Origin of the sequence: Castellaniella daejeonensis, from assembly GCF_039523555.1 — a bacterium.
In the GTDB taxonomy this organism is placed as follows: domain Bacteria; phylum Pseudomonadota; class Gammaproteobacteria; order Burkholderiales; family Burkholderiaceae_B; genus Castellaniella; species Castellaniella daejeonensis.
Map to the genome: position 1 here is coordinate 471865 of NZ_BAAAFN010000015.1, position 57671 is coordinate 529535.

Annotated in this window: 44 protein-coding genes and 2 pseudogenes (1 of these 46 running past the window's edge); 23 read left to right on the forward strand and 23 right to left on the reverse strand. The window is 65.6% G+C overall.

From position 1 onward, the window contains the following. The first annotated feature begins 304 nt into the window (after positions 1-304). A complete protein-coding gene (locus tag ABD022_RS11900; RefSeq protein ID WP_414647417.1) occupies positions 305-1765 on the forward strand; it encodes an NAD-dependent succinate-semialdehyde dehydrogenase in 1461 nt (486 codons plus the stop codon). Positions 1766-1831: 66 nt separating this feature from the next. Here the strand turns inward: ABD022_RS11900 and ABD022_RS11905 are convergent, their stop codons facing one another. The 3 genes from ABD022_RS11905 to ABD022_RS11915 all read right to left on the reverse strand — a co-directional run bounded on the left by ABD022_RS11905 (position 1832) and on the right by ABD022_RS11915 (position 5804). Next, entirely contained in the window at positions 1832-2062 is a 231-nt protein-coding gene (locus tag ABD022_RS11905; RefSeq protein WP_325124574.1) for a glutaredoxin domain-containing protein, read from the reverse strand. Between the two features lie 64 nt (positions 2063-2126). Next, positions 2127-3245, reverse strand: coding sequence for a ribonucleotide-diphosphate reductase subunit beta (locus tag ABD022_RS11910; RefSeq protein ID WP_325124575.1), 1119 nt, complete (start codon positions 3243-3245; stop codon positions 2127-2129). A gap of 93 nt (positions 3246-3338) precedes the next feature. Beyond that, on the reverse strand, positions 3339-5804 hold the full coding sequence (locus tag ABD022_RS11915; RefSeq protein WP_325124576.1) for a ribonucleoside-diphosphate reductase subunit alpha: 2466 nt from the start codon (positions 5802-5804) through the stop codon (positions 3339-3341). Between the two features lie 248 nt (positions 5805-6052). Here ABD022_RS11915 and ABD022_RS11920 point away from each other — a divergent pair, with 248 nt between their 5' ends. Further along, the gene (locus ABD022_RS11920) at positions 6053-7183 is read left to right on the forward strand and encodes a fimbria/pilus outer membrane usher protein (protein ID WP_343821447.1); all 1131 of its coding nucleotides are present in this window, start codon (positions 6053-6055) and stop codon (positions 7181-7183) included. A gap of 31 nt (positions 7184-7214) precedes the next feature. Here the strand turns inward: ABD022_RS11920 and ABD022_RS11925 are convergent, their stop codons facing one another. Continuing rightward, a complete protein-coding gene (locus ABD022_RS11925; RefSeq protein ID WP_325124578.1) occupies positions 7215-7712 on the reverse strand; it encodes a GAF domain-containing protein in 498 nt (165 codons plus the stop codon). 197 nt (positions 7713-7909) lie between these two features. On the opposite strand from ABD022_RS11925, the gene ABD022_RS11930 reads away from it, so the two are divergent. The 4 genes from ABD022_RS11930 (at position 7910) to ABD022_RS11945 (ending at position 14480) form a co-directional block, all read left to right on the forward strand. Further along, on the forward strand, positions 7910-11041 hold the full coding sequence (locus ABD022_RS11930; RefSeq protein ID WP_343821449.1) for a bifunctional diguanylate cyclase/phosphodiesterase: 3132 nt from the start codon (positions 7910-7912) through the stop codon (positions 11039-11041). Positions 11042-11094: 53 nt separating this feature from the next. Further along, the gene (locus tag ABD022_RS11935; RefSeq protein WP_343821450.1) at positions 11095-13089 is read left to right on the forward strand and encodes a DUF294 nucleotidyltransferase-like domain-containing protein; all 1995 of its coding nucleotides are present in this window, start codon (positions 11095-11097) and stop codon (positions 13087-13089) included. Between the two features lie 61 nt (positions 13090-13150). After that, entirely contained in the window at positions 13151-13792 is a 642-nt protein-coding gene (locus ABD022_RS11940) for a 3'-5' exonuclease (RefSeq protein ID WP_343821452.1), read from the forward strand. 76 nt (positions 13793-13868) lie between these two features. Further along, a complete protein-coding gene (locus tag ABD022_RS11945) occupies positions 13869-14480 on the forward strand; it encodes an NUDIX hydrolase (protein WP_325124582.1) in 612 nt (203 codons plus the stop codon). Here the strand turns inward: ABD022_RS11945 and ABD022_RS11950 are convergent. From ABD022_RS11950 to ABD022_RS11985, 8 genes are all read right to left on the reverse strand, one after another. Beyond that, positions 14465-15103 carry a carbonic anhydrase gene (locus ABD022_RS11950; RefSeq protein WP_325124583.1) on the reverse strand — a complete coding sequence of 213 codons (639 nt, stop codon included), beginning with the start codon at positions 15101-15103 and terminating at the stop codon, positions 14465-14467. The genes ABD022_RS11945 and ABD022_RS11950 overlap by 16 nt on opposite strands. Continuing rightward, positions 15085-16041: a LysR family transcriptional regulator gene (locus tag ABD022_RS11955; RefSeq protein ID WP_325124584.1), complete on the reverse strand. Its 957-nt coding sequence runs from the start codon at positions 16039-16041 to the stop codon at positions 15085-15087. Before ABD022_RS11955 ends, ABD022_RS11950 begins: the two co-directional genes overlap by 19 nt. 127 nt (positions 16042-16168) lie before the next feature. Then, positions 16169-17737 (reverse strand): aldehyde dehydrogenase (NADP(+)), encoded by a 1569-nt coding sequence (locus ABD022_RS11960; protein WP_325124585.1) that lies wholly within the window; start codon positions 17735-17737, stop codon positions 16169-16171. 16 nt (positions 17738-17753) lie between these two features. After that, positions 17754-18674 (reverse strand): aldose epimerase family protein, encoded by a 921-nt coding sequence (locus ABD022_RS11965; protein WP_325124586.1) that lies wholly within the window; start codon positions 18672-18674, stop codon positions 17754-17756. Positions 18675-18712: 38 nt separating this feature from the next. Next, positions 18713-19603, reverse strand: coding sequence for an ABC transporter permease (locus ABD022_RS11970; RefSeq protein WP_414647418.1), 891 nt, complete (start codon positions 19601-19603; stop codon positions 18713-18715). Between the two features lie 5 nt (positions 19604-19608). Then, complete coding sequence (locus ABD022_RS11975) at positions 19609-20484, reverse strand: ABC transporter permease (protein ID WP_325124588.1); 876 nt, start codon at positions 20482-20484, stop codon at positions 19609-19611. Further along, on the reverse strand, positions 20481-21560 hold the full coding sequence (locus ABD022_RS11980) for an ABC transporter ATP-binding protein (protein ID WP_325124589.1): 1080 nt from the start codon (positions 21558-21560) through the stop codon (positions 20481-20483). The genes ABD022_RS11975 and ABD022_RS11980 overlap by 4 nt, the downstream gene beginning before the upstream one ends. Positions 21561-21639: 79 nt before the next feature. Beyond that, positions 21640-22812, reverse strand: a complete 1173-nt coding sequence (locus ABD022_RS11985; RefSeq protein ID WP_325124590.1) for an extracellular solute-binding protein — start codon at positions 22810-22812, stop codon at positions 21640-21642. A gap of 332 nt (positions 22813-23144) precedes the next feature. Between ABD022_RS11985 and ABD022_RS11990 the strand changes: the two genes are divergently transcribed. After that, the gene (locus ABD022_RS11990) at positions 23145-24419 is read left to right on the forward strand and encodes a glucarate dehydratase family protein (protein WP_325124591.1); all 1275 of its coding nucleotides are present in this window, start codon (positions 23145-23147) and stop codon (positions 24417-24419) included. 102 nt (positions 24420-24521) lie between these two features. Here the strand turns inward: ABD022_RS11990 and garD are convergent, their stop codons facing one another. Then, complete coding sequence (gene garD, locus ABD022_RS11995; protein ID WP_325124601.1) at positions 24522-26042, reverse strand: galactarate dehydratase; 1521 nt, start codon at positions 26040-26042, stop codon at positions 24522-24524. 238 nt (positions 26043-26280) lie between these two features. Between garD and ABD022_RS12000 the strand changes: the two genes are divergently transcribed. The 4 genes and pseudogenes from ABD022_RS12000 (at position 26281) to ABD022_RS12015 (ending at position 29895) form a co-directional block, all read left to right on the forward strand. Beyond that, positions 26281-27015, forward strand: a complete 735-nt coding sequence (locus ABD022_RS12000; protein WP_325124592.1) for a FadR/GntR family transcriptional regulator — start codon at positions 26281-26283, stop codon at positions 27013-27015. A gap of 219 nt (positions 27016-27234) precedes the next feature. Beyond that, a complete protein-coding gene (gene kdgD / locus ABD022_RS12005; RefSeq protein WP_325124593.1) occupies positions 27235-28140 on the forward strand; it encodes a 5-dehydro-4-deoxyglucarate dehydratase in 906 nt (301 codons plus the stop codon). Between the two features lie 15 nt (positions 28141-28155). Further along, positions 28156-28971, forward strand: a pseudogene (locus ABD022_RS12010) (NAD-dependent epimerase/dehydratase family protein); the annotation flags it as partial. A gap of 15 nt (positions 28972-28986) precedes the next feature. Then, positions 28987-29895, forward strand: coding sequence for an SMP-30/gluconolactonase/LRE family protein (locus ABD022_RS12015; RefSeq protein ID WP_414647420.1), 909 nt, complete (start codon positions 28987-28989; stop codon positions 29893-29895). Here ABD022_RS12015 and ppc read toward each other — a convergent pair. Then, a complete protein-coding gene (ppc, locus tag ABD022_RS12020; protein WP_343821457.1) occupies positions 29887-32688 on the reverse strand; it encodes a phosphoenolpyruvate carboxylase in 2802 nt (933 codons plus the stop codon). The two genes, ABD022_RS12015 and ppc, sit on opposite strands and share 9 nt — an antisense overlap. A gap of 167 nt (positions 32689-32855) precedes the next feature. Between ppc and ilvD (ABD022_RS12025) the strand changes: the two genes are divergently transcribed. Further along, positions 32856-34712, forward strand: a complete 1857-nt coding sequence (ilvD, locus tag ABD022_RS12025) for a dihydroxy-acid dehydratase (RefSeq protein WP_343821459.1) — start codon at positions 32856-32858, stop codon at positions 34710-34712. Position 34713: 1 nt separating this feature from the next. Here ilvD (ABD022_RS12025) and ABD022_RS12030 read toward each other — a convergent pair whose 3' ends face one another. From ABD022_RS12030 to ABD022_RS12045, 4 genes are read right to left on the reverse strand one after another with little or no spacing between them, the layout of a single operon-like run. Then, positions 34714-36816: a TonB-dependent receptor family protein gene (locus ABD022_RS12030; RefSeq protein WP_343821461.1), complete on the reverse strand. Its 2103-nt coding sequence runs from the start codon at positions 36814-36816 to the stop codon at positions 34714-34716. A gap of 50 nt (positions 36817-36866) precedes the next feature. Beyond that, complete coding sequence (locus ABD022_RS12035) at positions 36867-37493, reverse strand: ATP-binding cassette domain-containing protein (protein WP_325124534.1); 627 nt, start codon at positions 37491-37493, stop codon at positions 36867-36869. After that, complete coding sequence (locus tag ABD022_RS12040) at positions 37486-38262, reverse strand: ABC transporter permease (protein ID WP_325124535.1); 777 nt, start codon at positions 38260-38262, stop codon at positions 37486-37488. The genes ABD022_RS12035 and ABD022_RS12040 overlap by 8 nt, the downstream gene beginning before the upstream one ends. Further along, the gene (locus ABD022_RS12045) at positions 38259-39254 is read right to left on the reverse strand and encodes an ABC transporter substrate-binding protein (RefSeq protein WP_343821463.1); all 996 of its coding nucleotides are present in this window, start codon (positions 39252-39254) and stop codon (positions 38259-38261) included. Before ABD022_RS12045 ends, ABD022_RS12040 begins: the two co-directional genes overlap by 4 nt. A gap of 52 nt (positions 39255-39306) precedes the next feature. Here ABD022_RS12045 and ABD022_RS12050 point away from each other — a divergent pair, with 52 nt between their 5' ends. From ABD022_RS12050 to nadE, 3 genes are all read left to right on the forward strand, one after another. Continuing rightward, entirely contained in the window at positions 39307-40017 is a 711-nt protein-coding gene (locus tag ABD022_RS12050; protein WP_325124337.1) for a Crp/Fnr family transcriptional regulator, read from the forward strand. Positions 40018-40134: 117 nt separating this feature from the next. After that, on the forward strand, positions 40135-41847 hold the full coding sequence (gene ilvD / locus ABD022_RS12055) for a dihydroxy-acid dehydratase (protein ID WP_343821466.1): 1713 nt from the start codon (positions 40135-40137) through the stop codon (positions 41845-41847). 159 nt (positions 41848-42006) lie between these two features. After that, complete coding sequence (gene nadE / locus ABD022_RS12060; RefSeq protein ID WP_414647406.1) at positions 42007-42834, forward strand: ammonia-dependent NAD(+) synthetase; 828 nt, start codon at positions 42007-42009, stop codon at positions 42832-42834. Positions 42835-42876: 42 nt separating this feature from the next. Here the strand turns inward: nadE and ABD022_RS12065 are convergent, their stop codons facing one another. Both ABD022_RS12065 and ABD022_RS12070 read right to left on the reverse strand, forming a co-directional pair. Then, positions 42877-43866, reverse strand: a complete 990-nt coding sequence (locus tag ABD022_RS12065) for an LLM class flavin-dependent oxidoreductase (RefSeq protein WP_325124334.1) — start codon at positions 43864-43866, stop codon at positions 42877-42879. Further along, positions 43863-44321: a PaaI family thioesterase gene (locus ABD022_RS12070; RefSeq protein ID WP_325124333.1), complete on the reverse strand. Its 459-nt coding sequence runs from the start codon at positions 44319-44321 to the stop codon at positions 43863-43865. Before ABD022_RS12070 ends, ABD022_RS12065 begins: the two co-directional genes overlap by 4 nt. Positions 44322-44379: 58 nt before the next feature. Between ABD022_RS12070 and ABD022_RS12075 the strand changes: the two genes are divergently transcribed. Next, positions 44380-45297: an EamA family transporter gene (locus ABD022_RS12075; protein WP_343821469.1), complete on the forward strand. Its 918-nt coding sequence runs from the start codon at positions 44380-44382 to the stop codon at positions 45295-45297. 170 nt (positions 45298-45467) lie between these two features. Next, positions 45468-45890 (forward strand): hypothetical protein, encoded by a 423-nt coding sequence (locus tag ABD022_RS12080; protein ID WP_325124331.1) that lies wholly within the window; start codon positions 45468-45470, stop codon positions 45888-45890. 115 nt (positions 45891-46005) lie between these two features. Here ABD022_RS12080 and ABD022_RS12085 read toward each other — a convergent pair whose 3' ends face one another. Continuing rightward, complete coding sequence (locus ABD022_RS12085; RefSeq protein ID WP_343821470.1) at positions 46006-46584, reverse strand: BspR family type III secretion system anti-sigma factor; 579 nt, start codon at positions 46582-46584, stop codon at positions 46006-46008. Between the two features lie 234 nt (positions 46585-46818). Between ABD022_RS12085 and ABD022_RS12090 the strand changes: the two genes are divergently transcribed. Further along, a complete protein-coding gene (locus tag ABD022_RS12090; RefSeq protein WP_325124329.1) occupies positions 46819-47154 on the forward strand; it encodes an STAS domain-containing protein in 336 nt (111 codons plus the stop codon). Positions 47155-47359: 205 nt separating this feature from the next. Here ABD022_RS12090 and ABD022_RS12095 read toward each other — a convergent pair whose 3' ends face one another. Further along, positions 47360-48748, reverse strand: a complete 1389-nt coding sequence (locus ABD022_RS12095) for an L-serine ammonia-lyase (protein WP_325124328.1) — start codon at positions 48746-48748, stop codon at positions 47360-47362. Positions 48749-48957: 209 nt separating this feature from the next. Between ABD022_RS12095 and ABD022_RS12100 the strand changes: the two genes are divergently transcribed. Further along, entirely contained in the window at positions 48958-49947 is a 990-nt protein-coding gene (locus tag ABD022_RS12100; RefSeq protein ID WP_343821471.1) for a GlxA family transcriptional regulator, read from the forward strand. 1295 nt (positions 49948-51242) lie between these two features. Next, positions 51243-52402, forward strand: a protein-coding gene (locus ABD022_RS12105; RefSeq protein ID WP_425545236.1) for an IS3 family transposase whose coding sequence is annotated in 2 segments (ribosomal slippage) — positions 51243-51486 and positions 51486-52402 — 1161 coding nt in all. Because the reading frame shifts where the segments join, the coding sequence is not laid out codon by codon here. Between the two features lie 18 nt (positions 52403-52420). On the opposite strand, the pseudogene ABD022_RS12110 reads toward ABD022_RS12105, so the two are convergent. Next, positions 52421-52567, reverse strand: a pseudogene (locus ABD022_RS12110) (LysR family transcriptional regulator); the annotation flags it as partial. Positions 52568-52930: 363 nt separating this feature from the next. Between ABD022_RS12110 and ABD022_RS12115 the strand changes: the two are divergent. From ABD022_RS12115 to ABD022_RS12125, 3 genes are all read left to right on the forward strand, one after another. Beyond that, positions 52931-55276 (forward strand): heavy metal translocating P-type ATPase, encoded by a 2346-nt coding sequence (locus ABD022_RS12115; protein ID WP_113934566.1) that lies wholly within the window; start codon positions 52931-52933, stop codon positions 55274-55276. 154 nt (positions 55277-55430) lie between these two features. Continuing rightward, a complete protein-coding gene (locus ABD022_RS12120; protein WP_343821474.1) occupies positions 55431-55916 on the forward strand; it encodes a hypothetical protein in 486 nt (161 codons plus the stop codon). A gap of 49 nt (positions 55917-55965) precedes the next feature. After that, positions 55966-57671, forward strand: the 5' portion of a protein-coding gene (locus tag ABD022_RS12125) for a DUF3141 domain-containing protein (protein ID WP_343821476.1). The gene runs 520 nt beyond the window's last position; the window shows 1706 of its 2226 coding nt (coding positions 1-1706); it begins with the start codon at positions 55966-55968; the stop codon falls past the right edge of the window.

Sequence of the window (57671 nt, forward strand, 5' to 3'; positions counted from 1 at the left end):
CGCCGGATGGCGAACGTGGCATCGCCGCTCGCCGGGATGGGGCCGGCATTCTCGGGGGCGGCCGTTTCCGGCGCCGCGCAGCGGGCTCCGGCCGATGCCAGGGTCAGCAGCACGGCCAGCGCCAGCATGGCGGGTCGGGCGGAGCGGTTCGTCATTGCGGCATGCCTCCGGGATCGGCCGATCGGGATCCATCGTTCATTTATAGTCGCCGGATGCGCAGCCATCAAGAGATGCGCCGGGGTCTATACTGATTGGATCGCACGGCATCCCGCCCTCATTCCCTTCAATCTTCCGGTTTCGAACGATGACGACTTCCCCGTTGAATTCCCCCGCCTACCCCGATACCCGGCTCCTGATCGACAACCAGTGGGTCGATGCGGCCGATGGCCGGACTCTCGATGTACTCAACCCCGCCACCGGCCAGGTGATCGGCCGGGTGGCCCATGCCGGCATCCCTGACCTGGACCGTGCGCTGGCTGCCGCACAACGGGGTTTCGAAACCTGGCGCGATACGCCGGCGCATGAACGCGCGGCCCTGATGCGCCGCGCCGCTGCCTTGCTGCGCGAACGGGCCGAAGACATCGCCCGCCTGCTGACCATGGAACAAGGCAAGCCGCTGGCCGAGGCGCGGGCCGAGACGCTGGCCGGCGTCTCGCTCATCGAATGGTTCGCCGACGAGGGGCTGCGCGTCTATGGGCGCATCGTGCCGTCGCGCAATCTCTCGGCGCTGCAGCTGGTCGTCAAGGAACCGGTGGGGCCGGTGGCAGCCTTCACGCCCTGGAATTTCCCCATCAATCAGGTGGTGCGCAAGCTGGGCGCCGCATTGGCCACCGGTTGTTCCTTCCTGTGCAAGGCCCCCGAGGAAACCCCGGCTTCGCCGGCAGCGCTGCTGCAGACCTTCGTGGACGCGGGCCTGCCGCCGGGCGTGGTGGGCCTGGTGTACGGCAATCCGGCCGAGATTTCCGGCTACCTGATTCCGCATCCCGTCATCCGCAAGGTCACGTTCACCGGTTCCACGCAGGTGGGCAAGCAGCTGGCCGCGCTGGCGGGGGTCCACATGAAGCGGGTTTCCATGGAACTGGGCGGCCACGCGCCGGTGATCGTCGCCGAGGATGCCGACGTCGAGCTGGCGGCCAAGATATCCGCCGCCGGCAAGTTCCGCAATGCCGGGCAGGTGTGCATTTCTCCCACGCGCTTCCTGGTGCACCGCAGCCTGGTCGACGCGTTCTCCCAGGCCTTCGTGCGCCGCGCCGAATCCCTGAAGCTGGGGGACGGCCTGGCCGAGGGGACTACGCTTGGGCCGCTGGCCAATGCGCGCCGCGTCACGGCGATCAGCCAGGTGGTCGAGGACGCGCGTCGGCGTGGCGCCAAGATCCTGACGGGCGGCGAGCGCGTCGGCGATGCGGGCAATTTCTTCGCCCCGACCGTGATCTCGGGGCTCACCACCGAGGCCGATCTGTTCAACAACGAACCCTTCGGCCCGGTGGCGGGCATTCGCGCCTTCGATCACCTGGACGAAGCCATCACCGAGGCCAACCGCCTGGCCTACGGCCTGTCCGCCTATGCCTTCACCCGCTCGCTGGGCAATGTTCAGCAGCTGATGCGCCGGGTCGAGGCCGGCATGCTGTGGATCAATCAGCCGGCCACGCCTTCGGCCGAACTGCCGTTCGGCGGGGTGAAGGATTCGGGCTATGGCACGGAAGGCGGCCCCGAGGCGCTGGAGGCCTACCTGAACACCAAGGCGGTGTCGGCCGTGGGGATCTGACCGCGGGGCGGCAGGAAAAGGCATCCGGCGGCCTGCGCCGGCCGGATGCGGTGGGAATCGGGTGCTTCAGGCGTACGACACCAGCCCCTTGATCTTGTCCTGGTCGTAGCCCGACCAGGTGCCGTGGTCGGTCTCGACCACGGGGGCGCTGCGGTGGCCCAGGCCGATCAGGCGCTCGAGCTGATCCTGGTGCTGGGTCAGGTCCACGGTTTCATACTCGATGCCCAGGATGTCCATGTCGCGCTTGGTGAGTTCGCATTGCGGGCAGTTGGGCTTCGAATAGACGGTGATGGCCATGGCGGATCCTTTGTAGTTGTCGAGTTGGCGGGATGGGGCTGGGTCGCGGATTCAGAAACCGGGTTCAGAAATCCACGTCGAAGACTTCGTTCTCGTCGTCGCGCTTCATCACGCCGACTTTGTACTGGGCGGTGTCCTCTTCCTGATTGGATGCCTGGACCTTGCTCATGTTGAGCCAGCTTTCCATGTACTTCAGGGGGTTCTCGGTGATGATCGGGAAGGACACCTGGTCCTGGACGTTGAAGAACCGGGCCACGTCGGTGGCGCTGAAATGGACCCAGTCCTTCATCATCTGGCAGGTGACGCCAGTGAGTTCGCGGCCTTCCGAGAAGGCGTAGTCGGTCCAGGCGACCTCGCTGGCGGTGACCTCGTCGATCATCTGCACGATCTTGTCGCGGCATTGCGCGAAGGCGGTGCGGCCTCGTTCGGTCTTGAACATGGCGCGCAGCACTTCCTTGCCGTATTGGACGTGGACCTCGAATTCGTCCTGGGCGATCTTCTGGACGGCCTTGCCGATGGGCTGGAACAGGCCCGTGCCGTCGCAGATGCCGAAGGTCACGGCAAACGAGGCCAGGAACTGGATGCGTTCCATGCACAGCACGGCGACGATGAACAGATAGATCGCGTTGTAGGTTTCCTGGTCGTTCTCGCGCTGTCCGCGGGCGTAGTCGTAGCTGACCTCGAAGGCCTGGTTGAACACCTCGCTGACGACGCGCAGGCGGCTGATGGCTTCCTTGACCGAGAGGATCTCGTTGAGGATGTCGTCGGGGTTGTCGAAGCTGTTGCGGACGATTTCGGAATACGTCGCGGCGTGGACGATCTCGTTCTTGGTGATCTCCACCCAGCCGGACCAGGCTTCGCTGCTGGTGCAGACCGGGGCCAGCACGGCGGCGATGGAGCGCGATGCAACGCTGTCGGCTTCCCATTGCCACGCCAGCGTCTTCACCATCATGTCGTAGGTGTGGCGGTCGCAGGTCTTGAACTGCACGTTGCAGGTGGAATAGTCGAATTCGTTCTCGTCCCAGTCCTGGTTTTTCAGCGTCTTGTACAGCTTCCAGATCTCGGGATAGAACTTGTTGATCGTGTCGAACAGGCCCAGGTCCTGTCCCAGGATGATTTCCGGGAAGGTGTAGTCGGATTTTTCAGTGTTGAAGATCTTGGTCGGCAGGGCTTCTTGGGTCATTTTCGGATCGGCCAGAATGATGGGGCGGTCGTGGCCCCGGAACGGTGTCCGGGGCCGGGGCATGTGAGCGTGTCTTGCGGCGCTGGCGGGGCCTTACATCGTGCAGCTTTCGCAGACGATCTTCTCGTCCACGCCGTCATGGATGCTGCCGGCGTTGTCCAGCGTCTTGTCCGAAGCCACGTTCGAGTTGTAGTAGTAGCGGGTCTTCATGCCGTACTTCACCATGGTGAAGTAGTGGGTCAGCAGTTCCCGGCTGGAGACCTTGTCGTCGTCCTTGATGCGGCGCCACAGGTCGGCGGAAATCCCCTGGTCGGTGAATTTCTGGAACACCGCGTAGGCCTTGATCATGTCGACCTCGGAGATGTCCCAGGCCGACTGGTAGAAATAGGCCGGATTGTCGCTGTCGGGCGCGGCCCAGCGGATCGTGACCGAGCCGTCGGTCTTGTTCAGCGTGACGTCGCGCACGGGATACAGCGAGTTGGGCTTGCCCAGCGCCTTGGAGGACGATTCGCCCGGCATGTACGCCACCAGGCAGGAATGGCCGATGCCGCCGTTCTGCATGATCTCGGTGCGCAGAGCCTCCCAGTCGTAGCGGTAGCGGAAGTCGCCCAGCTCGTCGACGTTGCGGTTGTAGGTGTCGATCGGCAGCCAGCCATCGGGCCAGCGGGTCTTGTGCATCCAGGGTGCGACGCCGCGTTCCTTGCTGATGCGCAGCGAAGCCCGGATGGCGTGGTACATGTGGCGCTCGGCGATGCGGTGCAGTTCCTCGCGGCCCTCGTCGGTGTCGTAGCGCAGGCCTTTGCGGGCCATGTGGGTGGCCACCCCCATCAGGCCCACGCCGGCGTTCATGCGAGCCTTGGCGGTGACGGCCACGTGGGGCAGCACGTAGTGCGAGTTGAGGATGCAGTAATCGATCATCTTCAACGTCAGGTACATCGCCTCCTGGTAGGTCTCGTCGTCGTCCTCGCCGATGGCGTCGTAGGCGATGGCACCCAGCGAGCACAGGGCGATCTCGGGCTCTTCATGGGTCTCGACGATGCGGGCGACACGGCCGCCCTTGCAGGCGTCGTCGGGCAGGATGTCGTCGCCCGCCTTCAGTTCGCCGGCGAAGATGACGCGCGGCAGGGTGGAATCGGCGACCGCGACGGTCAGCCGCGCATTGAAATTGAAGGTCTGCGTCGTGCCGTCGGCCAGCTCGACCGTGATGTGGCCCACTTCCTTGTCGGAATACAGGTCGCGCATGTCCTGGTAGGGACGGTTCGGCTCGCTGATCTCCAGGCACAGGTTGCTGGAGTGGATGGGCTCCTTGAAGGGGGTGTGGCGGTTCATCTCGTCGATGTTGGCCAGGTAGGCCACCCCGGTTTCCAGCGCCTCGTTCAGCGAAGTCAGGATCAGGTCGCGCGGCTTGAAGTATTCCTTCTTGAAGGACGGGTCGCGCTCCAGGCGCTCGTATTCGCGCTTGAAGGCGGCCGAGTCCGGGCCGAAGAACAGCCGGGTGAGCTCGGGGGCGGTGCGCACGTTGAACGAGAAGGCCTCTTCGTTGCGGGCGACCTTTTCGGCGAAGAACTTGTTGGTGACCAGCGCATAGTGCAGGTCGCGGTTCTTTCGGTCCTCGGTGCTGCGCGGATTGCGCAGGTAGGCGATGACCTCGGCCTCGGGATCGAAGCCGGAATAGTAGGTGGTGCAGGCGCCGCCGCGGCCGGCCTGCATGTTGGCGTGCACGGCCTTGCCCAGGGATGCCAGGTAGGGCAGCTTGCCCTGGTGCTGGATCAGGCCGCCGCGCACGGGATCCCCCTTGCTGCGGGTGATCAGGTGGCTGCCGATGCCGGCCGAGGCTGCCGTCATGCGGTAGGCGATGTGGTCGCCGATGGCCAGGGATGCCTCGTTGTCGTCGACCACGTACAGGCAGCACGAGGCAAAGCCGCGCAGCTTCGTGCCCAGGTTCACGTAGTTGGGCGTGGGGGCCGAGATCCGCTTGGCGGAAAATTCCTTGTAGAAGCGCCGCACCAGATCGACCCGGCGCTCGGCGGGCTCGTTTTCCGACAGGGCCATGGCCATGCGCATGTAGACGAACTGCTGCGTTTCGTATTCCTGCCGGGTGACGCGGTTCTGCAGGCTGTACTTCTTGCGGATGTAATGCAGCGAGAAGTGCGGCGTGTCGTAGTCCTGCTCGTGGTCGATGAAGGACTCGATCTCGGCGTATTCGGCATCGGAGTAGTTCAGGCGCACCATCACCCCGTCGGCGATCATCCGGTCGTGCAGTTCCTTGACGGTGGGGATCTTCGGACCGTGGATGATCTTGTGCAGGTGGGACGCGTAGAGCCGGCCCGCCATCAGGTAGTAGGACCAGGTGCCCTTGTCCAGGCAGTTCTGGATCAGTTTTTCCTGCAGGTCGGCGGTGGAGACCGTCTCGGGCATGGTGCTGACGGCCTGCAGTACGATGCTGCTCCAGTCGACCTTCTGGCCCAGGTTGGCGGCGGCCCATCGGCCCCATCCGTTGAGCTTGCTGGGGATGTAGGGTTCGATGCGCCCATCACGCTTGACGATGTTCTTTATCACGGCCGGGTGTCCTTGGTGGTAGTGCTTTTAATTCTACATGTAGTGCGGTTGGAAATCATAAACACAATATATGGTATGGGCAAGCGTGGTTTCAATTTCTCCTCCTGAAACATCTTCGAGGTTTCAACTGCCCCTGCCGTCGTGGTACCCTGATTCGCTTCGGGGGTTTTTCAGCGGTCTTCCGGGCTGTGTGGCCCCCCTGGTTTCATCCCCCGGACGACACGGCCCGGGGTTCTGTGCGTCACCCCATGAATAGGCTCATCCGGCTGTTGGCTGCGTCGGTTCTGTTGCATGGCGCCGGTGGTATCGTGCCGGCGCGGGCCTGGCAGGCCGCCGGTTCCGATCCGGCGCTCATCGACCTGGCTCCCCAGCGCTATGCCGTTCCCGACGTGCCCCGCGACGTTCCGTCCGATGTGGCTCCGGACGCGGGGGCATCCGGCTCGGCGCCGGATTCCGGAATCCGCTACGACCTGCTGTTCCTGGACGGCCCCGCGGAAGGCTACCGCTACCGCCCGGACGGCGTCGGCCTGCGCTGGTTCGGCACGGCCGCCGATCCGGCCGAACCGCCGGACAGGTTCGGCTCGGTGCCTTCCTCCGGCCTGGATGCCTGGGCGTTGGGCGCACGGAATTGGCGCTACCGCAGTTCCGCCGGCTATCGCCTGACCCTGGGCAATACGGCGTCGGACGCTCCCGGCTGGGGGCGGTCCGTGCGTCTTGCCGGGGTGGGGCTGGCCCGGTCCGTTTCCCAGGATCGCCTGCCCGCGGGGGCCTGGGACTATGCCGTGACGGCCGGTGCCCTGGACGGCCAGGCAAGCCGTCCGGTGGCAGAAGGCGACCTGGCGTACGGGCCGGTCGCGGTCGATGCAACCACGCGCTACGCCCTGGACAACGATCTGATCCTCGCCTCGCGGCTGCAGCGCACCCTGGGCCTGACGGCCCTGGGCGTCGGCGGCGATTATTCCCTGGGAGACGCGGGCGCCTGGCGGTTCGGGGTGTCCGGGTCGCAGCGTCCGATGTCCCGGGGCTGGCGCCGCCAGCTGGGCTATACCCTGGGCTTGCGTCCGGGCTGGGACCTTTCCTGGGTGAATGCGCGGCAGGGAAACGGCTACGCCGACCTGGCCGCGTACGGCAGCGGCGACCCGGGCTGCGATTGCGTGAGCAATCAGTGGCAGCTGGACCTGGCGGCGGGGCGCTGGGGATCGTTCAGCGGTTCGTTCGAGCGGCGCGTGGACGCCGCGGGCGGCCTGGACGAGCGAGTCGGTCTGGCCCACGGCTTTCGCTATGGACCCCACCTGAGGGTGCGCCTGGAAACGAACCGCAACCTGACGTCCGGGGATTACGGCCTGGGCGCGCAGCTTTCCCTGCCGCTGGACTGGTAGGGCGGGCCGGCTCCCGGCCGGGGATCCTGGCTCAGTCCCGGCCGTCGATGTGATCCATGAAGACCCGGCACAGGGCTTCCATTCCGCGCCTGTCGTCGTCGTCGAAACGATCCGTGACGGGGCTGTCGACATCCCAGACACCCAGCAGCGAGCCGTCCGCGCGCACCAGCGGCACCACGATTTCGGATTGCGAGGCGGAATCGCAGGGGATGTGCCCCGAGAACTGGCTGACGTCGCGGACGACCTGGGTCCGGCGGCTATCCGCCGCCGTGCCGCAGACGCCCGCGCCCAGTGCGATGCGGATGCAGGCGGGCTTGCCCTGGAAGGGGCCGACGACCAGTTCCTTGCCGTCGTACAGGTAGAAGCCGGCCCAGTTCAACTGCGGCAGGCTGTCGAACACCAGGGCGCTGAAGTTGGCCGCATTGGCGATCAGGTCGGGTTCGCCGGCGATCAGGCCGCGGGCCTGCGTGGCCAGGTCGGCGTAGTGTTCCGCCTTGCTGGCGTAGGTGCGGGGGGCGAATGTGAACATCGGGATTCCGGAAGAAGAACGGGATAGTGTTTCATTGTAGGGCGGGCCGCCGGGCGGCCGGCGCTTCGGTCCGTATCGCGACGGGTGCGCAGGCGGCGGGCCTTTTTTCGGCGTATTGGCCTGCGCCAGTTCCGTGTATATTCCTCCCCAGACGGCACTATTCCTGACGCCGGACATGAAACGCAGGGAGGCACGGATTGTCCGATTCTCGCGGCACAGGGCTGCGCACGGGATTATTCGACAGCCTTCAGGCGCGCCTGTTCCTGGCTGTCCTGATGGTCATCGTGCCGATCCTGTGCGGCCTGGGCTACTACGTCTGGCACCAATACCGGGGGTTGGTGACCAGCAGCGACCGTGCCGCCGAAAGCCTGGTCAGCGTGACGGCGGCCTACGACCGGGCGCTGATCAACGACGCGGGCGACGTGCTCCACACACTGGCGAATTCCCCCATCCTGCGCCAGGCGCGCTGGAGCGAATGCCGTGGGTACCTGGCGTCCCTGCTGACAAGCCTGCCGCGTTATCTGAGCCTGGGCGTGACCGATGCGAACGGCTACCAGGTCTGCTCGGGGTTGCCCGATCCGGTCCCTCATGGCGTCTATCTCGGCGACCGGGCCTATTTCCGCAAGGCCATCCAGCAGGCCGAGGTCACCCTGGGCGGTTTCATCATCGGCCGGATGTCCAATCTGCCCACGCTGGTCCTGGCGGTGCGCGTGCCGGGGAATTCCGGCGTCAACAGCGGCGTGGTCTTCGGTGGCATGAACCTGGGCTACCTGCGCGCCGGCGCAGCCATCCCCGACTTGCTCCCGGGCGGGCGCCTGTGGATTCTGGACCGGGACGGCCATGTGCTGCAGAGCGTGCCGAACGACAGCAGTCATCTGGGCGAGCGGCTGGATGCCCACCCGGCCGGCGCGGCCGGCCTGTTGCGCACCATGTTCGACGACGACGACGGCCAGCGCTGGGCCGTGCTGTCCATGGCGGCCGGTCCCCGGGGGGATCCCTACGGGCTGTCCGTGCGCTACGAAGTGCCGGAATCGGTGCTCTACGCCGAGGCGCGTCATGCCCTGTGGGTCGGGGTGTTCGTCATCGTGCTGTTCCTGTGCGTGGCGGTGCTGGCGGCCTGGAACCTGATGCAGCTGGCCGCCGGGCGCAGCCTGGAACACCTGCGCGTGGCCGTGCGGCGGCTGGCGTCCCAGGATTTCTCCGGGCGCGTGGCCGACCAGTTGCAGGGGCGGGACTTGCGGGAAATCGGCCAGCAGTTCGACGACATGTCCGATGCGCTGCAGTCCTACCAGCGTTCCCTGGCGCAGTCCGAACAGAGCTACCGGCTGCTGTTCGAAAGCAGCCCCAACCCCATGCTGGTGCTGAGCCTGGACAGCGGCCGCTTCCTGACCGTCAACGACGAGGCGATGCGCCGCTATGGCTATGACCGGGACCAGTTCCTGCGGCTGACGCTCGAGGACCTGCGCATCGAGGTGCTCAAGGACCAGCCGGATACGGCCTTTTCCTACGAGCGCCATCGCCGCAAGGACGGCCAGCCCCTGCTCGTCGAAGTGCGCAGCCTGTCCTTGATGTTCACCGGGCAGATGGCCTATGTGCTGGTCGTGCGCGACCTGACCGAGCACGAAACGCTGAGCCGTGGACTGCAGGAACGCGAACGCCTGATCAGCCAGCTGATGGACGTCACGGCCGAGGCCATCTACGGGCTGGACGCGACGGGCTGCTGCATCTTCGCCAACCAGGCCTGCTCGCATCTGCTGGGATACGATCACCCCGACCAGCTGGTCGGGCAGCATTTCCACAGCCTGATCCATTACCAGCACGAAGACGGCCGCCCCTATCCCCTCGAGGCGTGCCGCATGCACCTGGCCCTGGCCGATGGCAAGGGCGTCCACGTGGACGACGAGGTCCTGTGGCGCCGCGACGGCACCTGCTTTCCTGTCGAATACTGGTCGTATCCCATCTGGCGGGACGGCCGGCTGGAGTTCTGCCTGGTCACTTTCCTGGACATCAGCGAACGGCGTGCGCAGCAGCGGGCGCTGGCCTACCAGGCCACCCACGACCCGCTGACGGGGCTGCTGAACCGGGGCGACATCCTGCGACGGCTGCAGGAGCGGTCAGAGCAGGATCCCGAAGCGCCCTGGACCCTGGTGATGTCCAACCTGGACGGCTTCAAGGAAGTCAACGAGGCGCTGGGGCATGATGCCGGAGACCGGCTGCTCCAGGAAGTCGCGCAGCGGCTGCAGGGGCTGCTGGGCGAGTCGTGCGTGCTGGCCCGGCTGGGCAGCGACGAATTCGCCTTCCTGCTGGACACGGGCGACGAGGATCGGGCGCAGGAACAAGTGCGTCCGATCCTCGTCGCGCTGCGCGATCCGTTCGCGCTGAACGATCTGCAGATCCGCATCAGCTGCAGCTTCGGCCTGGCGGCGCATCCCGGGCATGCCCGGGATCCGGACGAACTGATCCGTTGCGCCGACACGGCGATGCGCCGGGCCAAGCGCGACGGGCTGGGCATTGCCGTGTTCAATCCCCAGGACCGCGCCAGCGTCCACGACCGCCTGTTGCTGCGTGGGGAACTGCGCGCGGCACTGGCGCAGGGTCAGTTCCTGCTGCACCTGCAGCCCAAGATCTTCCTGAACGACGGCGCGCTGCCCTCGGGTGCGCCGATGGGCTTCGAGGCACTGGCCCGCTGGCAGCACCCCGAACGGGGGCTGATTCCTCCCGGCCGGTTCATTCCCGTCATCGAGGTCAGCGATCTGATCCACCCCTTCACGCTCTGGGTCGTGGACCAGGCCGTGGCCTGTTGCTCGCGGCTGCAGGCCGTCCGCCCCGGGGTCGGCATTGCCGTGAACGTCTCCACGCGGAACCTGCTGGACGATCATTTCCCCAGCCAGGTCCAGGAGGCCCTGTTGCGGCACGGCCTGGCGCCTGCGCTGCTGGAACTCGAGGTCACGGAAAGCGCGATCATGGCCGACCCCGCCAGGGCGCTGGCCACCCTGCACGCCCTGCACGCCCTGGGCGTACGCCTGTCGATCGACGATTTCGGTACCGGCTATTCCTCGTTCGCATACCTGAACCGGCTGCCGGTCGATGCGTTGAAGATCGACCAGTCCTTCGTGGCCGGCATGGCCGCCGACCAGGACATGCGCGCCATCGTGCATTCCATCATCGAGATGAGCCATACGCTGGGCCTGATGGTGATCGCCGAAGGCATCGAGACCCGGGAAACGCTGGACCAGTTGCGGGACATGGGCTGCGATGTCGGCCAGGGCTATCTGATCGGGCATCCCGATTCCGAGGCCAGTGCCGCGGCCTGGCTGCGCAGCCGCTGACGGCCCGCGCGACCTGTTGATGTGGTTCGGGTGATGCCGGCCGGAAACGTGGTATGAATCGGATATTCATGGGAAGCGGGGGCGGTGTGATGACGGGAAGGCTGGATGCGGCGGGTACGGATGCCGTGAACCAGAACGTGCAGGGGCTGATGGGGTTCCTGCGGGAATATCCGCCCTTCAACCTGATGGAGCCGCCGCAGGTGCGCCGGCTCGTCGAGCGGATGCGGCTGCGGTTCTACGAGGCAGGGCAGGAAATCGCGTCCCCGGGCGATGGCCCTGCCGGCGCATGGTATCTGATCCGCCAGGGCGCGGTCGAAGGCCGCCGCCCGCGCGCGCAGGCCTGGCCCGGCGCCGACGCGGAAGGCAGCGTTGCCGGCGCGGACGACAGTTTCACCCTGGGGCCGGCCGATGCGTTTCCGATGGCGGCGCTCCTGGAAGACCGGCCCACCCGCACGCGCTATCGCGCCCTGCAGGATACGTTCTGCCTGCAGATGGATCGTGCGGATTTCATCGAGATCCTGGAGCAATCGGAGCCCTTCCGCGCCTTTGCCCTGCGCGGCGCGAGCAGCCTGCTCGGCCGGCTGCACCAGCGCACGCGGCAGGAAGCCGCGGCGGTCCAGGGCGAAGGCTACGTCTTCGACCAGCCGCTGGCGTCGATCATGGCGCGCGATCCGGTGACCTGCACGCCCGGCCTGCCGCTGTCGCAGGCCGTGCGGCGGATGCACGAGCGCCGGGTGGGCAGCATCGTCGTCACGGACGAAGGCCTGCGCCCCGTGGGGATCTTCACCCTGCGCGACCTGCGGCGCGAGGTGGCGGGCGCGGCGATCCGGCTGGATGCGCCGATCGAAACCGTCATGACGCGCGCGCCCATGGGCCTGCCGCCCGACGCCACGGCGTTCGAGGCACTCCTGCTGATGGCGCGTCATCGCATCGGCCATCTGTGCGTCGTGCAGGCCGGGGCCCTGGCCGGTGTGGTGTCCGAGCGCGACCTGTTTGCCTTGCAGCGGGTCGGCATCGTGCATCTGGCCAGGGCGATGCGCCAGGCCGAGGACACCGAGGCGCTGCGGGCGCTGCGCGTGGACCTGTCGCGCACGGTCGCGGGCATGCTGGCGCACGGCGTCGATGCCTTGCAGGTGCTGCGGCTGATCGCGCAGATGAACGACCACGCCACGCATCGTGTGATCGAGCTGGCCTTGCGCGATCTGGGTGATCCCGGCGTGCCGTTTTCCTGGCTGGCGTTCGGCAGCGAGGGGCGGCGCGAACAGACGCTGCTGACGGACCAGGACAACGGCATGCTGTTCCAGGCGACGTCCGACGCCGAGGCGCGGGACGGACGCGAGGCGCTGCGGCCGCTGGCCGAGGAAATCAACCGGATGCTCGACCGATGCGGCCTGCCGCTGTGCCGGGGCAATGTCATGGCAGGGAATCCGGCCTTGCGGCTGTCGGCGCAGGAATGGGAACGCTGGTTCGCCGAGATCATCCGGCAGCCCACGCCCGAGCACATCCTCCAGGCGGTGATCTGCTTCGACCTGCGGCTGCTCTGGGGCCAGGACAATGGTTTCGGGGCGCTGAGCCGTTTCCTGCTGGACCAGGTGGCCGACAATCCCCAGTTCCAGCGGGTGCTGGCCGAAACGGCGTTGCGCAACCAGCCGCCGTCCGGCGGACTGTTCGAGATTGCGGGCGGCGCCTGGCGGACGGGCGCGGAGGGCTTCGACCTGAAGACCCAGGCCCTGACCCCGTTCGTGGATGCGGCCCGGGTGCTTGCCCTGTCCAGCGGCATCGCCGAAACGTCCACGGCGGGCCGCCTGCGGGCGCTGGCCGGACGCGGCGTGCTGAGCGCGCGCGACGCCGATGCCTATGTCGAATCCTACCGCTACCTGCAGCTGCTGCGCCTGCGGCGGCATCAGGCGCAGATCCATGCCGGCGAGGCCGCGTCCAACCGGATCCAGGCGGGCTCGCTCAATACCCTGGACCGGCGCATCCTGCGTGAAGCGCTGCGCCAGGCGGCCGATCTGCAGAAGCTGCTGCGCTACAGCTATCGCCTGTGAACGGCATGTGCCCGAACCGGAGCCCTTGCGCCGCCGGGCGGGCGCGCAGGCGGCCATGCGGATGAAACGGGAAACCTGGCGCGACCGGGATTTCTGCAGCCACCCGGCCGTCGTCTTCGACCTGGAGGCGAGCGGCCTGGATCCGCGCAGGGACCGCATCCTGTCCATCGGCGCGGTCCGCATCGAGGATCTGGCGATTCCGCTGGACCGCCAGTACGAACGGGTCGTGCGTGCGCCGGGGCCGCTGGGGCTCGTCAGCCGCTTGTTTCATGGCCTGACGCGGGCCGATCTCGAGCGCGGCGTGTCGCCGCGCGACGCCCTGGCCGGCCTGCTGGACTTCGCGGGCGATGCGGTGTGGCTGGCCTTCCATGCCGGTTTCGACCGCGCATTGCTGGCCCGTGCCGTCAAGGCGCATCTGGGCATGCGCTGGGACGGCGAGGTGATGGATCTGGCGGTGCTGGCACCGATGCTGTTCCCCGAACGGGCCGGTCCGGGTGCCGGACTGGATGCGTGGGCTGCGGCGTTCGGGCTTGCCACGCAGGCCCGGCATGCCGCCGTCGCCGATGCCATGCTGACCGCGGAACTGGCGCTCGTGGTGCTGCGGTGTGCGCAGCGCCGCGGCCTTCGTACCTGGGGCGAGCTGGCCCTGGCGGCGCGGGACTGGCGCGCCGAGCGGATGGGGCCGGGCGGGCCCGTCTTCTGATCCGGTGCGCCGCGCCGTATGATGAAGGCAGCGCCGCGGCCCGAGGCCCCGGGTTCTCCGACTCCAGCATGAAGCCATGACCGATATTTCCCACGACCACCTGACCGAGACCAAGATCCACGGCGAAATCCTCTGCGAGGGGGATTTCCTGAAGGCGCGCCGCGATACGGTGCGCATGCCCGACGGCGGCATCTCGACGCGCGAGTACATCGTGCACCCGGGCGCGGTGGTGGTGATTCCCCTGCTCGACGAGCGCCATGTGCTGGTCGAGCGCCAGTTCCGCTATCCCGTGGGTCGCGTCATGACGGAGTTTCCGGCCGGAAAGCTCGATCCGGGCGAGGATCCCTGGGCCTGCGCACGGCGCGAGTTGCGCGAGGAAACCGGCTATGTGGCGCGGGAATGGGCCCATGCCGGGGGCATGCACCTGGCCATCGCCTATTCCACCGAGATCATCCACGTGTTCTTTGCCCGCGGCCTGGCGGCGGGCGAACGGCATCTGGACGCGGATGAGTTCCTCGATGTGGACATCCTGTCCGACCAGGCGCTGCTCGATGCCGCGCGCGATGGCGCGGCGACCGATGCCAAGACGCTGACTTGTCTGCTGTGGCTGCAGAATGTCCGCAGCGGCCTCTGGGCGTTGGACTGGCGGCCCGACCCGGATCGCCGCCCGGATCAGGATTCGGCGTAGGGCTCGAAGCGGCCGGTCTGCGGATTGCGCACGAACAGCACGCCCGTCGCCACGCCGAAGTACGCGCCGTGGATGGCGAGCGTCCCGGCCTCGACGCGTTCGCGCACGGCGGGGAAGGTCGTCAGGTTGCGCATGCTGTATTCCACCACGCCCCATTCCATCCTGCGGATCCATTCGGCGCGGTCGCCCGTGCAGGGGCCGACCGCTTCGGCCACGGGCTTGATCTGGGACATCCATTTGCCGATGAAGTCGCGCTTGGACAGGGGGGCTGCCTGGTTGGCATAGGCGGCCACGCCGCCGCAGCTCGCGTGCCCCATGACCACGATGTGGCCGACCTCCAGGGCGTTGACGGCGAATTCCACGCACGCGCTGGTGCCGTGGAATGCGGTTTCCGGATCCTCGTCGCAGGGCGGGACGATGCCGGCGATGTTGCGCACCACGAACATTTCACCCGGGCCTGCGTCGAAGATGGTCTCGGGGGCCACGCGTGAATCGCCGCAGCTGATCACCATGATGTCCGGATGCTGGCCCTTTTCGGCCAGTTCCAGGTAGCGTGCGCGTTCGGTGGCGAGCCGACCTTGCAGGAAGGAGCGGTAGCCGTCGGTCAATCGTTGAGGGAACACGATGAGATCCTTGTGGGTTGGATGGGGTCGGATGTGTCGGTGAAGATGTCGCCCGCCGCTTCGCGCGAGAGCAACTGGGCAAGCGGATCCGCCAGCTGGCCGTGCTGCACCGTGATGGCGTAGAAGTGCTCGGTCAGCTGCGGGGATTCGCCGACATGCACCAGCTCGCCCGAATGCAGTTCGTCCTGCACGACCACTTCCGGCAGTACGGTGATCCAGCCGCTGTCGCGCGCGATCAGCCGCAGCATCGTCATGTCGTCGATCTCGGCGCGCAGCCTGGGCTGCACGCCGGCCGAGAAGCACAGGGCGTCGAACTGCAGGCGCACGCCGTGGCGCACGCTGGGCATGGCCATCTCGACTGCGTCCAGGTCTTCCGGCACCCGCAGCGCGGTGCCGGACCAGCGGTCGGCACGGCCGACGAGCGAAATGCCCTGGCTGCCGAGGAATCGCGAGGACACCGGGCGGGCCGGATCGGATGAAACGGGCTGATTGGCCAGGACCACGTCCAGTTCGCGGCGCAGCAGGCGTTCCACCAGGACCTGCAGGGAACCGGATTCCACGGAGAGCACGACCTTCGGATCCCGCAGCAGGGGTCGCAGCCAGTTGGCCTGGAAATTGCGCGACATGGTCGAGACGCTGCCCACGCGCACCCGGGCCGTGCCTTCGTCGCGGCCGTCGAGCGACTCGAGCATCTGTTCCCCCAGCGCGAAGATGCTTTCGGCATAGGCGAATACCTGCTGGCCCGTTGCGGTGAGCGTCAGCTGGCGGCCCTGGCGGTCGAACAGGGGTGTGCCCAGGCGTGTCTCCAGCTGCCGGATCTGGGTGGAAAGCGCCGATTGAGAGGTCTGGATCTGTTCGGCCGCGTGCGTCAGCGAACCCTGCTTGGCCACGCGCCAGAAGTAGAACAGGTGCTTGAAGTTGAGTTGGTTGATATCCATAGTTCTGTTTTATAGAACGTTTGACTATTATATATCTAATTTAAAGAATCTATAGTCCATGAAAAACGCCCTCCGTTGCCGGAGGGCGTGCTGACCCGCTTCTGATGCTGGATGGCGGCCGCGCGGCTTAGCGTTCCGCGCGGGCTATGCCCCAGGGGTTGTCCGACTGCAGGGCGGGCGGCAGCAGCCCGTCGGGAATGTCCTGGTAGCACACGGGGCGCAGGAAACGCGTGATGGCCAGCGTGCCGACCGAAGTGGTGCGCGGGTCGGAAGTTGCCGGGAACGGCCCGCCATGGACCATCGCATCGCACACCTCGACGCCGGTCGGGAAACCGTTGGCCAGGATGCGGCCGGCCTTCAGCTCCAGGGTCGGCAGCAGCTCGGCCACCAGGGCATCGTCGGTGCCTGCCTGCAGGTGCAGGGTTGCCGTCAGCTGGCCTTCCAGGGATCGGGCGACGGCCGCCATGTCTTCGGCGGACGCGCAGCGCACGATCAGGGCGCTGGCGCCGAAGACCTCGGCGCCCAGCTCGGCCGGTGCCGCAAGAAAGGCCTTGGCCGTGGTCTCCGCCAGGCCGGCCTGGCAGGGGGCGGGGCCTTCGCCCGCCGCGCCGCGCGCCAGGGGCTGGACGCCCGCGTGGCCATGCAGGCGCTCGACGCCTTCGCGGTAGGACCGGGCGATGCCGGCCGTCAGCATGGTGGCGGCCGGTGCCGCGCCCACGCCTTCCGAGGCCAGGCGGACGAAGCGGTCCAGGTCCGGTCCGTCCAGGCCGATGATCAGGCCCGGGTTGGTGCACAGCTGGCCCGCGCTGCCCGTCAGCGAGACGACGAACCCCCGGGCAATGTCCTCGGCGCGTGCCGCCAGCGCGCCGGGCAGAAGGAACACCGGATTGGTGCTGCTCATTTCGGCGTAGACGGGGATGGGCACCGGGCGCGCGGCCGCGGCCCGCATCAGGGCCAGGCCGCCCTGGCGGGAACCGGTGAAGCCCACCGCCTGGATCGAGGGGTGACCGACCAGGGCCAGGCTCAACTCGTGTCCCGGACCCGCCAGCAGGGAAAAGACGCCTTCGTGCAGGCCGCACTGCCGGATGGCCTTGCGGATGGCACGGCCCACCAGCTCCGAGGTGCCGGGATGCGCGGGATGGGCCTTGACGACGACCGGTGCGCCGGCGGCCAGGGCCGAGGCGGTATCGCCGCCCGCCACCGAGAAAGCCAGGGGGAAGTTGCTGGCGCCGAACACGGCCACGGGGCCCACCGGGATGTGCCGCAGGCGGATGTCGCTGCGCGGCATCGGCGTGCGGTCGGGCAGGGCGTGGTCGATGCGGGCGCCGACCCAGTCGCCGTCGCGCACCACGCGGGCGAACAGGCGCAGCTGGTTCACGGTGCGGCCGCGTTCGCCTTCGAGGCGCGCGCGCGGCAGGCCGGTTTCGCGCATGGCGCGCTCGATCAGCGTGTCGCCCAGGTCCAGGATGGACTGGGCAACGGCTTCCAGGAATGCGGCGCGAGTCTCCAGGCCGGTTTCGCGGTAGGACGCGAACGCGGCTTCGGCCAGGCGCGCCGCCCGGTCGACCTGGCCGGCATCCGCGCCTCGCCAGGCGGGAGCCAGCGCTTCGCCCGTGGCGGGGTCGATGGCGTGGAATTCCGCGCCGGTGCCGGGAATATCCTGGCTGCCGATCAATTGGGTGCCGGTGATCTGCATGATGAGGTCCTTCGTGTCAGTGGTCTGTCGGGACCGGTCCGCCTGCGCGGCGGGCCGGTGTCGTCGGTCGGACGTCGAGCCTGAGGCCGGCGTCCAGGGATTCGCCGGGCGCCAGGATGCGCAGCCCAGTGCCGGATTGTCCTTCTGCGTGCAGGTTGGCGGCATCGCAGACGTGGGTGGCTGGCTCGACGCACAGGTAGCGCCCGGCATTGGCATGCAGCACCAGGTGTGCCAGCGGGCCCTCGGCGTGCAGGTCCAGGCCTGGTCCGGAGTTCCAGTCTACACGGGCGAGGCCGTCCCAGCCGCCAAGAAACGTTGTCCAGGTCCGGTCACCGCGGAGCCAGTCCGTGCACCGGTTGGGGCGCGGGAAGCGTGCCAGCTCGTCCTCGTGGACCCACTCGGTCGCGGCGGACAGGCGGACGCCGGATGCGGTGAAGTAGGGGTGCAGGCCGAGGCCGGCGGGCATGGGGGAATCCGACTGGTTGCACAGCGACAGGCGGATGCGCAGGCCGGCGATCTCCAGCCGGATCGTCTGGCGCAGCCGCCAGGCCCAGGGCCAGCCACCGAAGCCGGCCGGGTGGTCCAGGACCAGTTCCGCGTGGTCGGCGCCGGTGTCCAGAACCGACCACGGCATGGCCTGTGCCTGCCCGTGCAGCGCATGGGGATGGCCCGGCAGGGCTTCCAGGTCCAGTGTGCCGGACTCCCAGTGCAGCCGGGCGTCGCGCACGCGGTTGGAAAACGGCGCCAGCGGGAAGATGCCGCCCTTGGGCCAGGCGTGCGCAGGCCAGCCGTCGATCCCGATCGGCGCCAGCCAGTCGCGCCGTCCTTCGGGCAGGTCGGTGGACCAGCGCAGGATGCGTCCGCCGGCTGCCGGCGCGACCACGGCCCGGTGGGGGCCGTGGCGCAGGGTCAGACAGGCCGGCCCGGACGCATCCATCCGGGCCGCGTACAGAAGGGGAAGATGTCCCTGCCCCGTCATGCCTCGCGGGGCGCTTCCTTGACGCGGCTGACCAGTTGCGTCGGGCTGACGAATCGCAGGGCGATCAGGACCCACAGCAGGGTGATGGCCATGTAGATCATGGCCATTGCGTCGATCGCCTGCGGCGCGCGCACGCCGGTGGAGAACACCGCGTAGTACAGCGCCACCACCAGCGTCTGCGAGTCCGGTCCGGCGGTGAAGAAGGTCAGCTCGAACATGCCGATGGTCCGTACCAGCACCAGCAGGCCTGCCGCCAGCATGCCCGGCACCAGCAGGGGCAGCAGCACGTGGCGGAAGTACTGGTAGGTGTTGGCGCCGAAGATCCGCGCGGCGGATTCCAGGCCGGGGTCGATCTGCTCGATGAAGGGGGTCATGACCAGGATCACGAAGGGCAGGGCGGGCACCAGGTTGGACAGGATGACGCCCGTCAGGGTGCCGCCCACGCCGATCTGGTACATCGCCGTGGCCATGGGGATGCCGTAGGTGACCGGCGGCACCATCATGGGCAGCAGGATCAGCAGCATGGCCAGGCGCTTGCCCCGGAACTGGGCGCGCGCCAGCGCATAGGCGGCCGGTACGCCGAGCACGATCGACAGCAGCACCGTGGCGGCGACGACTTCCAGGGTCACGACGAGGACGTGCGCGAGCTGGAAATCATCCCAGGCGCGGCCATACCAGGATAGTGTGAAGCCTTCGGGCAGCGGCGTGCCGAACCAGCGCGTGGCCACCGAATTGACCACCACGGTGGCGATCATGAACACGACGTTCAGCAGGAAGAAACCCATGACCGTCCAGATCGTGGCGCGCCACAGCCAGCCCCAGCGCCGCGCGGGCGAGGCAGGCAGGCCGGTGGACCGGGAAGTCGGGAGAGTGTTGGCGGTGCTCATGATCATCAACCCTTGCCGCTGGTGGCTGGCCCGCTGTAGAAGGCTCGCCGGAATGCGAAGATCGCGCAGACGATGAGCAGCTGCACGAATCCCATGACGATGGCGATGGCCGAGGCCATGCCGTAGTCGTATTGTTCGAAGGCCGCCTCATAGGCGGCGATGGAGATCACCCGCGTCGGGCCGGCAGGCGCACCCAGCAGGATGGCCGACGGAAACACGGCGAAGGCCTGGACGAAGGACAGCGCGGCAGCCATCGACAGGCCCGGCACCAGCAGGGGCAGGTAGATCAGGCGGAACTGGTTCCAGGGGCCCGCGCCCAGCGTGCCCGCCGCCCGGGCCAGCGTCGGATCGATGCCCGAGATATAGGACAGGGTCAGCAGGAAGGCGAAGGGAAAGCCGGAAATCACCAGGGAAATCAGCACGCCCCAGAAATTGTGGGTCAGCCGCACTTCGTCCATGTACAGGTGGAAGCCCTGCAGGAACTGGGGAAACCAGCCTGCCGGGCCGTAGAAGGTCAGCATGCCGTCGGCCACCAGCACGGTGCCCAGGGTGATGGGGATCACCAGCAGCGTGGTGACGATGCGCTGCGCGCGGCTGTTGCGGCGCAGGGCGAAGGCGACCGGCACGGACAGGCCGACGTTGATCAGGGTGGCCGGCACGGCCAGTTTCAGCGTCACCCAGAGCGTGCCCCATTGGGACGGCGTAGTGAAGAAGTGCGAGTAATTGGCCCAGAAGCCGCCGCCTTCCAGCGGTTGCGTCGAGATGACGACGCCATAGATGAAGGGGTAGATGAACAGGGCCAGGAGCACCAGCACGGCCGGCGCCACCAGCCAGCTGCGCCGGTCTCCGGTCGGCGCGACGGTCAGGGATGCGGCGCTCATGCTGCCTCCGCGTAGGCAAGGACGCGGTCGGCCGGAATGTGCAGCCGGATGCGGTCGCCCGGAGCGAATGCGCCCGGCAGGCGCACGTACAGGTCGCCCAGGTCGGTGGCGACGGACAGCAGGGAATCGCGTCCGCCGAATTCCAGCGTCCGGACCACGGCGTCGATGCTGTTGGCCTGGCCCGCGGCGGCGATCTGGAAGTCGTCGGGCCGCATGGCGACGGCGACTTCCTGGCGTCCGTTCAGGGTGCCGATGGCCGTGCCGTTGAATTGGATCTGGCTGCGCTCGAGCGATACGTCTTCGTCGACCTGCCGCACGACGCGGAAATCGACCACGTTGCGGTAGCCCATGAAGCGCGCCACGTGCAGGTTGCGCGGACGGCCATAGACCTCGCGGGGCGTGCCGATCTGCTGCACCGAGCCGGTGCGCATCACCACGATCCGGTCGGCCATCGAAAGGGCCTCGTCCTGGTCGTGCGTGACATAGATGGTGGCGCGTTCCAGCTGGCGGTGGATGCGGCGGATTTCCGCGCGCATCTCGATGCGCAGCTTGGCGTCCAGGTTCGACAGCGGCTCGTCCATCAGGATCACGGGCGGCTCGATGACGATGGCCCGGGCGATGGCGACGCGCTGCTGCTGGCCGCCGGACAACTGGCCCGGCAGCTTGTTTTCATGGCCTTCCAGCTGGACCAGGTTCAGGGCCGACTGGACGCGGCGGGCGATCTCGTCCTTGCGCACGCCGCGCATCCGCAGGCCGAAGCCCACGTTGTCGCGCACCGACATATGCGGAAACAGCGCGTAGTTCTGGAACACCATGCCGAAGCCGCGCCGTTCCGGCGGCAGCACGTCGATGCGGGTGTCGTCCAGCCAGATGCTGCCTTCGCTGAGCGAGGTCAGGCCAGCCAGGCAGTTCAGGGCGGTCGACTTGCCGCAGCCCGACGGCCCCAGCAGGGCGATGAATTCGCCGCGCCGGATATCGAGGCTGAGGCCGCTCAGGGCGGCGACCGACGAGCCGGAGGCCGTATCGAATTTCCGGCCCACGGCATCCAGACGCAGCTGTTGAAAAGAGTGATTCATGATCCTTGATCCAGGGAGATCGGGCCGCCCGCGCGCCCTGTGCGGGCTGGCGGGCGGCCGTTCACGGGAAAGCGACTGCTTACTTCTTCAGGGCGCCGACTTCAGTGTCCCATTTATGGAAGGCCTCGACCATGGCCTTGGCATTCAGCGGCACGGCGTTGGGACGGCGGGCGATCAGCTCGTCGTATTCCGGACGGCCGAACTTCTTGATGATTTCCTGGCTTTCGGCCGGGGCGGCGGACAGGGGTACGTCGCGGATGGCCGGGCCCGGATAGAAGTAGCCGGAGTCATAGGTCATGGCCTGCTGCTTGGGTTCGAGCATGAACTTCAGCAGCTTGAACAGGACTTTCTGCTTTTCCGCCGAAACGCCCTTGGGAATCACCATGTAGTGCGCGTCGTTGACCCAGGTGAAGTTGTCGAAGGCCTGGATCTTGAAGTCGGCGGGCACCACGCCCAGCGCGCGCGGGTTGATGTCCCAGCCGGTGACGGTCACCGTCATGTCGCGGCTGCCTTCGCCCAGTTCCTTCATCACGGCCGAGGTGCCGCCGGGGTAGTAGGGCACGCATTCGTTCAGCTCTTTCAGGAACTGCCAGGTCTTGTCCCAGCCGTTGATCGGATCGTAGGGATCCTTGTCGCCCAGCAGGTAGGGCAGGCCCATCAGGAAAGTGCGGCCCGGGCCCGAGTTCGCCGGGCGCGCGTAGATCAGCTTGTTGGGGTTGGCCTTGCACCAGGCCAGCAGTTCGGCCGGGGTCTTGGGCGGATTCTGGACCTTGGCCGGGTTGTATTCCAGCAGCGGGCCGGCCGGCATGAAGGTGACTTCCAGGCCGTAGCCCTGGGCCAGTTCCTGCATGCGGGCGGGGCCGCGCGCATACTGGTTCAGGATGCCCTTGAACTCGGCTTCGTGGTCGGGCAGCAGCTTCAGCCAGAGATCCTGTTCGATGCCGGCGGCCAGGGCGTCGGTGCCGGTCAGGACCAGGTCGATGTCCGAACGGCCGGCCTTCTGCATGGCCTTGATCTTGCCGGGCAGCTGCGGCGAGGGCGCGTTGGTGAAAGTGATGTTCGAGACCAGGTCGGGGTTCTGGTCGCGGAAGGCTTCCATGGCCTTCTGCGTGAGGGCCAGGTTGCCGGCGACGTCGACGACGTTCAGCGTGACGGGGGCGGCGTGAGCCGACAGGGCGGCACCGGTCAGGGCCAGGGCGCCTGCCAGCACGTGGAATCGTCCCAGTCGCGGGGACTGCTTGATGCCTTTCATGAATTGTCTCCTAGGGTGTTCGCCTGTGCGCGGAAGGAGCCGGCGGGCTGCGGCGCCCGGTTCGGCCTCGGTCCGAATGCTCGAACCGTTCTTCTCGTAAGTCATCATATAAGTTGATGGGTCCGGAGGACAACATTTTTTTGCATCTGAGGGCGTTCGCACAATGCCGGAATAAATTCGATAATTAATCCAATAAATTGATTTTTAAGAATAAAAACGGCATATGAGGTTGCGAATCAGTATATTCCCTAGTGTCCTGGATTTCCTGGTGAAACTACAGTCCACATGTCATATGACAACATGATTTCTTTCCGTCCCCGCAAGGCCTCACCATGAAACTGAAGACTGTCAAGATCACGCCCATCGCATTCAAGGACCCTCCGCTGCTGAACGCGGCCGGCATCCACGAGCCTTACGCGCTGCGCACCATCATCGAGCTGGAAAGCGACACCGGCGTGATCGGGCTGGGCGAAACCTATGGCGACGCGCCCATCATCGAACTGCTGCAGGCCTTGCAGCCGAGCCTGATCGGCCTGGATCCCTTCGACCTGAACGGCCTGCGGCGCCGTGTCCAGGATACCGTGAACCGCACCCAGGTCAGCGCCAACACGGCCTACAAGCTCGCTCCCGGAACCGATCCGGCCAAGAACGTCCAGAAGCTCTATTCCGCGCTGGAAGTCGCCCTGATGGACATGCAGGCCCGCCACCTGGGCGCGCCGCTGGTGGACCTGCTGGGCGGACGCGCCCGCGATGCCGTGCCGTTCAGCGCCTATCTGTTCTTCAAGTATGCCCGCCACGTCGATGCGTCCTATCCCGACGATGCCTGGGGCGAGACCCTGACGCCCGCGCAACTGGTGGCCCAGGCGGAAACCATGATCGGCCGGTACGGGTTCCAGAGCATCAAGCTCAAGGGCGGGGTGCTGGAGCCCGAGCAGGAAGTCGAATGCGTCCGGGCGCTGGCGGCCCGCTTCCCCGGCATGCCCCTGCGCATCGACCCCAACGGCAACTGGTCCCTGGCCACGGCGATCGAGATGGGCAGGCGGCTGGACGGTCTGCTGGAATACTACGAGGATCCCTGCCCGACGCTGTCGGACATGGCGGCGCTGCATGAGGCGACCGGCATGCCGCTGGCGACGAACATGGTGGTGACCGACATGGCGCAGTTCCGCGACAATGTCGCGGCCAACGGCTGCCAGATCATCCTGTCGGACCACCATTACTGGGGCGGGCTGCGGGATACGCAGTTGCTGGCGCGCATGTGCGAAGTGTTCGGCATGGGGTTGTCCATGCATTCCAACTCGCACCTGGGCATCAGCCTGATGGCCATGGCGCACGTGGCCGCCAGCGTGCCGACCCTGAGCTACGCCTGCGACACGCACTATCCCTGGCTGGATCCCGACGAGGAAGTCGTGGCGGGCGGGCACCTGAGCTTCCATGAAGGCGCCATCGTGCTGGGCGACGCGCCCGGGCTCGGCCTGGAGATCGACCAGGACGCCCTGGCGCGGCTGCACGAGCAGTACCTGTCCTGCGGCATCCGCTCGCGGGACGATGCCGCCCAGATGCGCAAGTACCAGCCCGACTGGAGCGGCAAGGCACCGCGCTTCTGAACGCCGGATCTGGATTCGGGGGAGCGCAAGGCGGGAAGCCGAAGACAGTGCTGTTGCACGGCGAGGCGAACCAACGCGGCGATCCGCCGAATCCCGGCCTGGTCAGGTGACCGGGCCGGGGTTGAACAGGACCAGGTCGTTGACGATGCCCCAGTGCTCGGCCCAGGTTTTGCGTCCGCTGGCGACATCCAGGATGCGTTCGAACAATTCCTGGCCCAGGTCCTCGATGCTGGCTTCGCCGGTGGCGATCCGGCCGGCGTCGATGTCCATCAGGTCGTGCCAGCGGCGCGCCAGGTCCGAACGCGTGGCCACCTTGATCACGGGGACTTCGGCCAGGCCGTAGGGTGTGCCCCGCCCGGTGGTGAAGATGTGGACGTTCATGCCTGCGGCCAGCTGCAGCGTGCCGCAGACGAAGTCGCCGGCCGGGGTGGCGGCGTACAGCAGCCCCTTGTCCCGTGCGCGCTCGCCCGGCGGCACGACGCCGCGGATCGGCGTGCTGCCGGACTTGACGATCGAACCCATGGCCTTTTCGACGATGTTCGACAGGCCGCCGCGCTTGTTGCCCGGCGTGGTGTTTGCGCTGCGGTCGGCCTGTCCGCGCTGCAGGTAATCGTCGTACCAGGCCATCTCGCGGATCAGGTCGCGGGCGACCTTGGGCGTGGCCGCGCGCGCCGTCAGCTGGTCGATGCCGTCGCGCACTTCGGTGACCTCGGAGAACATCACGGTCGCGCCCGCGCGCACCAGCAGGTCGGCGGCGTGGCCCACCGCCGGATTTGCCGTGGCGCCGGAGAACGCGTCGCTGCCGCCGCACTGCACGCCCACCACCAGATCCGAAGCGGGGCAGGTTTCCCGGCGCCGCTGGTTCAGGCGTTCCAGGTGGATTTCCGCCATCGCCAGGATGTCGTCGATCATGCTGCCGAAGCCGACGTGCCGCTCGTCCTGCAGGCGCACCAGGTCCGGGTGCGCTGCGCCGCGGTCCTGGAAGCGTTCCGGCATCAGGCGTTCGGGCTGCAGCTTTTCGCAGCCCAGGCTGACCAGCATGACTTCTCCCCCGAAGTTCGGATTCTGTGCGATGTGGCGCAGGGTCTTCACCGGGATGGAGGCGCCTGGCGCATCGATGGCCACGCCGCAACCGTAACCGTGGTGCAGCGCCACGACGCCGTCCACGTTCGGATAGCGGGGCAGCAATTCGCGGCGGATGCGGTCCAGGGCGATGTCCGCCACCCCGGCCACGCATTGCACCGTCATGGCGATGGCCAGGATGTTGCGAGTGCCCACCGAACCGTCGGCATTGCGGTAGCCCTGGAAGGTGTGGCCGGACAGGGGTTCCAGGTCGGGGACGGGGGCAGTGCAGATGGGCAGGGCGTCGAGAGAGGGCGCCGGCGGCATGCGCATCACGGCCTCGTAGACCCAGCTGCCGGCGGGCAGCGGCCGGGTCGCATGGCCGATGACGACGCCGTAGCGGACGATGGCCCCGTCTTCGGGAATGTCGCACAGGGCGACTTTGTGGCCTTGGGGGATGGCTTCGAGCAGGGTCGGGCCGTCGGGGATGCGGGCGCCAGCGGGCAGCCCTCGGTCGTTGGCGACGATGGCGACATTGTCGCCCTCGCGCATGCGGATCATGCGGGGAACCTGGACGGTCGGTCTGGCGGGATGCACGAAGAGTCTCCTTGTAATTATCTCATCATACAACTAGAGGTTTATACTGACAATCGATCTGTATCGATAGGCGTAGACCTTTGTGTGGAGCAGATTGGATGAGTTTCCCCGCTTTCTTGAACAATCAATAATATGTCGTCGTATGAGTTATCTCTTCGGGAATGCAGTATCATGAATCGTCCGAATTCATAGTCTTCGTTCCATGGCCTCCGTCCCCGCCCGCCGTTCGCGAAATCTCACCCAGAATGTCGTGGCCGCGCTGTCCGAGCGCATCCGCCACGGCGAATTCCACGTCGGCGAAAAGCTGCCGACCGAGTCCGCGCTGATGGAGTCCTTCGGGGTCAGCCGCACCGTCATCCGCGAAGCCATCTCGCGCCTGCAGGCCGCCGGTCTGGTCGAGACCCGGCACGGTATCGGGACTTTCCTGCTCGAACCCCGCAACGAGCAGCAACTGCGGATCCGCACGGAAAACATCCTGACCATGCTGGACGTCCTGGCGATCCTGGAATTGCGGCTCAGCCTGGAAACCGAGGCGGCGGGGCTGGCCGCCTTGCGGCGCACGGAAGCCCAGGTGCAGCAGATGCGCGCCATCCTGGATGAATTCGCCGAGCACGTGCGCAAGAAGACCGGCAATGCGGTGGTCTCGGACGTCGCTTTCCACCTGGCAGTGGCCACGGCCACGGGCAACCGCTATTTCCACGACATCCTCAAGCAGCTGGGCAAGTCGATCATTCCCCGGACGCGCATCGATTCGGCAGCCCTGGCGGAAGACGATCGGGCCAGCTACCTGGGCCGCGTCCATGTCGAGCACGAGGACATCTACAACGCCATCGTCCGCAAGGATCCGGATGCGGCGCGGGCCGCCATGCGCATGCATCTCACCAACAGCAGGGAACGTCTGCGCCGCGCCCAGGAAGCCGCCGAGAAGAGTGCCTGAGCCTTCTCATAGGTATGTCATCGTATAAGATGAAATGACCTGGCCATTTCCCGGCTTCTTGGCGAAATGACCACACAAGTAAAGCATATGTAAGGGTATACGCTAGTCCGGCGGGGATCCCTCTTGTTGCTTGTCGTCTGATGTCATATGATAACGTACGACATGAACGAATGAGGAAGGGGTGACGCACGCCTTCCCGGATCAGAGGACACCACGCATATGACGACTTGCCAGGAATTGAAGGAAATCCTGAGGGACGGGTTGCTGTCTTTCCCCGTCACGGATTTCGACGCCGGAGGAAACTTCGACCCCAAGGGCTACCAGGCCCGCCTGGAATGGCTGATGCCCTACGGCGCTCGCGCCCTGTTCGCCGCGGGGGGCACGGGCGAATATTTCTCGCTGACACTGGACGAGTTCTCCCGGGTGGTGGACACGGCCGTGCGCACCTGCCAGGGGCACACGCCGATCCTGGCGGGCGCGGGCGGCCCGACCCGCACGGCGATCGCGTTCGCACAGGAAGCCCAGCGCAAGGGCGCGGCGGGCATCCTGCTCATGCCGCACTACCTGACCGATGCGCCTCAGGAAGGCATTGCCCGCCACGTGCGCGAGGTTTGCGACTCGGTGGACATCGGCGTGCTGATCTACCACCGCGGCCAGTGCCGCCTGTCGCCTGCGCTGCTGGAGCAGCTGGCCGAGCAATGCCCGAACCTGATCGGCTTCAAGGACGGCGTGGGTAACGTCGAGCACATGGTGCGCGTGCGCCGGCGCCTGGGCGATCGTTTCGCCTATCTGGGTGGCCTGCCCACGGCGGAAGTCTTTGCCCAGGCATACCGTGCGATGGGCGTGCCGGTGTATTCTTCGGCGGTGTTCAATTTCGTCCCCGAAATGGCCATGCACTTCTACCAGGCCGTGAAGACTGGGGACGACGCCACGGTCGGCCACCTGCTGGATACTTTCTTCCTGCCGCTGCTCGAGATCCGCAACCGCAAGCCCGGCTATGCCGTCAGCATCGTCAAGGCCGGCACGCGCATCATCGGCCGTTCTTCCGGTCCGGTGCGTCCGCCCCTGGTGGACCTGGATCCGCAGGAAGAAGACGCGCTGCGCGCACTGATCGAGGCGCTCTGATCCAAGGAAGCAGGCATGACTGAAGATTCCGGCGTTTTCCAGCCCTACGGCCGCATCCTCCTGACCGGCGCCGCCGGGGGCCTGGGCAAGGTGTTGCGCGAGACGCTGCGGCCTTATGCGCGGGTCCTGCGGCTGTCCGACATCGCGGCGATGGCGCCGGCGGAAGGGCCGCACGAAGAAGTCGTGCCCTGCGATCTGGCGGACAAGGATGCCGTCGATGCGCTCCTGGATGGCGTCGATGCCGTCGTGCACCTGGGCGGAATCTCGGTGGAGCGACCCTTCGAGGAGGTCATCGAAGCGAATATCCGCGGCACGTATCATCTTTACGAGGCTGCCCGCCGGCACGGCACGCGCCGCGTCGTGTTCGCCAGTTCCAATCACGTGATCGGCTTCCATCGCCAGGGCGTGCGCCTGGATAGCCGGTCGCCGCGCCGTCCCGATGGGTACTACGGCCTGTCTAAGTCCTTCGGCGAGGATCTGGCGTCCTTCTACCACGACCGCTACGGGATCGAGACGGTCAGCGTGCGCATCGGCTCGTCCTTTCCGCAGCCGCGCAACCGGCGGATGATGCACACCTGGCTCAGCTACCGCGACCTGACGGATCTCGTGCGGCGCGGCCTGTTCACCCCGGGGGTGGGGCATACCGTGGTCTATGGCGTGTCGGACAACCGCGACAGCTGGTGGGACAACAGCGGGGCGGCCATCCTGGGCTATGTCCCGCAGGACAGCTCCGAAGTGTTCCGCGCCGAGATCGAGCGCCAGCCGGAGCCGCCGGCCGACGATCCCGACAGGATCTACCAGGGTGGCGCCTTCACGGCCGCCGGACCCTACGAAAACCTGCCTCCGGTGCGCCGGGCCGTCCGTTCGGCCGCGGAGGCCGAACTGGTCCTGCACCTGCGCAACCAGACGGGAGAAAGTCCCGTCTGGCATGCGGGTGAACAGGCCCTGTACTGGGTCGACATCCAGGCAGGCGCATTGCATCGCTGGCGTGTTCGGGACCAGCAGCACACCAGCTGGCGTGCCGGCCAGCAGCTGGGCTGCGTGGCCCGCCTGTCCGGCGGCGGCTGGGTCGGTGCCATGGAAGACGGCATCTACCGCCTGACACCCGACGAAGACCAGGTGCTGCGGACCGAGCGATGGGCCGAAGCCGGGCATGCGCGGCCGGGCATGCGCTTCAATGACGGCCGCTGCGACCGCCAGGGCCGCTTCTGGGTGGGCACCATGCTGATGGACATGTCCCGGGCCGCGGCAGCCGGCGCCCTGTACCGCCTGACGGGGCAGGGCGGCCAGCTGCAGCTGGACCGGATGATCGAGGACCTGATCGTGCCCAACGGCCTGGCATTCAGCCCCGATGGGCGCACCATGTATTTTTCGGATTCCCATCCGCTGCGGCAATGCGTGTGGGCCTGCGACTATGACATTGACGCAGGCGTCCCGGGCCAGCGCCGTGTGTTCATCGAGAAATTGCCGGGCGGCCGCCCCGATGGCGCCGCCATCGATGCCGACGGGTGCTACTGGATCTGCGGCAACGACGCGGGGCTGGTGCATCGCTACACCCCGGATGGCCGGCTGGACCGCAGCCTGCGCGTGCCCGTGGCCAAGCCCGCCATGTGCGCCTTCGGCGGTCCGGGGCTGGATACCCTGTTCGTGACTTCGATCCGCTTGCCGGATGCACCGCCGCATGCGCTGGATGGCGCGGTGTTCGCCTTGCGGCCGGGCGTGTGCGGGATCGAGGAGCCGGCTTTCTTAGCCTGAGTTCCGCAGTCCCGCGGCAATGCCGTTGATGGTCATGTGGATCGCCCGCTGGTCGCGCGATTCCTGCTCGTCGGCACGGCGCGCGGACGATTGGCCCGAGCGCACGCGGCGCAGCAGTTCGACCTGCAGGTGGTTCAGCGGGTCGATGTAGGCAAAGCGTTCGGCCAGGGCGCTGCGCAGGGGTTCGTCGTGCGCCAGCAGGTCGTGGCCGGTGACGGCGCGGAAGGCATCCAGCGTGGCCTGGTATTCCGTGGCGATGCGTTCGAAGATCTGCTTGCGCAGGGTCTTGTCGGGCACCAGTTCGGCGTAGGCCCTGCCGATGGCGAGGTCGGTCTTGGCCAGCACCTGCTCCATGTTGGACAGCAGGGTGCGGAAGAAGGGCCAGTCCCGCACCATGGCCTGCAGGCGCGCCAGCCGCTCCTCTCGCGTCAGGGCCTGGTCGGGCCCGCCTTCGGACAGGTAGCGCCCCAGCGCCGTTCCCATGCCGTACCAGCCGGGCAGGGGCAGGCGGCACTGGGCCCAGGAAAATGACCAGGGAATGGCCCGCAGATCCTCGATGCGATGCAGCGCCTTGCGCGAGGAAGGCCTCGAGCCGATGTTCAGACCGGCGATCTCGCGGATCGGCGTCGAGGCGAAGAAGTAGTCCGTGAAGCCTTCCGTGCCGTAGACCAGGTCGCGATAGGCTTGCCGCGCGGTTTCCGACATCCAGGCCATGGCCTCGCCGTACAGGGCGGCGTGCTCGTCTTCGGCGCGGGAGGCCGGCGAGCCGGCCGCCAGGCTGGCCTCCAGGGTGGCGGCGACGAACAGTTCCAGGTGCGAGCGCCCGACTTCGGCGTCCTTGTAGCGGCCCTGGATGATTTCGCCTTGTTCGGTCAGGCGGATCTGGTTGTTCACGGTGCCCGGCGGCTGCGACAGGATGGAGTCGTAGCTGGGGCCACCGCCGCGGCCCACCGAGCCACCGCGCCCGTGGAACAGCCGCAGGCGGGTGCGGTGCTTGCGGAAGACTTCGACCAGGCGCCGCTCGGTCTGGTAGAGCGACCAGTTCGATGTCAGGTAGCCGCCGTCCTTGTTGCTGTCGGAATAGCCCAGCATCACTTCCTGGATGCCGTGCTGCGCGTGGCGCACGCGCGCGGCGACCTCGGGCAGCGACAGCCAGGCATCCATGATGTCCGGGCCACGCTCCAGGTCGGGAATGGTTTCGAACAGCGGCACCACCATCAGCCCGCCGCCGGGGGCGGCGTCGTTCGTCGCGGCCGGGGCGATCAGGCCGGTTTCCTGCTGCAGCACCAGGACTTCCAGCAGGTCGCTGAGCGTTTCGGTATGGGATACGATCGTCTGGCGCAGGGCAGCCTCGCCGAAGCGGCGGCGGCAGTCGGCGGCCATGCGCAGGATGGCCAGTTCCTTGGTCGTTTCGGCCGAATATTCGATCCAGGGCGACACCAGCGGGCGTGGCTCGCGCAGTTCCTGGCGCAGCACGCGGACACGGTCTTCCTCGGACAGCCGGGCATAGCGCACGGGCTTGCCGTCCAGGGTCACGCGGGCGTGCCGCATCAGCTCGTCGAGCACGCGTTCGTGGACGTCGGAGCTTTGCCGCAGGTCCACCGTGGCCAGGTGCAGGCCGAAGATGCCGACCGCCTGGCGCAGGTGCGTCAGGCGCAGCCTGGCAACCAGGGCGCCGTGGTGCGCGTCCAGCGATTCGGCCACGATGCGCAGGTCTTCGGCCAGCTCGGCGGCCGTGCCGTAGGCGGGGGCTTCGTAGATGTTGCGCCGGGCCAGGCGCCTGCCGGTCAGCGCCTGCGCGGTGGCGGCGAGCCGGGCGTAGATGTGGATGCAGGCGCGCCGGTAGGGCTCGTCCTGGCGGTGGGGAGACGGGTCCTGGCTGGCGGCGGCCAGTTCGGCCAGGGCCGGGGTGACGCGCATCAGGGATTGCGAGACCGACAGCTCGGCGCCCAGGGCGTGGACTTCGGTCAGGTAGTAGCGCAGGACGTGTGCGCACTGGCGCAGCAGCGCCTGTTCCAGCGTGCCGTCATCCACGTTCGGGTTGCCGTCGCGGTCGCCGCCGATCCAGCTGCCCATGTGGACGAAAGGCGGCAGCGGCGTGTTGTCCACGTCGAACACGGAACGCGCCGGTTTGCGCAGCAGCGCCCCCATGTCCAGGTGGAGCTGGGGCAGCGTGCTGAAAAAAGTGCTGGTGTAGTAGGACAGGGCGTTGTCGATTTCGTCGAGCACGGTGAGCTTGCTCTGGCGCAGCATGCGGGTCTGCCACAGGGCGGCGATCAGCCCGGTCAGGTGCTCGTGCAGCCGGGCGGCTTCCAGCGGCGCGTGCGGCGTATCCAGCTGGCGCAGCTGCCGGGCGATGGCCTGGTGCAGGTCCAGCGTGCTCTTGCGCTGCACCTCGGTGGGATGCGCCGTCAGCACGGGCACGATGCAGGCCGAGGCCAGGTGCTGGCGGATGCGGGCGCCGGACAGGCCGGCAGCCTGCAGCAGTTCCACCGCGTGCCGCAGGCTGCCCGGCGTGGCGGGGCCTTCGGCCTGCCATTGCTGACGCTGCCGGCGAGTCTGGTCGCGGTCTTCTGCGATGTTGGACAGGTGCAGGAAATAGCTGAACGCACGCGCCACGGAATTGGCTTCGCCGTCGGCCAGGCGGCGGATCTGGCGCTCCAGCGTGCGGCCGTCGCGGTCCTGGCCCTCGCGGCGGAATTTCACGGCGGCGCGGCGCAGTTTCTCGATCACGTCGTAGACGGCGCGGCCTTCGCAGTCCCGGATGACTTCCCCCAGAGTCCGGCCCAGCATCCGGATGTCTTGTCGCAGAGGGGAAATGGCTTCACTCGGGGTTGCGGGCTTCACAGGGTCTCCATCGTAGGGAATCGGGACGTGCGCATCCAGCCCGCCTGTGCTGCGGGGCGGGATGATCCTTTATCATAAGCGCTTTTGCCCCTCCCGTTTCCAGGACAGTCGCCATGCCGCACTACCGTTCCCGCACTTCGACCCACGGCCGCAACATGGCCGGCGCCCGCGCCCTCTGGCGCGCCACCGGCATGAAGGACGGGGACTTCAGCAAGCCCATCATCGCCGTGGTGAATTCCTTCACCCAGTTCGTGCCGGGCCACGTGCACCTGAAGGACATGGGCCAGCTGGTCGCGCGGCAGATCGAGGCTGCCGGTGGCGTGGCCAAGGAATTCAACACCATCGCCGTGGACGACGGCATCGCCATGGGGCACGGCGGGATGCTGTATTCGCTGCCGTCGCGCGAGCTGATCGCCGATTCCGTCGAATACATGGTCAACGCGCACTGCGCCGATGCCATGGTCTGCATCTCCAACTGCGACAAGATCACTCCGGGCATGCTGATGGCCGCCATGCGCCTGAACATCCCGACCGTGTTCGTGTCCGGCGGCCCCATGGAAGCCGGCAAGGTCATCGCCAAGGACGGCAAGACCGTGGTGCGCAAGCTGGACCTGGTCGATGCCATGATCGAAGCGGCCGATCCCAACATCACGGACGCGCAGGCCGAGACCGTCGAGCGCAGCGCCTGCCCGACGTGCGGCTCCTGTTCGGGCATGTTCACGGCCAATTCCATGAACTGTCTGACCGAGGCCCTGGGCCTGGCGCTGCCGGGCAACGGCACGGTGGTGGCCACGCATGCCCGGCGCAAGGGTCTGTTCGAACTCGCGGGCAGCCTGATCGTGCAGTTGTGCAAGCGCTGGTACGAGCAGGACGACGCTTCCGTCCTGCCGCGCAGCATCGCCACCTTCGAGGCCTTCAGCAACGCCATGACGCTCGACGTGGCGATGGGCGGGTCCACCAACACCGTGCTGCACCTGCTGGCGGCCGCCCAGGAAGCCGGCGTGGCCTTCACCATGGCCGACATCGACCGGATCTCGCGTCGCGTGCCGTGCCTGTGCAAGGTCGCCCCGGCCACGCCCGACTACCACATAGAAGACGTGCACCGCGCGGGCGGCATCATGGGCATCCTGGCCGAGCTCGCCCGGGCGGAACTGCTGGACCTGAGCGTGGGCAATGTGCATGCCGGCACCCTGGGCGAGGCCATCCGCCGCTGGGACGTGCTGGGCGAGCAGGGCGCCGGCGTGGCGGACTTCTACCGCGCGGCGCCCGGCGGCGTGCCCTCGCAGACCGCATTCAGCCAGGACCGCTACTACGAAACCCTGGACCTGGACCGTGAATCCGGCTGCATCCGCGACCGGGCGCACGCCTATTCGCAGGACGGCGGCCTGGCGGTGCTGTATGGCAACCTGGCCCCCAACGGCTGCATCGTCAAGACCGCCGGGGTGGACGACAGCATCCTGACCTTCACCGGCCGCGCGCGCGTCTACGAAAGCCAGGAAACCGCGGTTGAAGGCATCCTGGGCGGCGAAGTCGTGGCCGGCGACGTGGTCATCATCCGCTACGAAGGCCCCAAGGGCGGCCCCGGCATGCAGGAAATGCTGTACCCCACGTCCTACCTGAAGTCCATGGGCCTGGGCAAGTGCGCGGCCCTGCTGACGGACGGCCGTTTTTCCGGCGGCTCGTCGGGCCTGGTGATCGGCCACGCATCGCCCGAGGCCGCCGAGGGCGGCAACATCGCCCTGGTCGAAGACGGCGACACGATCGAGATCGACATTCCCAATCGCCGCATCAACCTGGCAATCGACGACCAGGCCCTGGCGGCGCGCCGCGCGGCCATGGAGGCGCGCGGCCCGAAGGCTTGGAAACCCGTGGATCGCCAGCGGGAAGTTTCCCAGGCACTGCGGGCCTATGCCGCGCTGGCGACCTCGGCCGACCGGGGCGCGGTGCGCGACGTCGGCCAACTGCGCTGAGTCAGAACCTGTAGCTCACGCCCGCCGTCACGCTGCGGCCGTTGCCGGGCAGGAACGTGGGCATGGCGGTGGTCCCCGTATTGCGGATGACGAAGGCGCTGGCGTAGGCTTCGTTGGTCAGGTTGTCGCCCTGCACGTAAGCCTGCCAGTGCTTGCCGATCTGGTAGTCCACCTTGAACCCGAGCAGGGCGTAGCTGTCCTGCCGGGTGTTCGGCGTGTTGGTGTGGTTGGTTTCCGTCGACGACGGCATCCAGCGCACGTTCGGACCGAAGCGCAACCCGCCGATGCGGTACAGGATCTCGGCGCTCACCAGGTGCCGCGGTACGCCGGCGATGCGGTTTCCGGCGTATTCGCCGCCCTTGAAACGGAAGTCGCTGAAAGTGTAGGCAACGCGGTAGTCGAAGGCCGCGCCCGTGCCGGGTGCGGGCAGGCTGCCGTTCAGGCCTAGTTCGATGCCCTGGTGGCGGGTGCCGCCGCGGTAGTTGTAGGTGCCCGCAGCCGTGCCGTTGGCGGTGCTGACCGACATCAGTTCGTCCTTCACATCGCTGTGATAGAGCGTCAGCGCCCAGTGCGGCGCGTATCGGCCGCTGCCCAGCAGGCCCGCGCCGCCGATCTCGACGGTGTCGGCGCGCTGCAGTTTCAGCGTGCTCAGGTCCGACGTCATGGTCGGCGCATTGTTTGCGGCGGCGTTGTTGGTGATGATTTCCCAGTAGGTCGGCGCCTCGTTGCTGCGGCTGACGTTGACGAAGAAACGCTGGTCCTCGGCGGGCTGCCAGATCAGGCCCAGTTTCGGGCTGACGTAGCTCCAGTCCTGTTCCAGGCTTTTGCCGGAGCCGCGCTCGCGCGCGTCCCGGATCGCCTGGGTGAACTTGGCGTCGCCCACGACTGTCCATTGCTGCGCGACGTGCCAGGCGAAGCCCAGCAGGGCGTTGCGGTTCTCGGCCTGCAGGTCGTAGGCGCCGAACCGGCGCAGCTTGCTGCCGTTCTGCGGGTTGACGGCGTACAGGTCGCGGTTCATGTCGCTGCGTGACCAGTCCAGGGCCACGCGGTAATCGATGGCGCGGTACTTGCCCGCGAACTGCCATTGGGCGCCGTAGGTCATGCCATCGGTCACGGTCGCCACCAATGGGTCCTGGAAGGTGTCGTCGATGCTTTGCGCGTAGACGCCGAACGTGTTGTTCAGGTCTTCCGTGCCCCAGTACGTGCGGTTGGCGGCCCGGAATTGGCGCGACGTGCGGTGTGGATTGCGTTTGTATACGTTCAGCGGATGGTTGGCAGTATTGCCGTCACCGATCACATCGGTCGGATCGTCCTCCATCTGTGCACGCGTCACGACGAACGGAATGTCCACGTCCAGGTCCACGTACGACAGGTACGTCCGGTTTTCGAAACCGTCGCCCTGGACGCCGAAATTGCCGTGCACGCTGGTGCGGTCCGAGCCCGAGTGGTGGCGGTAGCCGTCGTACTTGTCGTGGGTGACGCTCAGGCGGCCGTCCAGGCTGCCGCGGCGAAAGCCTTTGGCGGCCTGGGCGCCGAGGCGGCCGAAACTGCCGCCTTCCACGCGCAGCACGTCCCCGTCCGTGCCGGTCAGGGATTGGAAATCCAGTTCGCCGCCCAGGGTGGTGGCGGATGGCGACAGTGCGTTGGCGCCCCGGCGTACGCTGACCAGGCGGGCGTTGCGCGGTTCCAGGAAGCCGATCACAAAGGATCCGTCGGCCTCGTTCAGCGGCAGGCCGTCCTGCATCAGCAGCACGCCCCGGTTCACGGGGTTGCTCTGGATGCCCGAGCCGCGGATGTTCAGGCGCGGCTGATCCAGGCCGCCGAAGAATTCCTGGACCACCAGACCGGGCTGGTAGTCCAGGGCATCCTTCAGCGTGACCAGGCGCGTTTCCTTCTGCGGCTCGATCAGGTTGGTGCCGCCGGCAACGCCGTCCAGCCGGGCGCGCTCGGCCTGCACGCCGGGGTTCAGGGGCGTGGCCTGGGCATCGCCGCTGACAGTGATGGGCGTGAGACTCGTGACTTCCTGGGCCAGGGCGGGGATCGGGCCGGCGGCCGTCAGGGCCAGGGCCAGTGCCAGGGGTGTGTGGGCGTGTTGTACGCTCATGGAAGGTTCCTCGGTCGAAGAAAAGGTGGAAGAGAAGGGCGGCAATCGGTTCATGCGTGGGCTGCAGCCTGTACACGCACCTGACCGCCGGCCACGTGCAGGATGCGGTCCACCAGGCCGGCCAGTTCCCAGGGCTGGTGGCTGATGCAGACCAGCGCGGCGCCGGTGGCGCGGGCCTGGTCGGCGCAGAGTTTTCCAAGATCGGCACGCATCGCCGGGTCCAGCGCGCTGAAGGGTTCGTCGAGCAGCAGCAGGTCTGGCTCCAGTGCCAGTGCTCGGGCCAGAGCGGCGCGCTGGGCCATGCCGCCCGACAGTTCGCCCGGCCAGGCGTGCGCCGCGTCGGACAAGCCCACGCGGGCGAGCCAGCGGTCCCTGCGGGCGGCGATTTCGCCGGCGGGCACTCCGCCCGCGCGCAGGGCGATGTCCAGGTTGGCTGCCACGCTGCGCCAGGGCAGCAGGCGGGGATCCTGGAAGACCAGGCGGGTGCGCAGGAATGAATTGCGGCATGTGCCGCTGTCCGGACGCAGCAGGCCGGCCGCCAGGCGCAGCAGGGTGCTTTTACCGGCGCCGCTGGGGCCGATGACGCCGATGCGTTCGCCGGGACGCACGTCCAGGTGGATGCCGTCGAGGACGGTGCGCGGTCCGAAAGACAGATGCAGGTCGCGCATCTCAAGCATGGCTGGGCTCCTGCCAGCGGGTCAGCCGGCGCTGGACGGGTTGCAGCAGCAGGAATTCCAGCAGGGCCACCAGGGCCAGGATCAGCAGCACCCAGGCGTAGAGCCGCCCACTGTCGAAGGTGCTGCGCGCATTGGCCAGCGCGTAGCCCACGCCGCTTTCGGCGCCCAGGACTTCGGCCATGACCACCAGCCGTACGCCGCCGCATGCGGCGATCAGCAGCGCCGCCGTCAGGGGCGCGGCCAGGGCTGGCAGGTAGATGTGCCGCAGCCGCGTCCAGGCCCCGAAGCGGTAGACCCGGCCCATTTCCAGCAGTCCGGCGTCGATCATGCGCATGCCCTTGACCGTGTTGACGTACATGCCGGGTGCCATCATCAGGATGGTGATGAAGATCACCATGCCCGAGCCCAGGCCGAACCAGAGCATGGCCAGCACGACCACGACCACGGGCGGGATGGCCATCAGCAGCCAGCGCAGCGGTTCCAGCAGCCCGCGCAGGCGCGCATCGTGCCCGGCCAGCACGCCCAGCGCGAAACCGATGCCGCAGCCCGTGCCCACGCCGATGGCGATGCGTGCCAGGCTGTCGCGGCTGTGCGTCCAGAAACCCGGGTCGCCGGCCAGGGTGCCGATCGCGCGCAGGGCTTCCAGCGGCGTGGCCATCAGCATGGGGCCCATCAGCCGGGCGGCCATTTCCCAACCGGCGAAGATCAGGACGACGCCCAGTGCGGACCAGCGCCGGGACGTACGCTTGGAGCGGCGCGGCACACTCATGGCCCGTAGAACCCTGCGTCGGGCAGCCGGCCGCCGACGGCTTCAGGGTTGTGCCGCAGGATCAGGCCGTAGAGGGCTTCCAGGGCGGGACGCACGGCGAGAGCGTCACGGCTTTCCAGGCGGGTGACGCGGATCGAGGCCTCGATGGCCTCGGCCGGCAGGAAGTCCAGATGCTTGTGCGCCAGGCGGGCGCATTCCGCCGGCTCGGCCTTGCACCAGCGCGCGGAACGGTCGTATTCGCGTGCGACGGCCTCCCCCAGGGCGCGGTCGCCTGCGACGCCGGCATTGGCCATGATGCCGGCCTGCGGCAGGTCGGGATGTTCCGGAAAGGTCTCGCGCCAGGCGGCTTCCAGGCTCTGCACCCGGTGCGGCGCCGTACCGCCCCGGCGGGCGTTCTGTGCCAGCAGGAGCGAGACCGACGGTTCAGGCAGCAGGGCACTGTTCGCCTCGCCGGTGAGCAGCAGGGCGATGGCGTCCTGGGCATCGCGTGCATGGCGGATACGCGGGGCGCGTTCGCCGGCCAGGCCCTGCGCGTCGAGCAGACGCTCCAGCAGCAGGGCTGGCAGGTCGCGCTGGAAGGTCGTCAGCAGCGGCTTGCCGGCCAGGTCGGCGATCGAGCGCACATCCGGGTCGGTGCTGACGAACCACAGCAGCCCCCAGACGGAAACGTTCAGCAGGCGCACGGGCATGCCGCGGTTGGCCATGATGGCGGGCAGGTTCACCGGGGTGGCACTGAAGTCGGCTTCCTGCTTGGCAAGCAGCACGCGCAATTGGTCGGGATTTTTCCAGTGGCGGAATTCCACCTTGTCGGCCCAGCCCGACAGGGCGCCCGTTTCGACCATGTGGATGAGCGGGAAGCTGACGGCGGCTGTGGGGCCGGCCAGCACCAGGCGGTCGCGCGGCGCAGCCTGGGCGGACAGGCCCGGGGCCAGCAGGATCGCCAGCAGGCAGAGACGCGCCAGGCGGTATGATGGACGAAGCGGTTCCCTCATAACTGAATGCGAATTATTATCAATCGCGTATAGTCTCATCCCGGATCGTCGAATGCCAATGACAAAAGTCAATCCGACCCAGGATTCCCCGGCACGGGTGCTGGGGCACCCTCTCTTCAAGGACGCGCCCGCTGAAGTGGCCCGCCTGCTGTTGCGGGATGCCGCGGTGCTCCACGCCGAGGACGGCGATACGCTGTTCCGGGAAGGCGAGGACGCGGTCGAATACCTGTACGTGCTGAGCGGCGGCGTCGAGGTGCTGCGCCATACCCAGGACGGGCTGGATCGCGTCTTCCACATCTTCCGCGTCGGCCAGCTGCTGGCCGAGACGGCCATGTTCATGACCCACGGCCGCTATCCGATGAACGCCAGGGCGCATGGCGACGCCATCGTGCTGTGCCTGAAGCGGACCGGCCTGCAGGCGGCCTGCCGCATCTGGCCGGACCTGGCCATGCGGCTGCTGGCGCGCCTGAGCGATCGGGTCTACCAGCGGGTCAACGAAGTGGAGTGGTTCAGCGACAGCACGGCCGCGCAGCGCCTGGCCGACTACCTGCTGCGGCTGCGGCCCGGCGAAGACTCCACCGTGCGACTGCCCCTGACGCAGCGCCAGCTTGCGGCGCATCTGGGGGTGCGTGCCGAAACCCTGAGCCGTCTGCTGGCGGATTGGGTGACGCAGGGCCGCATCGCCGGCGCGCGCAGAGACTGGATCCTGCTCGATCCGGCCTTTCTCGACGATCTGGCGCAGCCCGTCCGGCGCCGTTTCTGACGGACCTGCGGCCGGCCGGGCCGAATACCCGCGCCCGGTGTGCGCGTGACGGGCCCGCCGGCGCGAGGAAGTCTTACACTGGAAAATTCCGTACCGGCTTTTCGAAAGGATCTCGTCATGGCCAAACCGCTGCGTTCCTCGAACATCACCCAGGGGGTGGCCCGTGCGCCGAATCGCTCGATGTATTACGCGCTCGGCTACACGGAATCCGATTTCGACAAACCCATGATCGGCATCGCCAACGGCCAGAGCACCATCACGCCGTGCAACAGCGGCCTGCAGCCCCTGGCCGATGCGGCGGCCGCCGCCGTCAGGGAAGCAGGCGGCAATCCCCAGATGTTCGGCACGCCGACGATCTCCGATGGCATGGCCATGGGCACCGAAGGCATGAAATATTCCCTGGTGTCCCGCGAAGTCATCGCCGACTGCGTGGAAACCTGTGTCCAGGGCCAGTGGATGGACGGCGTGCTGGTGATCGGCGGCTGCGACAAGAACATGCCCGGGGGCATGATGGGCATGCTGCGCGCCAACGTGCCCTCGGTCTATGTCTACGGCGGCACCATCCTGCCGGGCAGCTACTGCGGCCAGGACCTGAACATCGTCAGCGTCTTCGAGGCGGTGGGTGAACACGCGGCCGGCCGCATGTCCGAAGCCGACCTGCGCAACATCGAGACGCATGCCATTCCCTGCAGCGGATCCTGCGGCGGCATGTATACGGCCAACACCATGAGTTCTTCGTTCGAGGCCATGGGCATGAGCCTGCCGTATTCGTCCACCATGGCCAACGTGCACCAGGAAAAGATCGACTCGGCCGCCGAGTCGGCGCGCGTGCTGCTCAAGGCCGTCGAACTGGACCTGAAGCCGCGCGACATCGTCACGCGCGAATCCATCGAGAACGCCGTGGCGGTGGTCATGGCCACCGGGGGCTCCACCAACGCCGTGTTGCACATCCTGGCGATCGCGCATGCGGCCGGGGTCGAATGGACCATCGACGACTTCGAGCGCGTGCGCCGCCGCGTACCCGTCATCTGCGACCTCAAGCCCAGCGGCAAGCACCTGGTGGTGGATTTCCACAAGGCCGGCGGCATTCCCCAGGTCATGAAGCTGCTGCTGAATGCGGGGCTGCTGCACGGCGAGTGCATGACCATCACCGGCAAGACCATCGCGGAAACACTGGCCGGTGTGCCCGACCAGCCGCGCGCAGACCAGGACGTCATCCGCACGCTCGACAATGCCCTGTATCCGGAAGGCCACCTGGCGATCCTCAAGGGCAACCTGGCCGAGCTGGGCGCGGTGGCCAAGATCACCGGCCTGAAGAATCCCGCCATCACGGGACCGGCGCGGGTGTTCAACGACGAGCAGTCCGCCATGGACGCCATCCTGGCGGGCAGCATCCATGCGGGCGACGTGATGGTGCTGCGCTACCTGGGCCCCAAGGGCGGGCCGGGCATGCCGGAAATGCTGGCGCCCACCAGCGCCCTGGTGGGCGAGGGCCTGGGCGATTCCGTCGGTCTGATCACCGACGGCCGCTTTTCGGGCGGCACCTGGGGCATGGTGGTGGGCCACGTGGCGCCGGAAGCGGCCGTCGGCGGCACGATCGCCCTGGTCGAAGAAGGCGACTCCATCACCATCGACGCGCATCGCCAGCTGCTGCAGCTGAACGTGCCCGACGAGACCCTGGCCGCCCGGCGCGCCGCCTGGGTGCCGCCCGCGCCGCGCTACACGCGCGGTGTGCAGGCCAAGTTTGCCTTCAATTGCTCCGATGCCAGCACCGGCGCGGTGCTCGACCGCTTCGAGGACGGGCCGGCGGGGGCTTCCCGGAAGCCCTGAACCGCAGGCATCGGGGACGGTGCCGGAGGCCGGGCCCAAGAGCCGCGATGGCGCCGGCCTTTTTTGGTATCTTATGGAACTGGATTTCCCGCGGGCCACCCAGCCCTTTCCCGTTCATATGCCTTGCCGGTCGGCCGACCGGCCCGGAGTGCCGTCTTGCTGAATGACGAACAACGCGCATTGCAATTTCAGATCCGCCTCGCCCTGGACGTGGGGGATGCATTCGACGCCCAGGCCGAAATCGAACGGCGGGTGGAATTCCTGGCCGAATTGTTGCGCGCCACCGGCGCCCGCGCGCTGGTGCTGGGCATCAGCGGCGGCGTCGATTCCCTGACGGCGGGGTGCCTGTGTCAGCGGGCCGTGGAACGGATCCGCGCGCAGGGCGGGGATGCGCGTTTCGTGGCCATGCGGCTGCCCTACGGCGTCCAGCTCGACGAAGCCGATGCCCAGGCAAGCCTGGCGGTGATCCGGCCCGACGACCAGCTGACCGTGGACGTGCGTCCCGCTTCGGATGCGATGCTGGCCGCGGTGCAGGCATCCGGCCAGGCCTTCCGCGACGAGGCCCAGCAGGATTTCCTGCACGGCAACATCAAGGCACGCCAGCGCATGATCGCGCAATACGCCGTGGCCGGAGCGCGTGGCGGGCTGGTGGTCGGCACCGACCATGCCGCCGAGGCCCTGATGGGTTTCTTCACCAAGTTCGGCGACGGCGCAGCCGACGTCACGCCATTGGCGGGGTTGAACAAGCGCCGCGTGCGGGCGCTCGCCGCCGCCATGGGCGCGCCGCGCGAACTGGTGTTCAAGGTGCCCACCGCCGACCTGGAACTGCTCAAGCCGCTCAAGCCCGACGAAGACGCCTTCGGCGTCAGCTACGAGCAGATCGACGATTTCCTGGAAGGCCGGGATGTCGCGCCCGAGGTTTTCGACATCATCGTGTCCACGTGGCGGCGCAGCGCCCACAAGCGCGCCCTGCCCATCGCGCCCTGAGGCCGCGGGCGCCGGGGCGCCCGCCATGGCCATCCGGGCCGTTCAGGTCTTCATGAACCCGGCCGCGATCTCGTAGGACTGCCTGCGGGCGGCATGGTCGTGCATATTGCAGGTGATCATCAGTTCGTCCGCGCCGGTGCGTTCGACGAAGGCACGGATCTGCCCGGCAACCGTGTCCGGCGCGCCGATGGCGGCGCATGACAGGATGCTGTCCAGCAGCTCGCGGGCCGGCGGCGGCAGGGATTCCAGGTAGCCCTCGACGGGTCGGGGCAGCAGCCCCGGCCGCCCTGCGCGCAGGTTGACGAAGGACTGTTGCCAGGACGTCGCGAGGAAGCGGGCCTGCTCGTCCGTATCGGCGGCAAACACATTGAAGCCCAGCATCACATAGGGCCGGTCGAGGTGGCGCGAAGGCCGGAAATGGCGCCGGTACAGGGCGATGGCGTCCATCATCTGCGCCGGCGCGAAATGCGAGGCGAAGGCATAGGGCAAGCCCATCAGGGCGGCCAGCTGCGCGCCGAACAGGCTCGATCCCAGGATCCAGACCGGCACCCGGCAGCCTGCCCCGGGCACGGCGCGCACCGGGCCGAGGCCTTCGAAGTAGTCCATCAGTTCGGCCACGTCGCGTGGAAAGGCATCCGGATCCGAATCCAGCGTGCGGCGCAACGCCCGCGCGGTGGCCTGGTCCGACCCCGGCGCTCTGCCCAGGCCCAGGTCGATGCGGCCGGGATACAGGGTTTCCAGCGTGCCGAATTGCTCGGCGATCACCAGCGGCGAGTGGTTGGGCAGCATGATGCCGCCCGCGCCCACGCGGATGCGCGAAGTGGCTGCCGCGACGTGGCCGATCAGCACGGCAGTGGCCGCGCTGGCAATGCCCGGCATGCCGTGGTGTTCGGCCATCCAGTAGCGCCGGTAACCCAGGGATTCGGCATGGCGGGCCAGGTCCCTGGTGTGGGCGAAGGATTCCGCCGCGCCGCTGCCTTCGGCGATGGGAGCCAGGTCCAGGACCGAGAACGGAATGGTGGAAGACGTCATGCGGGTTCCGGCAGGTTGATGAGAGTCTGCTGCATCAGCGCGACCGGCGTCTTGTTGCCCGCACTCAGGGCATAGACGTCGACCTGGGCGACGGTCAGCGTGCGTCCCGATCGGATGATCCGGCCGATGGCTTCCAGGGATTCCCCCTGCGCCGGGGCCATCAGGTTGATCTTGAACTCGACCGACAGCACCGTATGGCCTTGCGGGGCCTGCGTCATGGCGGCGAACCCGCCGGCCGCGTCGGCGATCGCGGTCGTGGCGCCGGCGTGGAAGTAGCCCAGGTGCTGCGTCAGGCTGGAGCTGTAGGGCAGGTGGATGTGCACCCGGCCCGGGGCCACATCGCCCAGGCGGGCGCCCAGGTGGCGCATCAGGCCGGAACGGTCGAAGCTGTCCCGGATGCGGGCCTGCAGGGCGGCGGAGTCTTGGGCGCCGGGCGCGGCGGTCGATGTCGTCATGGGTGGTCCTGTATAGTCGTGAATCGCAAGCATCCCGAAACCGGAAGCAATCTTCGCTGTGTCCTACGATAAGCCATTTTCCCCCGCGCCCCAAAACCCCGCGCTCGATCGCCAGCCCGCTTCCGGGCGGTCCGGTTCGGGCATCGGCCTGGCCGTCGGCCTGGCGGTGGCCGCGATGGTCAGTGTGCAGACCGGGGTATCGCTGGCCGTGCCCGTGATCCACGACTACGGCGCGCTTTCCACGTCCAGCCTGCGCCTGTGCTGGGCCGCGCTGGTCCTGCTGCTGCTCGTGCGTCCGCCGCTGCACCGCTATGGCGCCGCGCAGTGGCGGGCTGCCCTGGCGCTGGGGGCCGGCATGGCGGTCATGTCCCTGGCTTTCTTCCTGGCGATCGAACGCCTGCCCCAGCACCTGACCGTGGCGCTGGAATTCTGCGGCCCCCTGGCGGTCGCCGCCCTGGGCGCGCGGGGCTGGCGCGCACTGGCCTGGCCGTTGCTGGCCGCGGCCGGAATCGGGCTGCTGGTGTCGGGTGACGCGCACGCGGCGGGCGGAGCCGATCCGGTCGGCATCGCCTTCGCCCTGCTGGCGGCGGCCGGCTGGGGGGTCTACATCGTCATGATGAAAAAGATCGGCCCCGCCTTTCCCGGCCTGCAGGGGCTGGCGGTTTCGCTGGTCTTCGCGGCGCTGCTGTCGCTGCCGTTTGCGGCGGGCGAGGCCGGCACGATCCTGTTCCCCTGGCGGCAGCTGGCTTTCACGGCAGGGCTCGCGGTGCTGGTGCCCCTGGTGCCCTACATCTTTGAAATCACGGCCCTGCGGCGCATGCCGGCCGCCATGTTCGGCGTGCTGATGAGCCTGGAGCCGGCCGTCGGCGCCGCGTCCGGCTGGATCTTCCTGGGCCAGGACATGGGCATCGGGCAGATGCTGGGCACCGGCCTGGTGGTCGCCGCCAGCGTGGGCGTCGTGCGGGCAGGGCGCTAGGAGATCGCATTTCGTTCCTGGTCCGGAGGGTCCGAGCCGCTTCAGTGCTGTCGGCCGGGCCTTCGCCGTGTCCCCCGCGCGAAGCATGGAACTTTCGGGGCGTTTTCGTTACTCAGCCCCGATCATGTCCCCCGGAGCTCGGGGGGTCTCACAGAGGCCCGACCTTTTTCATGCGATTCCCGCTGGTTCCAGCTTTTCTGTTCAGCCTGCTGATTGCGGTCTGCCTGTCCGCAGGCGCCTGGATGACCGAGGGTTCGCTGCTCAAGGCGTATCGCGGCATCCTCGAGTCCCGCTTCGCCATTGCATTGGACCGGACCGCGGAAGGCGCCATGCATGCCGCTTCGCTGGGGGTGAGCCTCGAGAGCCAGGAAGGCACACTGGGCGCCGCCCTGCGACGCGAACGCGCCCTGGATGCCGATATCCTGGGCATGTCCGTCCAGGATGCGCGTGGCCGGAGCCTGTATGGGGACGGCCTTTTGCCGGAGCCCGCATCGCCCGGCACGCTCGGACGGGACCTGATCGACGATCTCGGGTTGCCGGCCGGGCGGATCCTGTTTGGCTTCGCATGCGGCGTGCATATGCTGTGTTTATAACACTTAACACAGCATGGTTAATCACCGGATTTATCCTCGAATACCCTGCCAAAACGGCTGCCGGAGGGTGCGTGGCGATCTGGCGGATGGGCCGCCGGGACCGGCCGGTGGTGGATCAGCCGGCCTGCAGCAGGGTGCGCAGCCAGCCCTGGGCCATGTCGGCCGTGACCGGGCTTTGCCCCTGGGCGGCAGCCTGGTCGAAGCGGATCTGCATGGCCGCGTCGATTTCCTGGCGGCGCTGCGGGCTCAGTGAAGCGGGATCGATGTCCAGCGCGCGGCAGGCGTCCAGGAACCCGGCACCCCGGGCGTTGGCGGAATGATCCAGCCGGGTGGCGAAGTCCACGCCCGACAGCGCCTGGCTGGAGGTCTGGGCCATGTCCAGCGCCTGGGCAACCGTGCGCGAGGACAGCGGCTTGCCCGGGCTGGGCTCCAGTCCGAGTTCGCGGGCGATGACCTGGGTAATCCCCGTGCCGTAGCTGTGTGCGAGGGCTTCCGTGAACAGGCGCGTCGTATCGATATCGGGCTCGACCCAGGCCACGCTGTGTCCGCCCGGCGACGTTCCGATGCCCAGCACCTGCATGGACTGCCCGGAGACGGAGATGTAGACGGCTGCGGAATCGCGCGCGGCGGCCTCGAAGTGCTCTAGGCTCGGGCCAGCGTGCGAAGACAGCGGAGCGGATGGGTTGATGTTCATAGATGAGTCGTATCGTGCGGACAGAGCGGTGGGCCGCATGTCGTGCGGAAAGACCTGCACCGCTCTCTTGGTAACCAGCATATCGGAAAAGTTCCATTCCGGCTGTACCGCGATCTTTCCGACGTATCATTTTGCTGGACGGCGCCCGGAACACGACGGGTGCGCCGTCGGGACGCCATCAAACGGTTGTTTGGCGTATGATGAAAACCGATTTTTTCACCTGATCGAACCGCCATGCCTTTTGCCATCGAAAAGTCCGGATCTGCGCTCATTTTCCAGCCCGAGGGCCTGGTCAACAGCGCCAATGCCGCCGCCTTCGAGGCCGACCTGATGGCGCAGGTCGAAAAGGGCGAGCACCGGATCGTGCTCGACCTGGGCCGGCTGGACTACATCTCCAGCGCCGGTCTCCGAGTCGTCCTGCTGCTGGCGAAAAAGCTCAAGCAATTGGGCGGCGCACTGATCCTGTGCGATATCCAGCCCAATGTGCGCGAGGTCTTCGAGATCAGCGGCTTCCTGACCATCCTGAAGGTCTGCGCGAGCCGGGAAGAAGCCGTCGAAGCCCTGGGGTGAACGGACGCAGTGCAGCGGTGATCTCCTGAACGGCCAGTTCCATGGCGTACAGTTCGTTGCGTCCGGTGATGACGCAGGCGAGACGAAGCTCGAAAACAACTGCTGCCGCTGAGACTGGGGTGCCTCGCAGGCTCGGCGCAGCAGCGGGGCAGATTCAGTTGCACGCTGTGTGGAGCGTTTATTAATACAAATTACGGCGGGTTTTTCAGCACTCCACGACATTCACGGCCAGGCCTCCGCGGGACGTTTCCTTGTATTTCGACTTCATGTCGGCCCCGGTCTGGCGCATGGTTTCGATCACCGTATCCAGCGAGACATAGTGCTTGCCGTTGCCGTGCAACGCCAGGCGCGAAGCATTGATCGCCTTGTTGCCGCCCATCGCGTTGCGCTCGATGCAGGGGATCTGCACCAGGCCGCCCACGGGGTCGCAGGTCAGGCCCAGATTGTGCTCCATGCCGATTTCGGCCGCGTTCTCGACCTGGGCTACCGTGCCGCCCTGGACCGCCGTCAGCCCCGCAGCCGCCATCGAACAGGCCACGCCCACTTCGCCCTGGCAGCCGACCTCGGCCCCCGAGATCGAGGCGTTCTGCTTGTACAGGAACCCGATGGCCGCCGCCGTCAGCAGGAAATCCACCACCCCGTCTTCGGACCAGCCCGGGATGAAGGTGCGGTAGTAGCGCAGCACCGCCGGCAGGAGCCCCGAGGCCCCGTTGGTGGGCGCCGTCACCACCCGCCCGCTGGCGGCGTTTTCCTCGTTCACGGCCATGGCGTACAGGTTGACCCAGTCCATGGCGAACATCACGTCGTCTTCCCGCTTCGGGCCTGCCTTCAGCTGGGCGTACAGGGCCGGGGCGCGGCGGCGGACCTTCAGGCCGCCGGGCAGGATCTCGTCGCTCAGGGGGCCGCGCAGGCCACAGCCCCGGTCGATCGAATCGTCCATGACCTGGGCGATGCGCAGCACGCCGGCGCGCACTTCCTGGGGCGTACGCAGGGTGGCTTCGTTGGCCATCATCAGCTGGGGGATCGTCAGGCCGTGGCGTTGGCAGGTTTCCATGAGCTCGGCCCCGGTGGAGAACGGGTAGGGCATCGGGGCGTGCTCGGGAACGGTCTCGTCCGTCTCGATGCTGTCCAGCGCGCGGATGAAGCCGCCGCCGATCGAGACGTAGCGTTCGTCCAGCAGCGTGCCGCCGCCGGCATCCCGCGCGATGAAGCGCATGCCGTTGGGGTGTTCCGGCATGGGTTTGACCCGGCCCGAAAAGGCACGCCTGGGATCGAAGTCGATGGTGTGGCTGCGCCAGATCGTCAGGCGGTGCTCGCGCGCCACGGCTTCGGTCAGCCCGCCGATGGCGGCGGGATCGACCGTGTCCGGCGCTTCGCCCATCAGGCCCAGCATGATGCCCATGTCGGTGCGGTGGCCCGCCCCGGTTTCCGCCAGGGAGCCGTAGAGCTGGATGTCCAGTTCCGCCACGCGGGGCAGCAGCCCCCGGGCGTCGAGGTTGCGGGCGAAATTGCGTGCAGCGCGCATCGGCCCGACTGTGTGCGAGCTGGAAGGACCGATGCCGATCTTGAAAATGTCGAATACCGACAGCGCCATGATGTTTCTCCTGTGCGCAGGGGCGCGAGGGGGCTTTTCTTATGGGGGTTTTCTTTGAATTCTAGTGATTTGGCAGATTCTTTATTGAATGAAAGCGACATAAGGCATGAATGAAACCGGCTATCATTCAAGAACTGAAGTATCAGTTGTCTTTTCCAGATCCACATGGATTTCATTGATGGAATAAAAACGACATAAAATCGATATAAATGAACAAAAACGACATTTCCGTGCGACTCGGGTTCGTGCTGCTGCCGCAATTCGCCATGGGGGCCTTTGCCGCGTTTGCCGACCTGCTGGGCCTGCTGGATGCGCAGACCGATACCGCCGGCCCCTGTGCCTGGGAGGTCGTGGCCGATACCCTGATTCCCGTGCGCTCCGCCAGCGGCATCCAGGTCGTGCCGACCGATCTGCTGGGCGATCCACTGCGTTTCGACTATGTGGTCGTGGTGGGCGGCCCGCTGTTGCCCGCAGCCGATGCCGGTCCGGCGCTGCTGGCCTGGCTGCGCCAGGCAGCTCGTGGGGGGCGGCACCTGGCCGGGTTGTGCAATGGGGTCCACACCCTGGCGCGTGCTGGCGTGCTGTCTGGCCATCGTGTGTGCGTCGGCGGTGACCAGTACCGGGATTTCGTCGACCGCTTCCCCGCCATACCGCCGGAGCGGATCGTCATCGATCGCCCTGCGGTGTTCGACCGGCGGCGCATCACCTGCGTCGGCGGGGCGGCCGTCACCGACGTGGCCGTGCGCATCCTGCGCCGCCACTTGCCCGAGGCCGACGTCCGCCGCGCCCTGCGCTGCCTGCAGATCGACGCGGACGGCGCGCGCGGCGGGCAGATCCAGCCCCCGCCGCCCGGCGTGCCGGCCGACAGCCCGCCCGCCCTGCGCCGCGCCGCGCTGGTGATCGAGCAATACGCGGGGCAGATCCCCAGCCTGGACGAACTGGCGGGGCGCCTGGGTCTGTCCGCGCGCCAGCTGCAGCGCCTGTTCCGCCAGCACCTGAACACCACGCCCCAGGCCTATGCGCGCCGTGTGCGGCTGCGCCAGGCCGCCTGGATGCTGCGCCACACCGACAAGGCCATCGCCGCCATCGCGTCCGATTGCGGCTTTGCCGATGCCGCCCACATGGGCCGGGTCTTTCGCGCCGAACACGGCATGGCGCCGGGTGCGTGGCGGCGGGCCGGCGCCGAAAACACCGTATAATGACGATCCTTTTCCGGGACGGAAGTCTTCCGTCCCGACCCTGCCCGGGTGGTGAAATTGGTAGACGCAGGGGACTCAAAAATAGGTACTTCTACCTATTTGCACTATGAGTTCAATGCTCACCAAGCCGCATGGGATAAGGGTTTGCAGGGATTTGTAGCTTCTTTGCGAAAACATTGATTTTCGCTCTAGGAGCCAAATAGGAGCCAGACCAGTTCATACTGGTTCCTAGCAGGTGGTAGTAAGTAGTAGTGAAGTAGAACTGCTTCACAATTTTGCCCGGGTGGTGAAATTGGTAGACGCAGGGGACTCAGACCAAATTTGAGCCCTCCGAGGGAAACCTCAGAGGTGAAGCCCGTCAAACTCGGTGAAGGCCCTGGACGATAAGTCCGAGCTAATGCCGAGCCAAGCCCTGGAGCCGAAAGGCCCCTCGGAAGGTGTAGAGAGCAGACGGCGGGCACCTAAGGCAAAGCGATAACACGCGATGCTACGGTGAAGGCGTGCTCCAGACCACGAACGTCATGCTTCGGCATGGCGGCGATGAAAATCGAAGTGGTAAGAAAATCCCCCGCCGCAAGGCGTGCCGGTTCGATTCCGGCCCCGGGCACCAATTTCGGAAGGCCGTCTCTGTTTTTACAGAGACGGCCTTTTTTGCGTCAAGAAGCATCATATTCAGTTTGTTTGAACTGACCTCAGATTGAGCTTAACTCAATTCTGGAATTGCAAACTTCACCCCGATATGGTAACAAGACATTATAAAAGAAGACATTAGAGAGACCGCTTTTAAGAGCACAATTTTTGAATTTTGAGTGTTTCTTGCGTAGTACTTACAAGAACAGCGAGATAAGTAGCTCTTAATCAAGGGCGAAGGTATCCAGCCAGAAGAACTTTCATGAATATCAGGGAGGTGAGGTGTCACAGCGTTTACGGTTCTTGTTAGATACCAACGTCCTAATTCCGTTACAGGACTCCCAGCAAGTACTCGAAGACAGCTTGGCGAACTTCGTACGCCTGGCAAGCATTGGCGGCCATCAATTGATGTATCACCCGGCCAACATTGCTGATTTCGAACGAGACAGCAATACTATACGGCGCCAAAGAAACCTACAACGTATTAGACAATATCCCGCCCTACATGAGCCTGCCCCCTGCGCTTGGAACTCTGACGAGACTAGTCCTAATGATGCATGTGACAACGAACTACTCTATGCACTTCACTGTGATGCTGTGAATCGGCCCGGCTACCCTAGACACCCATTTGCCTCATAATGAGGATATCTGGAGGTGTCATGAGCATGAGCGCACAACCGAAGCGATTTACCGAAGAATTCAAGATCGAAGCCGTTCGCCAGGTGACTGAGCGTGGGCACAGAGTGGCCGATGTTGCTGAGCGGTTGGGAGTGAGTGCCCACAGCCTGTATCAGTGGCGTAAGCGCTATGGGCAAGCAGATTGCACGGCAGTGCGCCGGGAAGCTGATCAGGCGGGCGAGGTTCGTCGGCTAAAGGCAGAGTTGCGGCGTGTTACCGAAGAGCGCGATATCTTAAAAAAAGCCGCGGCGTACTTTGCGAAGCAGTCCCAATGAAGTACGCCTTTATTCGGGACCACGCAGAACAATATCCCGTTCGCCGACTGTGTTCAGTACTGAAGGTCCATCCCAGCGGATACTATGCGTGGCGACGCAATCCTGAGAGTCGCCGGGCCAGAGAAGATGGTCGGTTACTGAGGCTGATTCGACAAAGCTGGGAAGACAGTGGCCGGATCTACGGCTACCGTAAGGTCACCCATGATTTGCGTGACATAGGCGAGCATTGCGGTCGGCATCGCGTCGCCCGACTCATGCGCCAAAACAGAATACGCTCCCAAACGGGATATCGACGCCGTCCTGGACACAAATACGGTCGGCCCAGTGCTGTAGCACCCAACCACTTGCAACAGCAGTTTGATGTGCCAGCGCCCAATAAGGCTTGGGTAACCGACATCACTTATATCCGTACACATGAAGGGTGGCTGTATTTGTCGGTGGTGCTGGATCTGTTCTCCCGTCAGGTGGTGGGATGGTCCATGAGCAATACGATCAACAAAGAGCTCGTTCTAAATGCATTACTGAGTGCCGTCTGGCGTCGTCGCCCTGCCGGGGAGGTGATCATTCATTCCGACCAAGGTAGTCAGTTTGGCAGCCACGACTGGCGTGACTTCCTACGCGATCACATGCTGACGCCCAGCATGAGTCGGCGTGGCAATTGCTTTGATAATGCGGTCGCAGAAAGCTCTTTTCAGTTGCTCAAACGCGAGCGTATTCGTCGAAAAGTCTATCCCACGCGGGAACAGGCCAGGGCTGACGTCTTTGACTACATTGAAATGTTTTACAACCGTAAACGACGACATGGCTATGTGCAGCAGCTACCGCCGGTGGAATACGAAAAGCGTTATTTTTTGAAGAACGGGACTGTCTAGAAAACCGGGGTCGATTCACACAAACAGTTTCGCCCCAAGATCTTCCTCTAGCTCCTTAATCGTCCGCGACAACGGCGACTGTTCAATATGTAGTCGCTCGGCGGCACGTGCGAAATGCAGTTCTTCTGCAACTGCAAGAAAACAACGAAGGTGGCGGAGTTCCATCGAGCCTCGCTTCAGAACTTAGGCGCCTAAGGACGGCATTTAGCGAAAACGCTAGTATTAGAAACAAAAAATGCTGCCGTGTACCATTAGCACATCCTCTAACAGGAAAAGTCACAGTCGCCCCCTCTCGCATTTATCGGCAAAACCGCTTCCGATATAGATGACGAGTACTACTGATTGATGTGATTTCCTTGCAAATTACCAGAAGATAATTCCTTTACATAAAGATTACACAAATGTAATGGACTAGTAATCAGAATGTCAGGGGAAAGAGACCCGACTATGGCATGATGAAATTGCATAAGCTTGATCCCTGGACGCTGCGTTCCATAATTTCATCTCGCAACAGAAGGCATTGGCATCATGAGCAATAAAAATCTGTCTCCCGAACACGAGCACAACGATGCGCATCCGCCCAGTCACAACGCTGCCCTTACAGATCCCGTGTGTGGTATGCAAGTGTCAAAAGACTCGCCCTATCACGTCGAATACAAGCGAAGGCACTTTCATTTTTGTAGTGCCAAATGCATGGGCACATTCAATAAAGCACCAGAACAGTTTCTGACGCCCGCATCGGGCCGAGACGATAAAGACCTTGAACAGAGCGTTGCACCGGGAACTATATATACATGTCCCATGCATCCTGAAATTCGCCAGAATCGTCCGGGCAGTTGCCCCAAATGCGGCATGGCGCTTGAGCCGTTACTGCCTAGTCTCGATGACGATAACCCGGAGCTCAGGGATTTCTCGCGTAGATTCTGGTGGACGTTGCCCTTCACCATTATCGTTACGGTTCTCGCCATGTTCGGACCACAACTCGGGTGGTTCAGCATGTCGGCACAAACATGGATCGAACTGGTGCTATCGACACCCGTTGTGCTCTGGGCCGGCCAACCTTTCTTCATTCGCGGTTGGCAGTCGGTTATCAACCGCAGCCCCAACATGTGGACGCTCATTGGCCTCGGAACGGCAGCTGCATACGTCTATAGCGTTGTGGCCACGGTGACACCCGACGTCTTCCCAGACACCTTCATGTCCATGGGACGGATTGCCGTCTACTTTGAAGCGGCGGTCGTCATCATCTCGTTGACGCTGTTTGGTCAGATTCTTGAGCTGCGGGCGCGCTCGCAAACGTCGGCGGCCATCAAGTCGCTGCTTGGCCTGGCACCCAAGACGGCACGGCGCATCAACGCCGATGGCTCCGAAGAAGATGTGCCGTTGACCCATGTCCACGAGGGTGATCGCCTTCGCGTGCGGCCCGGCGAGAAAGTACCGGTTGACGGCACTGTCGAAGAGGGCAGCAGCTCACTGGACGAGTCGATGCTGACGGGTGAACCGCTGCCCGTAAGCAAACGCCCCGGTGACAAGGTGATCGGCGCGACAATGAACACTTCCGGCTCACTCGTGATCCGCGCCGAAAAAGTGGGCTCGGCGACGGTTCTTTCGCAAATCGTTCAACTTGTGGCACAAGCCCAGCGCTCGCGGGCGCCTATGCAACGGATGGCCGACGTCGTTGCCGGCTACTTCGTGGTAGCGGTGGTCATCATCGCAGTCGCCACATTGATCACTTGGGGCCTGATCGGGCCGCAACCAAGTTGGGTGTACGGCTTGATCAACGCGGTTGCCGTGCTGATCATCGCTTGCCCATGTGCACTGGGGTTGGCTACACCCATGTCCATCATGGTGGCGACAGGACGCGGTGCTACACAGGGTGTGCTGTTTCGTGATGCGGCAGCCATCGAGAATTTCCGCAAGGTCGATACCCTGATCGTCGACAAAACAGGCACTTTGACCGAAGGCCGCCCGACGTTCGAACAAGCAGTGCCAGCGAATGAAGCAACTGCAGATGAAGTGCTGCACTTGGCGGCCAGCCTGGATCAAGGCAGCGAACATCCGCTTGCTCACGCCATTGTCCAGGCTGCACATGAGCGCGGCTTAACACTCAGTGCGGTTGAAGATTTCGAATCGGGTAGCGGCATTGGCGTTCGCGGCCACGTTGATGGAAAGCGGCTCGTCCTGGGTAACACCGCCTTGATGCAACAAGAAGGTGTTGATGTCTCAGTCATGACGCAAACGGCGGAGCAATTGCGCGCAAAGGGCGCGAGCGTCATGTTCCTGGCCGCAGAGGGAAAATTGACAGGTCTGCTGGCGGTCTCCGACCCAATCAAGCAAAGCACGCCACAGGCAGTACGCGATCTTCAGCACGCCGGCATTCGGGTCATCATGGCAACTGGCGACGGCATCGCTACAGCCCACTCCGTTGCCAAGCAGCTGGGCATTGATGAAGTACACGGAGAAGTAAAGCCGGCCGACAAGCTGGACTTGGTGACCAGGCTTCAGGCCGAAGGACGCGTCGTCGCCATGGCGGGAGACGGCATTAACGATGCACCGGCATTGGCGAAAGCCGATGTGGGCATTGCAATGGGCACCGGCACCGATGTAGCGATGAACAGCGCCCAAGTGACTTTGGTCAAGGGCGACTTGCGCGGCATTTCAATCGCCCGTGATCTGTCCGAGAAAACGATTGCGAACATGAAGCAAAATCTAGGTTTCGCGTTCGTCTACAACGCGCTCGGCGTACCGTTGGCCGCCGGCGTGCTCTATCCCCTCACGGGGCTGCTACTTTCGCCAATGTTTGCGGCACTGGCAATGAGTTTGAGTTCAGCGTCGGTGGTCTTCAACGCACTAAGACTGCGCAAGTCCGTCTGACCACCAGTCGCGACGGTGCCAACACTTGAATAATGCTTGAGCGTCGCAGACATTGCTGTTTTGTAATGTCCGCGACATCGTTTCGACAGTTCCTCCTCAGTATAGTGAATGCAATGACCATGCTCGTGGTCACTTTCACATAAGGAGCGTCATCATGAGAAGGATCTGTTTAGTTGCGTCCACCATTATTCTGAGTTCGGCCAGCGCGCTGTCGTGGGCTCAAACGACGGACGGGCATAACGCACACCACCCAGCGGGAGCAGGCAACAATGAAACTTCGGTTTCTGAAAAATCGATAGTGGCAGATCCGGCGCTTCTGAAGCAGAAAATGGATACCCATATGAAGGCCATGCACGCCTTTCATGAAAATATTCAGAAAGCCACACCTGAAGAACGTAGTGCCCTCATGCCCGAGCACCTCGATTTGATGAAAGAAGGCATGCAGCTAATGGGTATGGCATCGGCTGGCATGCATGGTACGGGAATGATGGGAAACGCTCACTCTCAAGCTGAGAAAAGCCCGTCGGCAGCACCGTCCGGCGCAGATCACGAGATGATGCTGAAGCGGATGGACATGATGCAGGCCATGATGCAAATGATGATGGACAGAATGCCCGCAGCAACCACTACTTCCCCATAATCGCGGCTTTCTGTTAACAAACTGCGCTGGCGCACGGGAGGGAGCCAATATGAACGCGGAAACACGGAACAACTCGCAGGGTAAAGGCCGCGACACGGCCAAGCCAAAAACCGATACTGCCAAACTGCCACACCTTGCTACTCTGGCAGAGTATGCAGTTGACACCTGGCAACGCGGTATCCTTTACGCAGACGTCATACGCCAACGCGGCAACCAGTATCAAGCGCATCTGGCTGAGCGCGTTCCAAATGTTCTGAATTTCCTTTCCGAAGTGGTGATGTCCGGCAAAGACTTGCCTCGCCCAGTGAACTATTGGCTGGTACGGATAGTGCCGCCTCACGACAAGCCGGCAGATCATATGAAACGACCCTTCGTCGTGATTGATCCTCGCGCTGGCCACGGTCCGGGCATCGGAGGCTTCAAAGTCGATAGCGAGATCGGCGTGATAATAGACGCTGGTCACCCTTGCTATTTCATTGGCTTTCTGCCCGACCCCATAGAGGGGCAAACGATCGAAGACGTGATGCAGGCCGAAGCGGCCTTCCTTGAAAGAATAATTGAATTGCACCCGTGCCCAGAAGGCAAGCCAGCCGTCATTGGCAATTGCCAAGCCGGATGGCAAATTCTGATGACCGCGTCCATTCGACCAGAGCTGTTCGGACCGATCATTGTCGCCGGAGCACCGCTTTCCTACTGGGCGGGCTGGCGCGGCCGTGACCCCATGCGCTATACCGCCGGGCTGCTTGGTGGCAGCTGGCTAACTGCAATGTCTAGCGACATGGGCGCCGGCCGCTTCGACGGCGCGTGGTTGGTGCAAAACTTCGAGAATCTCAATCCAGCCAATACGCTCTGGAACAAGCAACACCATCTGTACGCAAACGTCGACACAGAGGCGCCTCGCTACCTGGACTTCGAGAAATACTGGGGTGGATACGTCTACCTCAATGATGTTGAAATGCAGTACATCGTTGACAATCTTTTCATCGGCAACCGTCTCGCCACCGCTGAGCTGCATACCTCGGATGGTGTACGCATCGATCTACGCAACATTCGCTCGCCGATCGTAGTCTTCTGCTCCTATGGTGACAACATCACACCGCCACCACAGGCTTTAGGTTGGATTACTGACTTATACGGTGACGATGAAGACGTATTAACCCACGACCAAACCATTATCTATGCTACGCATGAGAGCGTCGGCCATCTGGGCATATTCGTGTCCGGCGCGGTCAGCCGTAAAGAACATCACAAATTCACTACCAATATTGACTTGATCGACGTGTTACCCGCAGGCATATATCGCGCAACGATCACAGAGCCCGCACAGAGAAATGTTGTGGCACCTATCAATAACTTTGAGCTATCAATTGAGCCAACTAATGTGGCCAGTGCGCGTGAGATTGTTCAGCCGGATCCAGAGAGCGACCGGCGCTTCAACGCTGTGGCGCAACTCTCGAAGATAAATTTAGGGCTGTACCGCCAATTTTTGCAACCATGGGTACGTCACACATTTACGCCGCAGGCGGCGCAGTGGTTACAGGCCATGCATCCGTTGAGGGTCTCTTACGAATGGTGGTCGGACCACAATCCGTTGGCACCACAAATTGCTGAAGCAGCAATCAAAGTTCGCGAGCAGCGCGTAACGATTGATGAGGACAATCCTTTTCTCCAGATGCAGCGGATTGTGTCGAAAGCCATTACCCAGACGCTCGACCAGTGGCGAGATATGCGGGATTCGGGCTATGAGCGGGCTTT

Bases quoted from the DNA above. Each gene is read 5' to 3' on its own strand.
- ABD022_RS11900 (WP_414647417.1), top strand. From the start codon at position 305: ATGACGACTTCCCCGTTGAATTCCCCCGCCTACCCCGATACCCGGCTC.
- ABD022_RS11905 (WP_325124574.1), bottom strand. From the start codon at position 2,062: ATGGCCATCACCGTCTATTCGAAGCCCAACTGCCCGCAATGCGAACTC.
- ABD022_RS11910 (WP_325124575.1), bottom strand. From the start codon at position 3,245: ATGACCCAAGAAGCCCTGCCGACCAAGATCTTCAACACTGAAAAATCC.
- ABD022_RS11920 (WP_343821447.1), top strand. From the start codon at position 6,053: ATGAATAGGCTCATCCGGCTGTTGGCTGCGTCGGTTCTGTTGCATGGC.
- ABD022_RS11925 (WP_325124578.1), bottom strand. From the start codon at position 7,712: ATGTTCACATTCGCCCCCCGCACCTACGCCAGCAAGGCGGAACACTAC.
- ABD022_RS11935 (WP_343821450.1), top strand. From the start codon at position 11,095: ATGAATCGGATATTCATGGGAAGCGGGGGCGGTGTGATGACGGGAAGG.
- ABD022_RS11940 (WP_343821452.1), top strand. From the start codon at position 13,151: ATGAAACGGGAAACCTGGCGCGACCGGGATTTCTGCAGCCACCCGGCC.
- ABD022_RS11945 (WP_325124582.1), top strand. From the start codon at position 13,869: ATGACCGATATTTCCCACGACCACCTGACCGAGACCAAGATCCACGGC.
- ABD022_RS11955 (WP_325124584.1), bottom strand. From the start codon at position 16,041: ATGGATATCAACCAACTCAACTTCAAGCACCTGTTCTACTTCTGGCGC.
- ABD022_RS11960 (WP_325124585.1), bottom strand. From the start codon at position 17,737: ATGCAGATCACCGGCACCCAATTGATCGGCAGCCAGGATATTCCCGGC.
- ABD022_RS11965 (WP_325124586.1), bottom strand. From the start codon at position 18,674: ATGGATGCGTCCGGGCCGGCCTGTCTGACCCTGCGCCACGGCCCCCAC.
- ABD022_RS11970 (WP_414647418.1), bottom strand. From the start codon at position 19,603: ATGAGCACCGCCAACACTCTCCCGACTTCCCGGTCCACCGGCCTGCCT.
- ABD022_RS11975 (WP_325124588.1), bottom strand. From the start codon at position 20,484: ATGAGCGCCGCATCCCTGACCGTCGCGCCGACCGGAGACCGGCGCAGC.
- ABD022_RS11980 (WP_325124589.1), bottom strand. From the start codon at position 21,560: ATGAATCACTCTTTTCAACAGCTGCGTCTGGATGCCGTGGGCCGGAAA.
- ABD022_RS11985 (WP_325124590.1), bottom strand. From the start codon at position 22,812: ATGAAAGGCATCAAGCAGTCCCCGCGACTGGGACGATTCCACGTGCTG.
- ABD022_RS11990 (WP_325124591.1), top strand. From the start codon at position 23,145: ATGAAACTGAAGACTGTCAAGATCACGCCCATCGCATTCAAGGACCCT.
- garD (WP_325124601.1), bottom strand. From the start codon at position 26,042: ATGATCCGCATGCGCGAGGGCGACAATGTCGCCATCGTCGCCAACGAC.
- ABD022_RS12000 (WP_325124592.1), top strand. From the start codon at position 26,281: ATGGCCTCCGTCCCCGCCCGCCGTTCGCGAAATCTCACCCAGAATGTC.
- kdgD (WP_325124593.1), top strand. From the start codon at position 27,235: ATGACGACTTGCCAGGAATTGAAGGAAATCCTGAGGGACGGGTTGCTG.
- ppc (WP_343821457.1), bottom strand. From the start codon at position 32,688: ATGCTGGGCCGGACTCTGGGGGAAGTCATCCGGGACTGCGAAGGCCGC.
- ilvD (WP_343821459.1), top strand. From the start codon at position 32,856: ATGCCGCACTACCGTTCCCGCACTTCGACCCACGGCCGCAACATGGCC.
- ABD022_RS12030 (WP_343821461.1), bottom strand. From the start codon at position 36,816: ATGAGCGTACAACACGCCCACACACCCCTGGCACTGGCCCTGGCCCTG.
- ABD022_RS12035 (WP_325124534.1), bottom strand. From the start codon at position 37,493: ATGCTTGAGATGCGCGACCTGCATCTGTCTTTCGGACCGCGCACCGTC.
- ABD022_RS12040 (WP_325124535.1), bottom strand. From the start codon at position 38,262: ATGAGTGTGCCGCGCCGCTCCAAGCGTACGTCCCGGCGCTGGTCCGCA.
- ABD022_RS12045 (WP_343821463.1), bottom strand. From the start codon at position 39,254: ATGAGGGAACCGCTTCGTCCATCATACCGCCTGGCGCGTCTCTGCCTG.
- ABD022_RS12050 (WP_325124337.1), top strand. From the start codon at position 39,307: ATGCCAATGACAAAAGTCAATCCGACCCAGGATTCCCCGGCACGGGTG.
- ilvD (WP_343821466.1), top strand. From the start codon at position 40,135: ATGGCCAAACCGCTGCGTTCCTCGAACATCACCCAGGGGGTGGCCCGT.
- ABD022_RS12065 (WP_325124334.1), bottom strand. From the start codon at position 43,866: ATGACGTCTTCCACCATTCCGTTCTCGGTCCTGGACCTGGCTCCCATC.
- ABD022_RS12070 (WP_325124333.1), bottom strand. From the start codon at position 44,321: ATGACGACATCGACCGCCGCGCCCGGCGCCCAAGACTCCGCCGCCCTG.
- ABD022_RS12080 (WP_325124331.1), top strand. From the start codon at position 45,468: ATGCGATTCCCGCTGGTTCCAGCTTTTCTGTTCAGCCTGCTGATTGCG.
- ABD022_RS12085 (WP_343821470.1), bottom strand. From the start codon at position 46,584: ATGAACATCAACCCATCCGCTCCGCTGTCTTCGCACGCTGGCCCGAGC.
- ABD022_RS12090 (WP_325124329.1), top strand. From the start codon at position 46,819: ATGCCTTTTGCCATCGAAAAGTCCGGATCTGCGCTCATTTTCCAGCCC.
- ABD022_RS12095 (WP_325124328.1), bottom strand. From the start codon at position 48,748: ATGGCGCTGTCGGTATTCGACATTTTCAAGATCGGCATCGGTCCTTCC.
- ABD022_RS12100 (WP_343821471.1), top strand. From the start codon at position 48,958: ATGAACAAAAACGACATTTCCGTGCGACTCGGGTTCGTGCTGCTGCCG.
- ABD022_RS12115 (WP_113934566.1), top strand. From the start codon at position 52,931: ATGAGCAATAAAAATCTGTCTCCCGAACACGAGCACAACGATGCGCAT.
- ABD022_RS12120 (WP_343821474.1), top strand. From the start codon at position 55,431: ATGAGAAGGATCTGTTTAGTTGCGTCCACCATTATTCTGAGTTCGGCC.